Origin of the sequence: Planobispora rosea, from assembly GCF_014648175.1 — a bacterium.
Classification (GTDB): Bacteria; Actinomycetota; Actinomycetes; order Streptosporangiales; family Streptosporangiaceae; genus Planobispora; species Planobispora rosea.
The window spans coordinates 229,032-283,379 of sequence record NZ_BMQP01000004.1; the positions used below are offsets into that span (position 1 = coordinate 229,032).

At 73.0% G+C, this 54,348-nt stretch carries 56 protein-coding genes and 1 riboswitch (2 of these 57 running past the window's edge); of the genes, 19 read left to right on the forward strand and 37 right to left on the reverse strand.

Features of this window, described 5'->3' with window-relative positions:
- Positions 1-452, forward strand: the 3' portion of a protein-coding gene (locus IEZ08_RS05765; protein ID WP_068922633.1) for a polyprenyl synthetase family protein. 616 nt of this gene lie to the left of the window's left edge; only the last 452 of its 1,068 coding nucleotides appear in the window; its start codon lies off the left edge, out of view; the stop codon is at positions 450-452.
- A 120-nt stretch (positions 453-572) separates the two neighbouring features.
- Here IEZ08_RS05765 and thiE read toward each other — a convergent pair whose 3' ends face one another.
- The 4 genes from thiE to IEZ08_RS05785 form a co-directional block, all read right to left on the reverse strand.
- Complete coding sequence (gene thiE / locus IEZ08_RS05770) at positions 573-1,223, reverse strand: thiamine phosphate synthase (protein WP_084779903.1); 651 nt, start codon at positions 1,221-1,223, stop codon at positions 573-575.
- Complete coding sequence (locus IEZ08_RS05775; RefSeq protein WP_068922632.1) at positions 1,201-1,575, reverse strand: Rv2175c family DNA-binding protein; 375 nt, start codon at positions 1,573-1,575, stop codon at positions 1,201-1,203. Before IEZ08_RS05775 ends, thiE begins: the two co-directional genes overlap by 23 nt.
- Before the next feature lie 49 nt (positions 1,576-1,624).
- Positions 1,625-2,797, reverse strand: a complete 1,173-nt coding sequence (locus IEZ08_RS05780) for an NAD(P)/FAD-dependent oxidoreductase (protein WP_068922631.1) — start codon at positions 2,795-2,797, stop codon at positions 1,625-1,627.
- An 88-nt stretch (positions 2,798-2,885) separates the two neighbouring features.
- Positions 2,886-3,716, reverse strand: a complete 831-nt coding sequence (locus IEZ08_RS05785; protein WP_068922630.1) for an SDR family NAD(P)-dependent oxidoreductase — start codon at positions 3,714-3,716, stop codon at positions 2,886-2,888.
- Between the two features lie 191 nt (positions 3,717-3,907).
- A riboswitch (TPP riboswitch) is annotated at positions 3,908-4,020 on the forward strand.
- A 39-nt stretch (positions 4,021-4,059) separates the two neighbouring features.
- Here IEZ08_RS05785 and IEZ08_RS05790 point away from each other — a divergent pair.
- The 5 genes from IEZ08_RS05790 to pgeF all read left to right on the forward strand — a co-directional run bounded on the left by IEZ08_RS05790 (position 4,060) and on the right by pgeF (position 9,209).
- A complete protein-coding gene (locus IEZ08_RS05790) occupies positions 4,060-5,313 on the forward strand; it encodes an FAD-dependent oxidoreductase (RefSeq protein WP_229802952.1) in 1,254 nt (417 codons plus the stop codon).
- Positions 5,310-5,510 (forward strand): sulfur carrier protein ThiS, encoded by a 201-nt coding sequence (thiS, locus tag IEZ08_RS05795; protein ID WP_068922629.1) that lies wholly within the window; start codon positions 5,310-5,312, stop codon positions 5,508-5,510. Before IEZ08_RS05790 ends, thiS begins: the two co-directional genes overlap by 4 nt.
- A gap of 56 nt (positions 5,511-5,566) precedes the next feature.
- A complete protein-coding gene (locus IEZ08_RS05800; RefSeq protein WP_068928609.1) occupies positions 5,567-6,274 on the forward strand; it encodes a thiazole synthase in 708 nt (235 codons plus the stop codon).
- A gap of 166 nt (positions 6,275-6,440) precedes the next feature.
- Positions 6,441-8,402 carry a Stk1 family PASTA domain-containing Ser/Thr kinase gene (gene pknB, locus IEZ08_RS05805; protein ID WP_068922628.1) on the forward strand — a complete coding sequence of 654 codons (1,962 nt, stop codon included), beginning with the start codon at positions 6,441-6,443 and terminating at the stop codon, positions 8,400-8,402.
- 81 nt (positions 8,403-8,483) lie between these two features.
- On the forward strand, positions 8,484-9,209 hold the full coding sequence (gene pgeF, locus IEZ08_RS05810; RefSeq protein WP_373294329.1) for a peptidoglycan editing factor PgeF: 726 nt from the start codon (positions 8,484-8,486) through the stop codon (positions 9,207-9,209).
- Between the two features lie 30 nt (positions 9,210-9,239).
- Here pgeF and IEZ08_RS05815 read toward each other — a convergent pair whose 3' ends face one another.
- Complete coding sequence (locus tag IEZ08_RS05815) at positions 9,240-9,677, reverse strand: nitroreductase family deazaflavin-dependent oxidoreductase (protein ID WP_189241794.1); 438 nt, start codon at positions 9,675-9,677, stop codon at positions 9,240-9,242.
- Entirely contained in the window at positions 9,677-10,390 is a 714-nt protein-coding gene (locus IEZ08_RS05820; RefSeq protein WP_068922626.1) for an NAD(P)-dependent oxidoreductase, read from the reverse strand. Before IEZ08_RS05820 ends, IEZ08_RS05815 begins: the two co-directional genes overlap by 1 nt.
- Positions 10,391-10,490: 100 nt before the next feature.
- On the opposite strand from IEZ08_RS05820, the gene IEZ08_RS05825 reads away from it, so the two are divergent.
- Positions 10,491-10,967: a winged helix-turn-helix transcriptional regulator gene (locus tag IEZ08_RS05825; RefSeq protein ID WP_084779901.1), complete on the forward strand. Its 477-nt coding sequence runs from the start codon at positions 10,491-10,493 to the stop codon at positions 10,965-10,967.
- A gap of 80 nt (positions 10,968-11,047) precedes the next feature.
- Positions 11,048-11,476, forward strand: a complete 429-nt coding sequence (locus IEZ08_RS05830; RefSeq protein ID WP_068922625.1) for a YkvA family protein — start codon at positions 11,048-11,050, stop codon at positions 11,474-11,476.
- 30 nt (positions 11,477-11,506) lie between these two features.
- Here IEZ08_RS05830 and IEZ08_RS05835 read toward each other — a convergent pair whose 3' ends face one another.
- Complete coding sequence (locus IEZ08_RS05835; protein ID WP_189241795.1) at positions 11,507-12,076, reverse strand: CGNR zinc finger domain-containing protein; 570 nt, start codon at positions 12,074-12,076, stop codon at positions 11,507-11,509.
- 72 nt (positions 12,077-12,148) lie between these two features.
- On the opposite strand from IEZ08_RS05835, the gene IEZ08_RS05840 reads away from it, so the two are divergent.
- Positions 12,149-12,904 carry a class I SAM-dependent methyltransferase gene (locus tag IEZ08_RS05840; protein ID WP_068922623.1) on the forward strand — a complete coding sequence of 252 codons (756 nt, stop codon included), beginning with the start codon at positions 12,149-12,151 and terminating at the stop codon, positions 12,902-12,904.
- A gap of 54 nt (positions 12,905-12,958) precedes the next feature.
- On the opposite strand, the gene alc is transcribed toward IEZ08_RS05840, so the two are convergent.
- The 9 genes from alc to IEZ08_RS05885 all read right to left on the reverse strand — a co-directional run bounded on the left by alc (position 12,959) and on the right by IEZ08_RS05885 (position 22,866).
- A complete protein-coding gene (gene alc, locus IEZ08_RS05845) occupies positions 12,959-13,906 on the reverse strand; it encodes an allantoicase (protein WP_068922622.1) in 948 nt (315 codons plus the stop codon).
- A 125-nt stretch (positions 13,907-14,031) separates the two neighbouring features.
- On the reverse strand, positions 14,032-15,327 hold the full coding sequence (gene allB, locus IEZ08_RS05850) for an allantoinase AllB (RefSeq protein WP_189241796.1): 1,296 nt from the start codon (positions 15,325-15,327) through the stop codon (positions 14,032-14,034).
- A 21-nt stretch (positions 15,328-15,348) separates the two neighbouring features.
- The gene (locus tag IEZ08_RS05855; protein ID WP_068922620.1) at positions 15,349-16,653 is read right to left on the reverse strand and encodes a glycerate kinase; all 1,305 of its coding nucleotides are present in this window, start codon (positions 16,651-16,653) and stop codon (positions 15,349-15,351) included.
- Between the two features lie 96 nt (positions 16,654-16,749).
- The gene (gcl, locus tag IEZ08_RS05860; protein WP_068922619.1) at positions 16,750-18,468 is read right to left on the reverse strand and encodes a glyoxylate carboligase; all 1,719 of its coding nucleotides are present in this window, start codon (positions 18,466-18,468) and stop codon (positions 16,750-16,752) included.
- Positions 18,468-19,340, reverse strand: coding sequence for a 2-hydroxy-3-oxopropionate reductase (locus IEZ08_RS05865; RefSeq protein WP_189241797.1), 873 nt, complete (start codon positions 19,338-19,340; stop codon positions 18,468-18,470). The genes gcl and IEZ08_RS05865 overlap by 1 nt, the downstream gene beginning before the upstream one ends.
- A gap of 82 nt (positions 19,341-19,422) precedes the next feature.
- Positions 19,423-20,214 carry a hydroxypyruvate isomerase family protein gene (locus tag IEZ08_RS05870; protein WP_068922617.1) on the reverse strand — a complete coding sequence of 264 codons (792 nt, stop codon included), beginning with the start codon at positions 20,212-20,214 and terminating at the stop codon, positions 19,423-19,425.
- Positions 20,211-20,687 carry an allophanate hydrolase-related protein gene (locus IEZ08_RS05875; protein WP_141703816.1) on the reverse strand — a complete coding sequence of 159 codons (477 nt, stop codon included), beginning with the start codon at positions 20,685-20,687 and terminating at the stop codon, positions 20,211-20,213. Before IEZ08_RS05875 ends, IEZ08_RS05870 begins: the two co-directional genes overlap by 4 nt.
- Positions 20,688-20,972: 285 nt before the next feature.
- On the reverse strand, positions 20,973-21,647 hold the full coding sequence (locus tag IEZ08_RS05880; protein WP_189241798.1) for an O-methyltransferase: 675 nt from the start codon (positions 21,645-21,647) through the stop codon (positions 20,973-20,975).
- Between the two features lie 64 nt (positions 21,648-21,711).
- On the reverse strand, positions 21,712-22,866 hold the full coding sequence (locus tag IEZ08_RS05885) for an MFS transporter (RefSeq protein WP_189241799.1): 1,155 nt from the start codon (positions 22,864-22,866) through the stop codon (positions 21,712-21,714).
- Between the two features lie 54 nt (positions 22,867-22,920).
- Between IEZ08_RS05885 and IEZ08_RS05890 the strand changes: the two genes are divergently transcribed.
- Positions 22,921-23,739 carry an AraC family transcriptional regulator gene (locus IEZ08_RS05890; protein ID WP_084779899.1) on the forward strand — a complete coding sequence of 273 codons (819 nt, stop codon included), beginning with the start codon at positions 22,921-22,923 and terminating at the stop codon, positions 23,737-23,739.
- Here the strand turns inward: IEZ08_RS05890 and IEZ08_RS05895 are convergent.
- From IEZ08_RS05895 to uraD, 9 genes are all read right to left on the reverse strand, one after another.
- Positions 23,700-24,890: an XdhC family protein gene (locus IEZ08_RS05895; protein WP_189241800.1), complete on the reverse strand. Its 1,191-nt coding sequence runs from the start codon at positions 24,888-24,890 to the stop codon at positions 23,700-23,702. The genes IEZ08_RS05890 and IEZ08_RS05895 overlap by 40 nt on opposite strands.
- A 121-nt stretch (positions 24,891-25,011) precedes the next feature.
- Entirely contained in the window at positions 25,012-26,460 is a 1,449-nt protein-coding gene (locus IEZ08_RS05900; protein WP_068922613.1) for an NCS2 family permease, read from the reverse strand.
- Between the two features lie 232 nt (positions 26,461-26,692).
- The gene (gene pucD / locus IEZ08_RS05905) at positions 26,693-29,020 is read right to left on the reverse strand and encodes a xanthine dehydrogenase subunit D (RefSeq protein ID WP_176728443.1); all 2,328 of its coding nucleotides are present in this window, start codon (positions 29,018-29,020) and stop codon (positions 26,693-26,695) included.
- A gap of 32 nt (positions 29,021-29,052) precedes the next feature.
- Positions 29,053-30,462 (reverse strand): 8-oxoguanine deaminase, encoded by a 1,410-nt coding sequence (locus tag IEZ08_RS05910; RefSeq protein WP_176728442.1) that lies wholly within the window; start codon positions 30,460-30,462, stop codon positions 29,053-29,055.
- Complete coding sequence (locus tag IEZ08_RS05915) at positions 30,459-30,932, reverse strand: (2Fe-2S)-binding protein (protein ID WP_068922612.1); 474 nt, start codon at positions 30,930-30,932, stop codon at positions 30,459-30,461. Before IEZ08_RS05915 ends, IEZ08_RS05910 begins: the two co-directional genes overlap by 4 nt.
- Entirely contained in the window at positions 30,932-31,807 is an 876-nt protein-coding gene (locus IEZ08_RS05920; protein ID WP_189241801.1) for an FAD binding domain-containing protein, read from the reverse strand. The genes IEZ08_RS05915 and IEZ08_RS05920 overlap by 1 nt, the downstream gene beginning before the upstream one ends.
- A 5-nt stretch (positions 31,808-31,812) precedes the next feature.
- A complete protein-coding gene (pucL, locus tag IEZ08_RS05925; RefSeq protein WP_068922610.1) occupies positions 31,813-32,712 on the reverse strand; it encodes a factor-independent urate hydroxylase in 900 nt (299 codons plus the stop codon).
- Between the two features lie 3 nt (positions 32,713-32,715).
- Positions 32,716-33,042 (reverse strand): hydroxyisourate hydrolase, encoded by a 327-nt coding sequence (gene uraH, locus IEZ08_RS05930; RefSeq protein ID WP_189241802.1) that lies wholly within the window; start codon positions 33,040-33,042, stop codon positions 32,716-32,718.
- On the reverse strand, positions 33,039-33,572 hold the full coding sequence (gene uraD, locus IEZ08_RS05935; RefSeq protein WP_068922608.1) for a 2-oxo-4-hydroxy-4-carboxy-5-ureidoimidazoline decarboxylase: 534 nt from the start codon (positions 33,570-33,572) through the stop codon (positions 33,039-33,041). The genes uraH and uraD overlap by 4 nt, the downstream gene beginning before the upstream one ends.
- A 163-nt stretch (positions 33,573-33,735) precedes the next feature.
- Here uraD and IEZ08_RS05940 point away from each other — a divergent pair, with 163 nt between their 5' ends.
- Both IEZ08_RS05940 and IEZ08_RS05945 read left to right on the forward strand, forming a co-directional pair.
- Entirely contained in the window at positions 33,736-35,319 is a 1,584-nt protein-coding gene (locus IEZ08_RS05940) for a PucR family transcriptional regulator (RefSeq protein WP_189241803.1), read from the forward strand.
- 254 nt (positions 35,320-35,573) lie between these two features.
- Positions 35,574-36,419: a deoxyribonuclease IV gene (locus IEZ08_RS05945; protein ID WP_068922606.1), complete on the forward strand. Its 846-nt coding sequence runs from the start codon at positions 35,574-35,576 to the stop codon at positions 36,417-36,419.
- A gap of 494 nt (positions 36,420-36,913) precedes the next feature.
- On the opposite strand, the gene IEZ08_RS05950 is transcribed toward IEZ08_RS05945, so the two are convergent.
- The 3 genes from IEZ08_RS05950 to IEZ08_RS05960 all read right to left on the reverse strand — a co-directional run bounded on the left by IEZ08_RS05950 (position 36,914) and on the right by IEZ08_RS05960 (position 39,608).
- Positions 36,914-37,678, reverse strand: coding sequence for a LytR/AlgR family response regulator transcription factor (locus tag IEZ08_RS05950; RefSeq protein WP_068922605.1), 765 nt, complete (start codon positions 37,676-37,678; stop codon positions 36,914-36,916).
- An 82-nt stretch (positions 37,679-37,760) separates the two neighbouring features.
- A complete protein-coding gene (locus tag IEZ08_RS05955; RefSeq protein ID WP_068922604.1) occupies positions 37,761-38,939 on the reverse strand; it encodes a histidine kinase in 1,179 nt (392 codons plus the stop codon).
- Positions 38,940-38,987: 48 nt separating this feature from the next.
- A complete protein-coding gene (locus tag IEZ08_RS05960; RefSeq protein WP_068922603.1) occupies positions 38,988-39,608 on the reverse strand; it encodes a molybdopterin-dependent oxidoreductase in 621 nt (206 codons plus the stop codon).
- Positions 39,609-39,899: 291 nt separating this feature from the next.
- On the opposite strand from IEZ08_RS05960, the gene aroF reads away from it, so the two are divergent.
- From aroF to IEZ08_RS05975, 3 genes are all read left to right on the forward strand, one after another.
- Positions 39,900-40,937 carry a 3-deoxy-7-phosphoheptulonate synthase gene (gene aroF, locus IEZ08_RS05965; RefSeq protein WP_068922602.1) on the forward strand — a complete coding sequence of 346 codons (1,038 nt, stop codon included), beginning with the start codon at positions 39,900-39,902 and terminating at the stop codon, positions 40,935-40,937.
- Positions 40,938-41,134: 197 nt separating this feature from the next.
- Positions 41,135-41,419: a YiaA/YiaB family inner membrane protein gene (locus IEZ08_RS05970; RefSeq protein WP_068922601.1), complete on the forward strand. Its 285-nt coding sequence runs from the start codon at positions 41,135-41,137 to the stop codon at positions 41,417-41,419.
- A 161-nt stretch (positions 41,420-41,580) separates the two neighbouring features.
- Positions 41,581-41,961, forward strand: a complete 381-nt coding sequence (locus tag IEZ08_RS05975; RefSeq protein WP_068922600.1) for a response regulator transcription factor — start codon at positions 41,581-41,583, stop codon at positions 41,959-41,961.
- A gap of 9 nt (positions 41,962-41,970) precedes the next feature.
- Here IEZ08_RS05975 and thiI read toward each other — a convergent pair whose 3' ends face one another.
- The 4 genes from thiI to IEZ08_RS05995 all read right to left on the reverse strand — a co-directional run bounded on the left by thiI (position 41,971) and on the right by IEZ08_RS05995 (position 46,290).
- Positions 41,971-43,173 carry a tRNA uracil 4-sulfurtransferase ThiI gene (gene thiI / locus IEZ08_RS05980; protein ID WP_068922599.1) on the reverse strand — a complete coding sequence of 401 codons (1,203 nt, stop codon included), beginning with the start codon at positions 43,171-43,173 and terminating at the stop codon, positions 41,971-41,973.
- 176 nt (positions 43,174-43,349) lie between these two features.
- A complete protein-coding gene (locus tag IEZ08_RS05985; protein WP_203863241.1) occupies positions 43,350-43,979 on the reverse strand; it encodes a response regulator in 630 nt (209 codons plus the stop codon).
- 35 nt (positions 43,980-44,014) lie between these two features.
- Positions 44,015-45,118 (reverse strand): MacS family sensor histidine kinase, encoded by a 1,104-nt coding sequence (macS, locus tag IEZ08_RS05990; RefSeq protein WP_189241818.1) that lies wholly within the window; start codon positions 45,116-45,118, stop codon positions 44,015-44,017.
- Between the two features lie 146 nt (positions 45,119-45,264).
- Entirely contained in the window at positions 45,265-46,290 is a 1,026-nt protein-coding gene (locus tag IEZ08_RS05995; RefSeq protein WP_189241805.1) for a 6-phosphofructokinase, read from the reverse strand.
- 140 nt (positions 46,291-46,430) lie between these two features.
- Between IEZ08_RS05995 and glpK the strand changes: the two genes are divergently transcribed.
- A complete protein-coding gene (glpK, locus tag IEZ08_RS06000) occupies positions 46,431-47,900 on the forward strand; it encodes a glycerol kinase GlpK (RefSeq protein WP_068922595.1) in 1,470 nt (489 codons plus the stop codon).
- Between the two features lie 7 nt (positions 47,901-47,907).
- Here glpK and IEZ08_RS06005 read toward each other — a convergent pair whose 3' ends face one another.
- Positions 47,908-48,879, reverse strand: a complete 972-nt coding sequence (locus IEZ08_RS06005; RefSeq protein ID WP_189241806.1) for a lactonase family protein — start codon at positions 48,877-48,879, stop codon at positions 47,908-47,910.
- Between the two features lie 138 nt (positions 48,880-49,017).
- On the opposite strand from IEZ08_RS06005, the gene IEZ08_RS06010 reads away from it, so the two are divergent.
- Positions 49,018-49,929: a bifunctional helix-turn-helix transcriptional regulator/GNAT family N-acetyltransferase gene (locus tag IEZ08_RS06010; protein WP_203863230.1), complete on the forward strand. Its 912-nt coding sequence runs from the start codon at positions 49,018-49,020 to the stop codon at positions 49,927-49,929.
- A 9-nt stretch (positions 49,930-49,938) separates the two neighbouring features.
- Here IEZ08_RS06010 and IEZ08_RS06015 read toward each other — a convergent pair whose 3' ends face one another.
- Together IEZ08_RS06015 and IEZ08_RS06020 are read right to left on the reverse strand one after the other, a co-directional pair.
- Entirely contained in the window at positions 49,939-50,406 is a 468-nt protein-coding gene (locus IEZ08_RS06015; protein ID WP_068928604.1) for a Dps family protein, read from the reverse strand.
- Between the two features lie 121 nt (positions 50,407-50,527).
- Positions 50,528-51,691, reverse strand: a complete 1,164-nt coding sequence (locus IEZ08_RS06020; protein ID WP_189241807.1) for an alkaline phosphatase PhoX — start codon at positions 51,689-51,691, stop codon at positions 50,528-50,530.
- A 289-nt stretch (positions 51,692-51,980) separates the two neighbouring features.
- On the opposite strand from IEZ08_RS06020, the gene IEZ08_RS06025 reads away from it, so the two are divergent.
- Positions 51,981-52,325, forward strand: a complete 345-nt coding sequence (locus tag IEZ08_RS06025) for a hypothetical protein (protein ID WP_189241808.1) — start codon at positions 51,981-51,983, stop codon at positions 52,323-52,325.
- Between the two features lie 39 nt (positions 52,326-52,364).
- Here IEZ08_RS06025 and IEZ08_RS06030 read toward each other — a convergent pair whose 3' ends face one another.
- Together IEZ08_RS06030 and IEZ08_RS06035 are read right to left on the reverse strand one after the other, a co-directional pair.
- The gene (locus IEZ08_RS06030) at positions 52,365-53,084 is read right to left on the reverse strand and encodes an SRPBCC family protein (RefSeq protein ID WP_189241809.1); all 720 of its coding nucleotides are present in this window, start codon (positions 53,082-53,084) and stop codon (positions 52,365-52,367) included.
- Positions 53,074-53,727, reverse strand: a complete 654-nt coding sequence (locus IEZ08_RS06035) for a transcriptional regulator (protein ID WP_203863231.1) — start codon at positions 53,725-53,727, stop codon at positions 53,074-53,076. The genes IEZ08_RS06030 and IEZ08_RS06035 overlap by 11 nt, the downstream gene beginning before the upstream one ends.
- Before the next feature lie 142 nt (positions 53,728-53,869).
- On the opposite strand from IEZ08_RS06035, the gene IEZ08_RS06040 reads away from it, so the two are divergent.
- On the forward strand, positions 53,870-54,348 hold the 5' portion of the coding sequence (locus tag IEZ08_RS06040) for a MerR family transcriptional regulator (protein WP_068922591.1). It continues 304 nt past the right edge of the window; the window shows 479 of its 783 coding nt (coding positions 1-479); its start codon is at positions 53,870-53,872; its stop codon lies beyond the right edge, outside the window.

Below are 54,348 nucleotides of genomic sequence, written 5' to 3' on the forward strand. Positions count from 1 at the left end.
CGCTCCGGCTCGGCCTGGTGCTGGCGGTGCAGGGCCAGGCGCCGTGGATCGACCGCCTCTGCGAGGGGTACGGCCGCAACGTCGGCATCGCCTTCCAGCTGCGCGACGACATCCTCGGGGTGTTCGGCGACCCGGCCGAGACCGGCAAGCCCGCGGGTGACGACCTGCGCGAGGGCAAGCGGACGATGCTCATCGCCCGCGCGCTCGCCGCGGCCTCCCGCGCCCAGGCGGAGGAGGTGGGCCGCACCCTCGGTGACCCGGAACTGGACGCGGCCGGGGTCGACCGGCTGCGCCGGATCATCCAGGAGACCGGGGCCCTCGACGTCTGCGAGAAGATGATCTCCGACTATCTGGAGGGCGCCCTGAGCTCGCTGGAGGACGCCCCGATCACGCCGGAGTCCCGGGCGGCCCTGGCCGAGCTGGCCGTGGCCGCCACGTCCCGCCGGACCTGAGCCCGCGCATCCACCGGCCTGAGCCCGCCGCGTCCCGCCGGATCCGAGCCCGCCGCATCGCGCCGGCCCCGGGCCGGTTCCGGGCGGCTCTGCCGTGCCGGCCGCCCGGAACCCGCGCCGTCAGGCCGTGCCGTCCGCCTGGATCAGCCGCCGCCGGAACTCGGCCGCGGCGGCCTTCGGGTCATCGGCCTCGGTGATGGCCCGTACGACCACGACGCGGCGCACGCCGTACGACATCACCTCGTCCAGGTTGCCGAGGTCGATGCCGCCGATGCCGAACCACGGGCGGTCCGCGGGCAGCGAGGCGGCGTGTTCCAGCAGGGACGGCCCGGGCGCGTGGCGTCCGGGCTTGGTGGGCGTGGGCCAGATCGGGCCGCAGCAGAAGTAGTCGACTCCGGGCTCGACGGCCGCGGCGGAGGCCTCCTCGATGGCGTGAGTGGAACGCCCGATGAGGATGTCGTCGCCGAGGATGTCGCGCGCGACGCGCACCGGCAGGTCGTCCTGACCGAGGTGGAGGACGTCCGGACGGGCCGCGTAGGCGATGTCCGCCCTGTCGTTGACGGCCAGGAGCGCGCCGTGCCGGTCACAGGCGTCGCGGAAGACCTCCAGGAGCGCGAGCTCCTCACGCGCCTCCAGCCCCTTCTCGCGCAGCTGCACGATGTCGACGCCGCCCGAGAGGGCGGCGTCGAGGAAGTCGGCCAGGTCTCCCCGGTCGCGGCGGCCGTCAGTGCACAGGTAGAGGCGGGCGTCAGAAACCGAGGGTCTGGGCACGCCGCTTGACCTCGGTATGACGGCCCGCGACGATCGCGTCCATCGGTGACCCCGGCAGGGTGTCGTCGGGGGTGAACAGCCAGCGGAGCGCCTCGACGTCGTCGTAGCCGGCGTCGAGCAGCACGGTGAGCGTGCCCGGCAGGCCCTTGACGACGTCGTCTCCGGCGAGGAACACGGCGGGCACCTGGGGCTCACCGCCTCCCCTGCGGACTCCGATGAGCTTGTGGTCCCTGAGAAGTTGCTTTGCGCGACCTGGGCTGAGGTTGAGCTTCTTGGCCACCTCGGTCAAGGTGAGCCACTCGCCCACCAGTTCGTCGGTCTCCCGGTCGATCTGCGCAACAGAAAGCGTCACGAAACCACCATTACCACATCGCGTCCTCAGCCAAACACCGGCGGTTCGGTTATGCCGCCGTACAGTCGCGCAACGCTATCGCGGGATCGGTCATCCGATCGACGTCGATGCGCTGGCCGCCCTCGATGAGGCGGCGGCCCTGGAGCAGATCGCGTGGCCGGTCCACCGACAGGACCGCGGCGAGCGTGTCGTCCCCGGTGATCCAGCAGGCCGTCCACCGGCCTCCGTCGTCCGGGTCGCCCCGCATGAGGAGACGGGCGCCGGAGTGGTCGCCGGCGTACTGCACCATGTGGCCGAACTGCTCGGACCAGAAGTAGGGGACGGGGTCGTAGACCGCCTCGTCGCCCAGGAGCGTGGCCACGGCCACGTCGGGGGCGCCCAGCGCGGTGTCCCAGTGCTCGACGCGCAGGCGGCGGCCGTACCGGCGCGACCACCAGGCGGCGCAGTCGCCCACCGCGACCACGCCCGGCATCGAGGTACGCAGGTGCTCGTCGGTGACGATCCCGTTGTCCAGCTCGATCCCCGAACCGGCCAGCCAGTCCACCGACGGCCGCACGCCCACGCCGGTGACGACCACGTCGGCCTCGACGGAGGAGCCGTCGGCGAGAGTGAGCCCGCCGTGGTCGACGGAGGCGACGGCCGCGTCCGTGCGCAGGTCCACGCCCACCTGGCCGTACCAGGGGGCGGTGTGCGCGCCGACCGGACCGAGCGCGACGGCCAGCGGATGGGCGGCGGCCTCGACGACGGTGACGGCGCATCCGGCCTTGCGCGCGGCGGTGGCCACCTCGGCGCCGATCCAGCCCGCGCCGATGACGGCGACCCTGGTTCCCGCTGTGAGGCGGGCGCGCAGTTCGAGGGCGTCGTCGATGGTGCGCAGCACCTGCTGCGGGCCGTCCCCGGGCAGCTTGATCGGGCTCGCGCCGGTGGCGGCGACCAGGCCGTCGTAGGGCAGCTCGCCTCCGGTGGTCTCCACCACGCCCTCGCGCAGCTTCGTGGCGGCCACGCCGGGGCGGAAGTCCACCTCCAGCGCGTCCAGGTCGGAGTCGACGACCGTGGAGTCGGTCGTGCCGAGCAGGACCGCCTTGGACAGCGGAGGGCGGTCGTAGGGGCGGTGCGGTTCCGCCCCGATCATCGTGATCTCACCGCCGAACCCTCGGGCTCTCAGCGCTTCGACACTCCGCACACCGGCGAGACCGGCGCCGACCACCACGACACGATTCACAGAATGAACCCTAAGCGGCCGGGCCCGCCCCCTGAAACGGCTCCCGGATAACGAAACGCGCCACGGCCGCCGGCGGGCGGACCGGCCGTCACGGCCAGGACAGCACCTTCCCGAACCGTACGAGCTCGCCGTAGAGGGCCGGGTCGACGTCCGGGCCGAGCGTCAGGTCCAGGAGCGCCACGGCCGCCTCCCGCGGCGTCTGCGCCCCGGTCATGTCGAACCACGGCCGTGACGACGCGGTGTCGATCATCCCGGGGCAGGTCGCGACGAGCAGGCGGTCATGCGCCAGGTCCTCGGCGCGCCGCTGCCGGGCGAGGGTGCGCACGGCGGCGACCTGACCCACCTTGGAGGGGATGTTGATGAACTCCGGCCAGCCCTCCTCGGCCGCCCGGCCGGACAGCACGGCGTCGCGCCACGCCATGACGACCGCGTCGATCTCGTCGAGCGTCCCGGCCTCGTCGAAGCGCGGGCGCAGCCGCGGCGGCAGCTCCCGCAGCAGGCCCAGGCTGCTGGAGACGACGACGTAGCGCCCGCCCGGGCGCAGGACGGGCAGGAGGGCGCGCAGCATCCGTGTCGTGCCGAGGTTGTTGGCGTCCACGTAGGGGCCGATCACATCGGCGGGGACGTCCTCGGGGACCGTGCGGAGGTAGTGGTTGGAGAAGACGACGTCCACGCCGCCGTGGTCGGCGTGGACGTCGCGGGCGAGGGCGGTGACCGCGTCACCGTCGCGGACGTCGAGCAGGCGGGTGCGGACCTCGGCCCGCGCGCCGGTCACGCGCTCGCGCGCCGCGGCGACGCGTCCGGCGTCGCGGCCGGTCAGGTAGACCACGTCGCCGGGGCCGAGTCGTCGCGCGAGCCCTTCGACCAGGGCGAGGCCCAGACCCTGGTTGGCCCCCGTGACCAGTGCGATCTTGCTCATGCCGCAGAGCGTAGGCCCGCCTCCGGCGGGCAACAAGCGAGCGTCGCGCACAGCGGCCATGCGCGCGGCGCATGGATGGCCGCGGAGGACGCCGCGGGCGTGCGCCGAGGGGGAGTCACGGGCGTACGCCGAGGGGGAGTCATGGGCGGACACCGGGCAGGCCGGGTGCGCGTCAGGCTCTAAGGTGGAGGTGTAAGACGCGCGGGAGCCCGGCATCACCGGGCTGAGAGGAGGGCTGCGGGCCCTCGACCGCCACGGACCTGATCCGGGTCATGCCGGCGAAGGGAGCGGAGTGATCATGTCTTATCCGGCCGTGCCGGTTCTTTCCGCCGATGTCCCGGCCGTGTCGGCCCCCTCCTCTGATGTACCGGCCGTACCGGCCGCCCCCTGTGACGTCCTGGTGATCGGCGGTGGCCTCGTCGGCCTGGCGGCGGCCTGGCGGGCGGCCCGGCGCGGGCTGCGCACGGCGGTGGTGGACCCCGCCCCCGCCTCCACCGCCGCGGCTTCGCACGCCGCCGCCGGCATGCTGGCGCCGGTCAGCGAGGTCACCTACACCGAGGAGCCGCTGCTCCGGCTGGGCCTGGCGTCGCTGGAGCGCTGGCCCGCCTTCGCGGCCGAGCTCTCCGCGGACAGCGGTCACGACCTCGACTACCGGACCGACGGCACACTGGAGGTCGCCTTCGGTTCCGACGACCTGGCGGCCCTGGACGAGCTCGCGGGTTTCATGGGCAGGCTCGGGCTGCCGGTGGAACGGCTGACGGGCCGCGAGTGCCGGCGGCTGGAGCCGATGCTCGCCCCCGCCGTCCGCGGCGGCCTGCTCGCCCCCGGGGACGCCTGGGTGGATCCCCGGCGGGTCACGCGGGCGCTGCTGGCCGCGCTGGAGCGACGGGGAGTCACCATGGTCCCGGCGCGGGCGGCGGGCCTGGAGCGTTCCGGTGAGACCGTCGTCGGGGTACGGCTCGCACCGGCCGGAGGCTCGCCGGACGGCCGTCCCCCGTCCCCCGGCGAGCCCCCCGGTGAGCCCTCCGGTGAGCTCTCCGGTGAGCCTCCGCACGGCGGAGTGATCCTCGCCGAGCGGGTGATCCTGGCGGCCGGCGCCTGGTCGGGGGCGGCTCGGTGGCTCCCGCCGGAGGTGGTCCCGCCGGTCCGCCCGGTCAAGGGACAGATCATGCGGTTGCGCTCCCCCGAGCCGATCCTGCGGCACTGCGTGCGCGGGTCCGTGCACGGCTCGTACGTCTACCTGGTGCCGCGCGGAGACGGGGAGCTGGTCCTCGGCGCGACCCAGGAGGAGCTGGGCTTCGACACCCGGGTGACCGCCGGGGGCCTGTGGGAGTTGCTGCGCGACGCGCGGGAGCTGGTCCCGGGCGTCACCGAGCTGGAGCTGGCCGACGTGGTGGCCGGGCTGCGTCCCGGCACCCCGGACAACCTGCCGCTGATCGGCCCGACGGTCCTTCCGGGCCTGTCGCTGGCCACCGGCCACCACCGGGGCGGCGTCCTGCTGACCCCGCTCACCACTGCCCTCCTCATGGACGAGGCGGGCGACCACGAGGAACTGGCGGCGCTCTGCTCGCCCCTCCGTTTCCAGGAGCAGCGTTGAACGTGATCATCAACGGTGCCGCGCACGAGCTGCCCTCCGGGGCCACCGTGGCGCAGGCCGTACAGAAGCTGACCGAGGCCGTGAGCGGCGTCGCGGTCGCGCTGAACGACGAGGTCGTCTCGCGGGGCGCGTGGAGCTCCACGACGCTCTCCGAGGCCGACCGGGTCGAGGTGCTCACCGCGGTGCAGGGAGGGTGAAGGACGTGGACGACGATCTGATCATCGGTGGGGAGAAGTTCTCCTCACGGCTCATCATGGGCACCGGCGGGGCTCCCTCGCTGGAGGTGCTGGACCAGGCGCTCGTCGCCTCCGGCACCGAACTGACCACGGTCGCGATGCGGCGGCTGGACCCGTCGTCGCGGGGTTCGGTGCTGGACGTGCTGCGCGCCCGCGGCATCAAGGTCCTGCCGAACACCGCGGGCTGTTTCACCGCCGGGGAGGCGGTCCTGACCGCCAGGCTGGCGAGGGAGGCGCTGGAGACCGACTGGGTCAAGCTGGAGGTCATCTCCGACGAGCGCACCCTGCTGCCCGACCCGATCGAGACCTTCGACGCCGCCGAGCGGCTGGTGGCCGACGGGTTCGTCGTCCTGCCGTACATCGGGGACGACCCCGCCCTGGCCCGGCGGCTGGAGCAGGCGGGCTGCGCGGCCGTGATGCCGCTGGGCGCGCCGATCGGCTCGGGCCTGGGCATCCGCAACCCGCACAACATCGAGCTCATCGTGGAGGCCGCGGGCGTGCCCGTGATCCTCGACGCCGGGATCGGCACGGCCAGCGACGCCGCGCTGGCGATGGAGCTGGGCTGCGACGCGGTGCTGCTGGCCACGGCCGTGACCAGGGCCCAGCGGCCGGACCTGATGGCCGAGGCCATGCGTCTGGCGGTGCGGGCGGGCCGGGCCGCCCGGCAGGCCGGGCGCATCCCCCGGCGCAGGTACGCCGAGGCCTCCTCGCCGATGCATCCGTAACCGTCCGGCGGCGGGGACCAGGCGGAAGGGCAGGGCGGGGGCGGGGCGGAGACCGGGCAGGGGCGGGGCGGAGACCGGGGCGGGGACGCGGCCGAACGCCACGTATCCGCATCGGTTTAACCCGTGGACACCCTGGGAAGGGCAAAACGCCCGTAAACTCGGGCAGGTGGACACGACGCTAACCGACCCCCTCGTCGGGAGACTCCTCGACGGGCGTTACCGCGTTGAGTCCCGGATCGCCCGGGGTGGCATGGCCACCGTCTACCTGGCCCTGGACGTCCGGCTCGACCGTACGGTCGCCGTCAAGGTGATGCACCGCTCCCTCGCCGAGGATCCCGCCTTCGTGCGGCGTTTCATCGGCGAGGCCAAGTCGGTGGCGAGCCTCTCGCACCCCAATGTGGTGCAGGTCTTCGACCAGGGCACCGACGGGGACAACGTCTATCTCTCGATGGAGTACGTTCCGGGCCGGACCCTGCGCGACGTGCTGCGCGAGCGCGGCAGACTGCCCGCCCGCGAGGCCCTGGAGGTCATGATCCCGGTGCTCGCCGCGCTGGGCGCCGCCCACCAGGCCGGGCTGATCCACCGGGACGTCAAGCCGGAGAACGTGCTGCTCACCGATGACGGCCGGGTCAAGGTCGTGGACTTCGGCCTGGCCCGCGCGGTCGAGGCGAGCAACCAGACGCGCACCGGCGTGATGATCGGCACCATCGGCTACATGTCCCCCGAGCAGGTGACCTCCGGCGCGGCCGACGCTCGCAGCGACGTCTACGCGGCCGGGATCATGCTGTTCGAGCTCGTCACCGGCCGCCAGCCGTACGAGGGCGAGACCCCGATGTCGGTGGCCTACCGGCACGTCCACGACACCGTGCCCATGCCCTCGGCGCTGCTGCCGGACTGCCCTCCGCTGCTGGACACGCTGGTGGCCCAGGCGACCGCCCGCGATCCCGCGAACCGCCCGGCGGACGCCACGGCGATGCTGGTGGCTGCAGTGGAGGCGCACCGGACGTTGCCCAGGGAGAGCGGCCCGATCCCGTCCGGGCCGGTGTCCCCGATCCCGACCGGCCCGGTACCGGGCCTGGTGCCCGCTCCGGCCGTGGCCGCGGGCATGGCCGGGGGCGTCGTCCCCAACCCGACCCTGATCCAGCCCCGCGCCGACCTGCTCACCGGCCCGCCCGCCGGCCAGGCGCCGTCCCCGGCGGCCGGGAGACGCGGGTTCCGGCCGAACTGGTTCCTGGTCGCCCTGGCCGTGGTGATGGTCGTCGCGGTCGGCGTGACCGGCTGGCTGTTCTCGCAGACCGACACCGTCGAGGTGCCCGCGCTGCTCAACAAGAACATCACCCTCGCCGCGAACGAGGCCAGGCAGCAGGGCTTCGTCGTGGAGATCGGCGAGGCGCAGCACGACGAGGAGGTCCCCAAGGACATCGTGCTCCGGGTCGACCCCGCGCCGAAGACCGAGGTGAAGCCCGGCTCCAAGCTGGTCCTCGTCGCCTCGGCGGGCCCCAAGCGGGTGAACGTGCCCAACGTGGTCGGCATGGACGAGTCCGCGGCCAAGGAGAAGCTCGCCTCGGTCGGGCTGGTCCCCGACGACGTCAAGGGGCAGGCCAGCGAGACCGTCCCGCGCGGCCAGGTGATCCGCACCAGCCCGGGGGTGGGCACCCCGCTCAAGGAGAACAGCAAGGTCGACCTGATCGTCAGCAAGGGCCTGGTGATGCCCGACGTCCGGGGCATGCACCGCGACCAGGCCGACCAGATGCTGCGGGGAGCGGGCTTCAACCCTCAGTTCGTCGAGCAGAACGACTCCGCTCAGCCGTGCACCGTCATCGCCCAGGATCCCCGGCCCAATGCCGAGGTCGACAAGGGCGCGGTGGTCAACCTGACGCTGTCGGCGTGCAGCGTCGAGTGGCACTGGCCGTGGGAGGGCAACGACCAGAACGTCACCGAGGGCTCCGGCGGCGTCCCGATCCCCAACGTGATGTTCAAGGACATCCGGGCCGCGCGCGACGAGCTGCGCGCGGCGGGGTTCAAGGTCGAGATCAGGAGAGGGCTGAACCGGGGGCGGGTGCTGGCCCAGACCCCGCCCGGCGGCCAGCCGGCCCCGGCGGGCACCAGGGTCACCCTCTGGCACTGACGCCTGCCCGGCTCCCGTCCGGTCGGCGGCGGTCCGCTTTCCGGTGCTGCCCCCGTGCCCGCCGCTTGGTAGCCTCCCCCGGTGAACCGCATTCAGCTCGCCGACGGGATCCACGCCGCCTTCACCGACCGGCACGGCGGGGTGAGCGCCGCGCCGTACGACAGCCGCAACCTCGGCGGTGGCGTGGGCGACGCCCCGGAGGCGGTCTCCCGCAACCGGGTCAGGACGGCCGCCGACCTCGGGGTGGACCCGGAGCGCGTGGTCATGATGCGCCAGGTGCACGGGGCCGGGGTGCGCCACGTCGCCGGGCCGTTCGGCGACGACCCGCCCGCGCTCGACGCGGTCTGCACCGACGTCCCCGGCCTGGCGCTGAGCGTGCTCGTGGCCGACTGCGCCCCGGTGCTGCTGGCCGACCCCGCCGCCCGGGTCGTCGGGGCCGCCCACTCGGGACGGCCCGGCACGGTGGCCGGAGTGGTTCCCGCGCTGGTCGCGGCCATGACCGAGCGCGGCGCCGAACCCTCCCGGCTGGTCGCGCTGATCGGCCCGGCCGCGTGCGGGCTCTGCTACGAGGTCCCGGAGGAGATGCGGTCGGAGGTGGCCGAGGCGGTCCCGGAGGCGTGGGCGACCACCCGCGAGGGCACGCCCGCGGTGGACCTGCGGGCGGGCATCACCGCTCAGCTCGCCCGGGCCGGGGTCGGCGACGTCCGGCACGACGCGCGCTGCACCATCGAGTCGCCCGAGCTGTTCTCCCACCGCCGCGAGCGCCCCACCGGCCGCTTCGCGGGCTACATCTGGATGGAGAGCTGAGGCTCCTCCCGGAGACTCGTCCGGCCCGCGTCACTCCGCGCGTTCGAGGATCACCACCGGGATCTCCCGCTCCGTCATCCCCTGGTAGTCGCGGTAGGACGGCATGGCCTCGACCATGAGCCCCCACAGGCGCTCTCTCTCCCCGGCGGAGGCGGTCCTCGCGGTCGCGGCGAACTCCTCCGTGCCGACCCGGACCACGGCGGAGGGGTCGGCGACCAGATTGAGGTACCACGCGGGGTCCCCCGCCGCCCCCCGGTTGGAGGCGGTGACGACGTAGCGGTCGCCGTCCCTCACATAGACCAGCGCCGTACGGCGCAGCCTGCCCGACCGGCGGCCCCGGGTCGTCAGCAGCAGGTCGTCGATCCCCGGCCGGGGCCGCCCGTCCGTTTCCAGGAAGCGGCGGATGTGCCCGGCCACCCACGCGTCCGGGCTGTCGATGACTTCCGCCGTCTCTTCCGTCTCTTCCATCAGCCCTCCTCCACGCCCAGGTGCGTCCGGTGGTGCCCGGGGGTGTCGATCTCGTCGAGCAGCGCGATCGCGAAGTCGGGGTAGGAGATGCGGCCGGCCGCGTCGGCCGGCGCCGTACGGTAGCGGCCGGTGCGCGCGCCGCCGTGGTCGAAGTCCCCGGCCGGGCTGAGGACCAGCCAGTCGACGCCGGTGTCGGCGGAGCGCAGCGCGTCGTTCCCGGCGGCGTGCCCGAGGTAGAAGCCGCGGTACTCCTGGGGGTAGCCGGGGGTGTCCATCAGGAGCGTTCCGGACGCGGTCTCCAGCACCGAGGCCAGTCCGACCACCAGCAGCCGGCCCACCCCCGCCCGGCTCAGCCCGTCGAGGAGGGCGCGCGCGGCGGCGGGGAAGAAGACCTCGGGAGGCGCGCCCAGGTCGGCGGCGGCGCCGATCGCGGCGTCGTGCCCCGCCGCGAGCCGGGCGACGGCGTCGGCGTCGGTGACGTCGCCCGCGACGACCGTCACACCGTCCGCGTCCGAGCCGCCGCCCGTGAGGACCGGCCCACCACCCGCGTGCACGCCGTCGCCTCCGGCGGCCGGTTCGCCCTCCGCAGCCAGGTCACCGTACCGGGCCGGGTCGCGCACGACCGCGGTGACCCGGTGACCCCGGCGGAGGGCCTCCGCGACGGCGGCCCGCCCCGCCCTGCCGCCCGCGCCGAAGATGATGATCCTGCCCATGCCGGCACCTCTCGTCCCGTGGCCGGACCTGATCGCCGGCCGCTGCCCGGACGGTATCCGGCCCGGTGGTTACCTCCGGGTTACCGGCTACGGTGGAGCTGTGGGAAAGCCTCTCGACCCGGACATGTTCGACCCGGTGTGCCCGTCCGGCCTCAACCCGGTCCGCGTCGGCGACAAGTGGGCCGGAATGATCATCCGCTGCCTACAGGACGGGCCGCGCCGCTTCTCCGAGCTGCGTGTGCCCCTGCGGGCCGTCTCGGCGAAGGTGCTCACGCAGTCGCTGCGCTCCCTGGAGCGGGACGGGCTGGTCTCCCGTACGGTCTCCGCCGGTCCGGCGCAGCGGGTCGAGTACGCGCTGACCCCGCTGGGCCGCAGCCTGCTCGGGCCGATGGACGCCCTGTGCGCCTGGGCCGAGGAGCACTGGGACGAGCTCCTCGACGCCCGGGAGGCCGCCTCCCCTGCGGCGGTTCACGGCTCGGCCGCGGACAGGGCCAGGCATGATCACCAGGACGACGTACGGAATCCGGATGGTGGTCGCGGTCGTCCTGGCATGCGCGGCCGTCGCGGTCTCATATGAGATCCTGCCGGCACTTCGGACGGCAACGGGCAAGGTCCCAGCGAGGTGATCGAGGCCGGCGGGCGGGAAGGCGATCGGCGATGACCGGAGCATGGGGATGGGACCTGCTGATCGGGTTCGTCGTCGCGCTGCTGGTCGCCTGGCTGGCGCTGATCGCCGCGCTGGTGATCGTCCGGCCGCGCGGCGGCCTGCTGCGCGAGGCGCTGCGCCTGATGCCCGACGTGCTGCGCCTGGTCCGCCGCCTGGCCGCCGATCCCGCCCTGCCCCGCGGCATCCGTGTCCGGCTCGCGTTGCTGCTGGCCTATCTCGCCTTCCCCATCGATCTGGTGCCCGATTTCATCCCGGTCCTGGGCTATGCCGACGACGCCGTCGTCGTGGTCGTCGTGCTGCGCTCGGTGGTGCGCCACGCCGGGATCCGGGCCGTGCGGCGGCACTGGCCCGGCACCGAGGACGGCTTCGCCGTCCTGTCCCGGCTGACCGGGCTCGGCGAGCCGCCTGTCGCTCCCTGATCCGGGCGTGCCCGGATCAGGGAGCGGCTGTCACGCGTCCCTGCCCCGGGCGCGGAAGGCCGCGGTCTTGACGCGGTTCTGGCATGCGGTGCCGCAGAACCGGCGGGTGCCGTTGCGGGAGACGTCCACGTACACCCGGTCGCAGTGCGGCGCCGTGCACACGCCGAGGCGGTCGCGGAACTCGCCGCCCAGCACGATCGCCAGCCCGGTGGCGCAGCTCGCCGCCCAGTCTCCGGCCACGGTGCCGCCGGGGCCGTGGAAGTGCAGGTGCCACGGCTCCCCGTCGTGCCGCTGGAGCAGCGGCCGCGCGCGTGTCTCCTCAAGGAGGGCGTTGACCCGCAGGGCCGCCGCGTCGATGTCCCCGGCCGCGACGGCCTCGAAGACCGCCCGGAGCCGTACCGCGATCTCGGCGAACTCGGCGGCCTCCGCCTCGGTGACCTCGCGGTGCCCCGGATAGCCGGTCCGCAGGCCCTCGGCGGCGGCTGCGGCGAGATCGGGTGGGGAGGGGAAGGGACGGCCCCGCCGCTCCCCCGGGGTCAGCTCGTTGACCAGGCCCACCGCCACCCGGACGATCATATCGGTGTGACTGTTGAACTCCACTTGACCAGTTACATCCTCACACTCTAGGTTGTGACTAGTAAAAGCTTAGACGACAGTTACAAGGAGGTCGTTGTGCTGACCCACGACGCCGCGCTCGAGTGGATCGCCCGCTGGGACCGCCAGCAGGAGGGCTACCTGCCCGACCGCGAGGAGCGCTTCACCGCGCTGATCGACGCCGTCGAGGCGATGGGCCGTCCCGACCCCCTGGTCATCGACCTCGGCTGCGGGCCGGGCTCGTTGTCCGCCCGCCTGCTGGAGCGGCTGCCCGGGGCGACCGTGATCTCGGTCGACGCGGACCCGCTGCTGCTCGGTCTCGGCCGGGCCGCCTACCCCCACCTCAGGTTCGTCTCCCTCGACCTGCGCACACCCGGGTGGACCGGTGCCCTGGGCCTGGACCGCCCGGCCGACGCCGCGGTGAGCACCACCGCGCTGCACTGGATCTCCGGGCCGGAGCTGTCGAAGATGTACGCCGAACTGGCCACCGTGCTCCGTCCGGGCGGGCTCCTGCTCAACGGGGACCATCTGGAGACCGACGACACCACTCCGGCCATCGCCCGCCTCGAACGCGCCGTGCACGACCGGGAGACCGCGCGCAGGTTCGGCGACCGGCGCCCCGAGGACTGGCGCCGGTGGTGGGAGTCCGTCGCCGCCGACCCGGCCTTCGCCGAACTCCACGCCGCCCGCACCACCGCGGGCGCCGACCACCACGGTTCCGAATCGCCCCTGCTCTCCGAGCATGTCGGCGCCCTGCTCGATGCGGGCTTCACCGAGGTCGGCACCCTGTGGCAGCGGGGCCACAACCGGCTCCTGTGCGCCGTCCGCGCCTGATCCGGGTGGCGCACGGGAGCCGGTCTCCTGGTGAGCGCCTCGCTGCGATCACGATCAGACGAGGAGGCCGTGCAGGCGGACGCGGGCCAGGCCGCCGTCGGGGTGGATGTCGACCCGGACGTGGGTGGCGGGGCGGGCGTCCTCGATGCGGAAGCGGTGCGGGGTGTCGGGCTGCAGGCGGGTCTTCGGCAGCAGCTCGAACTCCTCGCCGGAGGCGTCGACGCCGGTGAGGGAGACCCAGCCGGGGGCGTTGAACAGCAGGTTCCTGGTGTCGATCTCGGCGAGCTTGACGACGCCCGTGCCCGCCAGGCGGATGGTCAGCCAGTCGTTGCCGCCGTCGCGGCGGCGCGCGGTCTCCCAGCCCTCGGCCTGGTGGCGGGCCAGGCCCGGGGCGATGACGTTGTTGGGTGAGGAGTAGAACTCGTCGGAGCAGCCGGTGACCAGCGCGCCGTTCTCCAGGGCGGCCAGATCGAGGCCGAGGCCCTCGTAGAGGGACAGGTCGGGGCGGACCTCGCCGTGCACGCGCAGGCGGGCGATGCCTCCGTCGGGGAACATGTTCAGCCGGACGTGGGTGTAGCGGCGCTCGTCGGCCACCTCGAAGAAGTGCTCGGCGTCGCCCTTGAGGTCGCTCCTGGGGACGATCTCCGTCCACTCGGCGGCCAGCAGCTCGGCGGGCGCCGGGTAGCCCTCGACCGCCGCCGCCTCCACGGAGGCGTGCGGCGGGTAGTTGCCCTTGAACCAGGCGGTGTCGATCACGACGCCGCGGATCACTCCGGGCAGGCCGAGGCGGACCAGCGCCCAGTCGTGACCCGGCTCGCGGCGGCGGCGGGTCTCCCAGCCGTCGTAGACCTGGCCCTTGGCGCCGAAGGTCTCCGCCCGGAAGCCGGGGTGGCCGGGGCGGATCAGGCTCTCCTTCTCGGCGAAGGACTCGTCGCTGGCCGCGACGACGGACCCGCCGAGGGTGCGCAGGGCCAGGTCGGGCAGGCGGGTGAACTCGCTCACGGGAGAGCCTTTCTGGTAGGCGGGGTGACGTGCTCGGCGGGTACGGTCCCCGCTCGCGGAAGGGGTCTGGTTCGCGGAGCCGGCCTCGCAGACGGGAGTCCGGTGGCCGCCGGCGCCCGGGCCGGTCAGAGCAGGGCGCCGCGCGGGGCGCCGTCCCGTACGGCCCGGCCGCGCAGCCAGGTCGTGCGCACCACGCCGGTGAGCGTCCGTCCGTGGTACGGCGTGACCGGGTTGCGGTGGTGCAGGGCGGCGGCGTCCACGGTCTGGGCCGCGCCGGGGTCGAAGGCGACCAGGTCGGCGTCGTTGCCCACGGCGATGCTCCCCTTGCCGTCCAGACCGGCAAGGGCCGCCGGAGCCTCCGCCATCCAGCGCACCACGTCGCCCAGGCCGTACCCGCGCCGGGACGCCTCGGTCCACACCGCGGACAGGCCGAGCTGGAGGGAGGAGATCCCGCCCCAGGCGGCGGCGAAGTCGGGCACCTTCAGGTCGGGGGTGGACGGGGAGTGGTCGGAGACGACGCAGTCGAGCACCCCGGCGGCCAGGCCCCTCCAGAGTTCGTCGCGGTTGGCCTCGCCGCGGATCGGCGGGCAGCACTTGAACTGGGTGGCGCCCTCGGGCACCTCCTCGGCGGCCAGCGTCAGGTAGTGCGGGCAGGTCTCGGCGGTGATCCGCACGCCCTCGCGACGGGCCTCGGCCAGCGGCTCCAGGCAGAGCGCGGACGACACGTGCAGGATGTGGGCCCGTACCCCGGTCTCCCGCGCCAGCGCGATGACCCGCTCCACGGCGCGCCGCTCGGACTCGCCGGGCCGGGAGCCGAGGAACTCGGCGTAGCCGGGCCCGGCGGGGTCGGCGAGCAGCTCGGGGTCCTCGGCGTGGACGATCAGCAGGCCGTCGAAGGAGGCGATCTCGGTCATGACCGCCCGCAGCTCCGCCGCGTCGAGAGGCGGGAACTCGTCCACCCCCGACGGGGACAGGAAGCACTTGAACCCGCGGACGCCCGCCTCGTGCAGAGCCCGCAGCTCCTCGCGGTTGCCCGGGACCGCGCCGCCCCAGAAGGCCACGTCGACCGCGCACCGGCCGGCCGCCGCCGCCCGCTTGACCTCCAGCGCGGACACCTCCACGGTCGGCGGAAGCGAGTTGAGCGGCATGTCCACGATCGTGGTCACCCCGCCCGCGGCGGCGGCCCGGGTGGCGCAGGCGAAGCCCTCCCAGTGGGTGCGGCCGGGCTCGTTGACGTGGACGTGGCTGTCCACGAGCCCGGGCAGCAGCGCGACGTCGCCGAGGTCGACGCGCTCGGCGGCCTCCGGCGCGGCGTCGGCGTCGAAGACCCCGGTGATCCTCCCGTCCCGTACGGCGACCGCCGCGGGCCCCTCCCCCTCGGGCAGTACGGCCCTGCGGGAGGTGATGACCAGATCGTGCATGTGCGACTCCTTGCGGGTTCCCTATGGCGCGAGACGGTCGGCCGCGAGCCCGGCGGCGACGCGTTCGAGCAGCGGGCCGGCCTCGGCGATGCAGCGCTCGGGGTCGGGCTCGATGTCGGTGAGGGCGTAGGCGGCCTCGATGCCCGCCGCGCGCAGCTCGTCGTCGCCGAGGGCACGGCGGCCGCAGACGGCCACGACCGGGACGCCGGCCTTGACCGCTGCGGCGGCGACCCCGGCGGGGGCCTTGCCGCGCAGGGTCTGCTCGTCCAGGGAGCCCTCGCCGGTGATCACCAGCCGGGCTCCGGTGAGCAGGTCCTGGAAGCCGAGCAGGTCGAGCAGGTACTCGATGCCGGGGCGGATCTCAGCCCGCAGGAAGGCGAGGGCGGCGAAGCCCACTCCCCCGGCGGCCCCGGCCCCGGGCTGCCCGGCCACGCCCATCGGACGGACCACGTCATCGTGCTCGATCGCCCCGACCAGGCCGTGGGTGTGCGCGGCCACGGCGGCCAGGCGGGCGAGCGCGCCGTCGAGCAGTTGCACCTCCTCGGGCGAGGCGCCCTTCTGGGGGCCGTAGACGGCGGCGGCGCCGTACGGGCCGAGCAGCGGGTTGTCCACGTCGCTGGCCACGACGAACTCGACGTCGCCGATCCCCTCCAGGAGCCCGGAGGTGTCGATCTCGTCGAGCGCGCGCAGGGCGGCGCCGCCGGGCGGGAGCTCGGCCCCTCCGGCGTCGAGGAAGCGTACGCCGAGGGCGCTCATCATCCCGGCGCCGCCGTCGGTGGAGGCGCTGCCGCCCAGGCCGAGGACGACGCGGCGGGCGCCGCGCCGTACGGCGTGGGCGATCAGCTCGCCGGTGCCGCGGCTGGTCGCGGTGAGCGGGGCCAGCTCGACCCCGCCGTGCGCGGCGGGTCCCGGCTCGGAGCTCGCGGAGCTCGCGGGGCTCGCGGAGCTCGCGGACGCCTGGGCGGAGGCGGCCGCGGCGGCCGGGAGCCGCCGCAGGCCCGAGGCCTCGGCGAGCTCGATGACGGCGGTCGGCACGTCCACCGCTCCGGCGCCGGACGGGGAGGTCCCCGGCCCGGCGTCACGCCAGGCGTAGACGGCGCGGACCGGGTCACCGACGGGGCCGGTGACCTCGACCTCGACGGGCTCGAACCCGCAGGCGACGACGGCCGCCACGGTCCCGTCGCCGCCGTCGGCGACCGGCAGCGCCACGGTGGCGACACCGGGGCCGAGACCGGCCGCGACGCGGGCGGCGACCTCGGCCGCGGTCAGCGAACCCTTGAACTTGTCCGGCGCGATGACGACGTGCCCGGACGACGACTCAGACAACCCTGCTCCCTGGTGGAGAATGGGCGGACACGCGCCCCTGCCCGGTGCGAGCGGGCAGGGGTGCGTGCCGGAACCCGGTGTGATGGCGATCCATCATCACACTTGTCCGGGAACGGGTTCGAACTCCCTGACGGCGTCGATGGCCGGGCCGTGCGGGGTGTTCGCCTCGCGCTCGATCATGATCTCGACGAGCACCGGGCGGCTGGTCGCCCGGGCCTCCTTGCGCGCCCATTCCAGGGCGTCGCGGATGTCGGCGGGGTCGACGACCCGGCGGCCGGAGCAGCCGTACGCCTCCATGATCTTGACGTTGTCGGTGCCGTACTCGTCGTAGTGGATGTCCACCTGGTAGTTCATGTCGTACGGGATCGAGGCCTGCCGGATGAGGCCCAGATACTCGTTGTTGATCATGATGAGCACGAACGGCACGTTGTACTGGGCGCCGACCGCGAGCTCCTCCACCATGTACTGGAAGCCGTAGTCGCCGACGACGCCCACGACCTCGGCGTCCGGGTCGGTGTGCTTGAGCGCCTTCTTGACGCCGATCGCCGCCGGGATCTCCCAGCCCAGCGGGCCCGCCTGGCCGCAGATCTGGTAGTGCCGCGGCTTGTACGCCTTCTGGTGCTGGCCGCCCCAGATCTGGTAGAGGCCGATCGCGGTGACGAAGTAGGTGTCCTCGTCGAAGACCTCGTTGATCTCCTTGTAGACCCGGGGGGCCTTGATCGGGACCGTGTCGAAGTCCTCGCGGCGGCCCAGGGTCGCCTTGAGGTGCTGGACCCGGCCGACCCAGGCACCGGGCCCGCGGCCCGCCCCGCGGTCCTTGGCTGCCCTGAGCAGGGCCTGCAGGAACAGCTTGGCGTCGGAGACGACGCCGAGGTCCGGTTCGAAGACCTTGCCGATCTGGGTCGGTTCGATGTCGACGTGGACGAACGTCCGGCTGCCCCGGTAGACGTCGAGCTGCCCGGTGTGCCGGTCGCCGAAGCGTGCGCCCACGGCCAGCACCAGGTCGGACTCCAGGAAGGAGGCGTTGCCGTACCGCTGCGAGGTCTGCACGCCGGTGATACCGCAGAACAGCCCGTGGTCCTCGTCGATGGCGCCCTTGCCCATCAGGGTGACCTGGACCGGGATGTTCAGGTACTCGGCCAGCTCGCGCAGCTCGTCGGCGGCCTCGGCGATGATCACGCCGCCGCCGGCGAGGATCAGCGGCCGCTCGGCGGCCAGCAGCAGGTCCAGGGCCTTCTCGACGCGCGGCGGGTGCGGCTCGACGACCGCGACCGGGAGCGGGGAGTCCAGCGCGGGGTCATACTCGATGATCTCCTTGGCCACGTCCACCGGGATGTCGATGAGGACCGGGCCGGGACGGCCGGACCGGGCGATCCGGAACGCCTCGCGGAAGATCCAGGGGGCGGTGGCCGCCTCCTTGATCTGCACCGCCCACTTGGTGACGGGCTTGGCGATCTCCACGATGTCGACCGCCTGGAAGCCCTCCTTGTCGAGCAGGGCGGTGGCCGCCTGGCCGGTGATGCAGACGATCGGAATCGAGTCCGCGAGCGCGGTGTACAGACCCGTGATCATGTTGGTGCCGGCCGGACCGGAGGTGCCGATCGCGACGCCGACCCTCCCGTTGGTACGGGCCCAGCCGTCGGCCATGTGGGTGGCGCCCTCTTCGTGCCGGACGGTCAGGTGCTCGATGCCGCCGACCTCCTCCATCGCCTTGTACAGGGGGAGGATGGCCGCGCCGGGGCAGCCGAACGCCGTGTCGACGCCCTCGGACTTGAGGACTTCGACGACCGCGTTCATCGCGGGGATCCTGGCCATCAGCTGTCCCTTCCCGAGAGGCTCTCGGTGACCTTGAGGAGCGCGGAGTGGTCGAGGCCGCCGTGGCCCTGGGCGCGCGCGGCGGCGATGAGCTGGGCGACGAGCGCGCCCACGGGGATGGCCACCTCGGCGCCGCGGGCGGCGTCGAGGACGATGCCCATGTCCTTGTGGTGCAGGTCGATGCGGAAGCCCGGCTGGAAGTTCCGCGCGAGCATCGACTCCCGCTTGATGTCGAGGATGCGGCTGGCGGCCAGGCCTCCGGCGAGCACGTCGAGCCCGGCGGCGGCGTCGACGCCCGCGGCCTCCATCAGCACGACGGCCTCGGCGACGAGCGCGTAGGTGCCGCCGACGACGAGCTGGTTGGCGGCCTTGACGTACTGCCCGGCGCCCGCGGGGCCGACCAGCCTGAAGGTCCTGCCGACGGCCTCGAAGAGCGGCGTCGCGGCCTCGAAGTCCTCCTGGGAGCCGCCGACCATGATGGACAGGACGGCGTCGACCGCGCCCTTCTCGCCGCCGGAGACCGGGGCGTCCAGCACGCGCAGTCCTCGGGCCGCGCCCTCGCGGGCGACCTTCTGCGAGGTCTGCGGGGTGATGGTGGAGAAGTCGATGTAGAGCGCGCCGGGCTCGGCGTTGTCGAGGATCTCCGGGAGTACGGCCTCGACCTGCGGGTCGGCCGGGAGCATGGTGATGACGACCTCGGTGCCCTTGACGGCCTCGGCGACGCTCGCCGCGCTCGCGCCTCCGGCGGCCCGGAGGCGGGCGAGGGCGTCTTCGCTGAGGTCGAAGCCGGTGACGTCGTGTCCTGCCCTGACCAGGTGCCCGGCCATGGGCGAACCCATGATGCCGAGTCCGATGAATGCGATCCTGCTCATGTGCTCTCCTCGCCCGGCCTCGCGCCGGGTGGGTTCGGGGTCCCGGGTGGGTTCGGGGTCCCGGGTGGGTTCGGGGGTGTCGTCATGCGAGCCGGTCCAGCTCCCGCAGCCAGCCGAAGTCAGGCTCGGCGTCCTTGTACTCCAGGCCGATCCAGCCGTCGTAGCCGTGCTCGGCGAGCACCTTCAGCAGGCGGGGGAAGTCCAGCCCGCCGGTGCCGGGGCGGCCCCGGCCGGGGGCGTCGGCGATCTGCACGTGGCCGATCCGGCCCGCGTACCCGGCGATCACCGCCTCCAGGTCCTCGCCCATCCGGGCCAGGTGGTACAGGTCGCACAGGAACGCCACGTTCGGCTCCCCCACCCGGTCGATCACCTCGACCGCGGCCTTGGCGGAGACCAGCGGGTAGGACGGCGACTCGTAGGCGTTGAGCGCCTCCACCAGCACCGTCGCGCCGATCCCGGCGGCGGCCCTGGCGGCGAGCGCGAGGTTCTCGGCGGCCAGCTCGTCCTGCTCGGCCGCCTCCAGGCCGTCCACGCGGTTGCCGTACAGCGCGTTGAGCGCGGTGCAGCCGAGCCGGCCGGCGATGCCGACGGCGACGTCGACGTTGTCGCGGAAGCGCGCGCTGTCGGCGGGACGGGAGACCAGGCCGCGTCCGCCGGCGGCGATGTCGTCGGCGAAGTTGAGGCCGACGAGCCGTACGCCCGCGTCCTGGACGGCGCCGACGAAGGCGTCGACGTCCTTGTCGGACGGTACGGCCTCGGCGAACGGCCACCAGAACTCGACCCCGTCGAACCCGGCGGCCTTCACCGCCTCCGGCCGGCGCAGCAGCGGCAGGCCGGTGAAGAGGATCGAGGCGTTGACGTCGAACCGCGTCATGACGTCTTCTCCCTGTCTGTGCGGGCGGCTGGTCGGGCGTCTGTGCGGGCGTCTGTGCGGGCGTCTGTGCGGGCTTCTACGCCGGCGTCCGGGTGGACGTCCATGTCCATGTAGGCCTTCCAGCTACCGGACTCGGTGATGTCGTACAGCTCGGCGTGGGAGGTGCAGGGGCGGCGCAGGAGCATCGCGAACGAGGACGTGCCGTCCGCCAGCTCGATCACGCCGAGTTCCAGCTCGGGCGGTTCGGCGGGCATCAGACGGTCGCGCAGGACGTCCATCGGGATGTCGTAGAGCTCCCCCTCGATGGCGGCCCCGCCGTGCGCCACCGGCGCCAGGCCGGGACAGCGGTCGCCCACCGAGTAGAAGCGGTACTTGGGCGCCGTGGCGGTCTCGGCCACCAGCGGGGCGCCGTCGAGCAGGTGGTGCAGCGGACCGCCACGCATGGCGCCGCCGTTGAGGAACATCAAGGCCATCGCAGGCTCCTCCCGGGGTCGGATCGATCCGGTGGGGTGGGGCCCGTAGGTCTGCCGGAGGCGGCAGCGCGGTACCTCCTCGCTCCGGCTCAGGCGGAGCGTTCGGGTGTGTGACTCAGTACACAAGCCGCCCGGCTGCCCGGTCTAGCGGCAAGAAGTCCGAAGCTGCCCGGGGGCGGGCGCGGCGGGTTTGTGGGTTGGCACAATCGCGCCGCGGCCACCGGGTCCGCGGCCCAGCGGGACCGCCGGATGACGGAGCCCAGCGAGACCGCCGGATGACGGAGCTCAGCGGGACCGCCGGATGACGACGAAGCCGTCCCAGCCCTTGGAGCCCACCGTCTGGAGCGCGGTGGCCTCCAGCCGGGCGTCGTGCGCGATGTCCGCGAGGACCCGGCGCACGCCCTGAACGCGTTCGTCGGGGCTGGCCGGGTCGGTGACGGCGCCGTTGCGGACGACGTTGTCGATGACGATCACGCTTCCCGGCTGGGTCAGTTCGAGGGACGCCGCCAGGTAGGCGGGGTTTCCGGGCTTGTCGGCGTCGATGAAGACGAAGTCGTACGGCTCGCCTCCCTCCTCGATGAGCCGCCGCGCCGAGTCCGCGGCCGGTCCGACGATGACGTCCACCCGGTCCGCCACCCCCGCGCGCCTCAGGTTCTCCCGGGCGATCCCGGCGTTGCGCTCCTCCAGTTCCAGGGAGGTGACGTGGCCCCCGTCCCCGACGGCACGGGCCAGCCAGACGGTGCTGTAACCCGCCAGGGTGCCGAACTCCAGGACGCGGGCGGCACCGGCGATCCGGCACAGCATCGCCAGGAGTTTCCCCTGGTTCGGGGCGACCTCCGCCTGCGGCATGGTGGTCAGCCCGCCGCTCTCGCGGGCCTCCCTGAGCGCCCGGTCCTCGGGCACGAGGGTGTCGGCGAAGTAGGCGTCGACCTCTCGCCACGCCTCATCGGACTGGTACATCGTCTCCTCCTCGGATCGGCGGACGCATCTCCTGGCGGACGACCGGGCCGGTTCCGCCAGGAGATCATCCCTCCCCCGCCGCGGCGGGTTCGCGCAGGGTCCGCGCCAGCAGCCAGCCCAGGGCGGGCATCGCGATCAGCGGCGTGAGGGCCGTCCGCAGGGAGGTGGCGTCGGCGACGGCGCCGATGAGCGGACCGGCCAGGCCGCCGACGCTGACGGTCAGGCCGAGGGTGACGCCGCCGGCGGTGCCGACGCGGGCCGGGAGGTAGTCCTGGGCGAGGGTGACCTGCAGGGAGAACGGGACGGAGAGGCCGATGGAGGTCAGTCCCGCGAACAGATAGATCGCCGGGCCCGGGACGAGCACGACTCCCGCGACGGCGGCGACGCTGACCAGGTACGACACGCGTACCACCCTGACCCTGTCCCACCGGCCGGCCAGGCTGCCGCCCAGCACGGTGCCCACCGCGCCGCCCAGGTACAGCACGAACAGCGCCGCGGCGCCCGCCGTCGTGCCTGCGCCCGTGCGCGCGGACGCGTACGACGCGATGAACGTGCTCAGGCCGACGAACACGATGGAGCGGCACACCACGACCAGCGAGAGCCGTACGAACGAGGCCACGTCGTCGCGTCCGGCCGCCCGTGGCACGCCGCCGGCGGCCGGACGTGCCGATGCGCCCAGCGCGCGCGTGACGGGCAGGTACAGCACGGCGCCGACCAGTGCCGGTACCGCCAGCAACGGCGTGAGCCGCAACCCGCCGGTGGCGACGACGGCGGCGACCAGGAGCGGCGCGGCGGCGAAACCGAGGTTGCCGCCGAGGGAGAACCAGCCCATCGCCGTGTGGCCGCCGCCGCCGGCGGCGATCCGCGCCACGCGGGCGGACTCGGGGTGGTAGGCGGCGATCCCGATCCCGGACACGGCCGCCAGCGCCAGCGTCAGCGCGTAGGAGTCGCCGAGGCCGCTCAGCGCGATCCCCAGCCCGGCGAGGAGCGTGCTGACGGGCAGCAGCCAGGGCAGCGCCCACCGGTCCGTCAGCGCACCGAACAACGGTTGCGCCACCGACGACAGCGACGACGCGGCGAGCACGACCCCCGAGGCCGCGGCGTAGGTGTAGGCGCGCTCGGCCACCAGGAAGGGGACGAGCGCCGCCACGGCACCCTGGTAGACGTCCACGCAGGCGTGTCCGGCCGACAGCATCATGATCGTCTTGTTCTTCGGCACAGCGGCATACTCACCGCTCGGCACCGTGTCGTGCTTCCAATAAACTGCCGATCGATGACGGAGATCCGCCACCGGCCGCTCGCGCCGACCCGCGCCCAGCAGCTGGCGTCCGGAGCCGTCATCGGCGCCCACCGCCACGACGACCACCAGATCGTCTACGCCGCCCGGGGCGTGCTGGCCGTCACGACGGGCGCGGGGACGTGGGTCGCGCCGGCCACCCGGGCCGTCTGGGTCCCGGCCGGGACCGTCCACGCCCACCAGGCCCACGGCGAGCTCGAACTGCACCTGGTCGGCCTGCCCTCGGCCGACAACCCGCTCGGCCTGCGCGAGCCGGCCGTACTGAGCGTCGCGCCGCTGCTGCGGGAGCTGATCCTGGCCTACACGCGCGCCCCGCACGACGACGGCCCGGAGCGCGGGCGGCTCCGGGCGGTCCTGCTCGATCAGTTGCGCGCCTCGCCCCAGCAGCCCCTGCACCTGCCCGCCCCCACCGACCCCCGGCTGCGGGCGCTGTGCGCGATCGTGCGCGCCGATCCCGCCGACGACCGCACTCTGGCCGCCCTCGGCGCACAGGTCGGCGCGAGCGAGCGGACGCTGTCGCGGCTCTTCAAGGCCGATCTCGGCATGACCTTCCCGCAGTGGCGGACCCAGCTCCGGCTCCACCGGGCCCTGGTCCTGCTGGCCGACGACGTCCCGGTGACCGCCGTGGCGCACCTGTGCGGATGGTCGTCCGCCAGCGCGTTCATCGACGTCTTCCGCCGCGCCTTCGGACAGACCCCGGGAACCTTCGGACAGACCCCGGGAACCTCCGGGCACGCCCCGGGAACGCGGCGGCGTCAGACGCGGACCTCCGGACGGCCCTCGCGGGCGTCGTAGGCGGCGTCTCCGGGGACGCCCTGGCGGGGAAGCCGTCCGGGCACGGCCCGGCCCGCGGGGTGGATGGGACCGGCGGTCCGTGTGAGGGGCAGGCCGCTCCCGCCGCGGCGCAGGGCGACGAACTCCGCGGCGATGGACAGGGCGGTCTCCTCCGGGGTGCGCGCGCCCAGGTCGAGGCCGATGGGCGAGCGCAGCCGCGACAGCTCCGCCTCGCCCAGCCCGGCCGCGCGCAGGCGGGCCATGCGGTCGGCGTGGGTACGGCGGGAGCCCATCGCCCCCACGTAGGCGACCGGGAGCCGGAGGGCGGCCTCCAGCAGCGGCACGTCGAACTTGGCGTCGTGGGTGAGCACGCAGACCACGGTCCGGGAGTCCACCCGGGTGCGGGCGAGGTAGCGGTGCGGCCAGTCGACGACGACCTCGTGGGCCTCGGGGAAACGGCGCGGGGTGGCGAAGACGGGCCGGGCGTCGCAGACGGTGACGTGGTAGCCGAGGAAGCGGCCGGCGCGGGTGAGCGCGGCGGCGAAGTCGATGGCGCCGAAGACGAGCAGGCGGGGCGGGGGCGCGTAGGTCTCGGCGAAGACGGCGATCTCCTGCTCGCCGCAGCCGAGGGTGCGCGTGCCGGTGAGCCCGGCGTCGAGCATGGCCCGCGCCTCGGGCGCGACGACAGCGGTCACGGATCCGCGGGACAGACCGGGGAGGTCGCCGAGGACCCGGTCCTCGAAGACCGCGAGAACACCGGTGGCCGGGCCGGTGCCGTCGAGGGCTCGGACGATCGCGACGGGTTCGCCCCGCCGTACCGCCTCCAGGGCTGCGGCGAGCACAGGGGCGGCGGGCGAGCCGGACGGAACCGGCCAGACGAGCACCTCGATGGTCCCGCCGCAGGTCAGGCCCACGGCGAAGGCGTCGTCGTCGGAGTAGCCGAAGGTGCGCCGGACCGGTTCCCCGGTCCGGATCGCCTCCCGGCACAGCTCGTAGACGGCCCCTTCGACGCACCCGCCGGAGACGCTGCCGGCGGCCTCTCCCTCGTCGTTCACCGCGAGCGCGGCCCCGGGCTGCCGGGGGGCGCTCCCCCCGGTCCCGATCACGGAGGCGACCGCGAACGCGCGCCCCTCATCGAGCCAGCCGAGCAGGTCGCCGGCGAGTTCACGCATGGAAGGAACCTCCGTCTGTCGCGGGAGCGGGCACTCACCTCACGGGGACGGGCGCACCCCGTACGGCGGCGGCCGTCGGCGCCGCCGTACGGGGATCGGCCCCGGGAGGCCGGCGACTCGGTCAGCCGAGGAGCTGCTCGATCGCGCCGATGCCGAAGTAGCCGACGAAGATCGCGCTGATCACCCAGAGGAGCCAGTGGATCTGGTCGAACCGGCCGCGGGCGGCCTTGATCACGGTGTAGGCGATGACGCCGGCGCCGACCCCGTTGGTGATGGAGTAGGTGAAGGGCATCAGCGCGATGGTCAGAAAGGCCGGGATGGCCAGGTCGATCTCGTCCCATTCGATCTTGCGGGCGGCGGTCATCATCAGGGCGCCGACCAGGACCAGGGCGGGGGCCGCGGCCTGGGCGGGCACGACGGCCGCCAGCGGGGTCAGGAACATCGCCCCGGCGAAGAGCGCGCCGGTCACCAGGCTGGCGAGGCCGGTGCGAGCGCCCTCCCCGACTCCGGCGGCCGACTCGACCACGATGGTGTTGGCGGAACCGCCGGTGGCGCCGCCGATGATGGCGCCGAAGCCGTCGATCGTCAGGATCTTGCCGACGCCCCGGATCCGGCCCTGCCCGTCGGTCAGCCCGGCCTCCTCGCCGACGCCGAGGATGGTCCCCATCGCGTCGAAGAAGCCGGACAGCACCAGGGTGAACAGCACCACCGTGGCGGTGAGCACGCCCGCCGCGCCGAAGCCGCCGAACAGGTCCACGTCGAACAGCAGGCTGAAGTCCGGGGTGGAGACGATCTTCTCGGGGATCTCCGGCGTGACCACGCCGGGCCACTTCACCCCGTCCACCAGCGCGTTGATCACGATGGCCAGCACGGTGGCGGCCACGATCCCGATCAGGATCGCGCCGGGGATCCGCCGTACGAACAGGGCGAACATCAGCAGCAGGCCGGCGCAGAAGACCACGATGGGCCAGCCGGACAGCCGCCCGCCGGTGCCGAGGGTCACCACGGTGCCCTCGCCCCGGCCGACGAACCCGGCGTCCACCAGGCCGATGAGCGCGATGAACATGCCGATGCCGACGCCGATGGCGTGCTTGAGCGGGGTGGGGATGGCGTCCATGATGAGCTGCCGGATGCCGGTGAGCGCGAAGAGCACGATCACCGCGCCCTCCAGGACGACCAGGCCCATGGCCTGGTTCCACGTCATGTGCGGGGCGGCTTGGAAGGCCACCACGGGGGCGATGCCGAGGCCGGAGGCGAGGGCGAAGGGGGCGTTGCCCACCAGGCCCATCAGGATCGTGGTGATCGCCGCGGAGAGCGCGACCGCTGTGGTGAGCTGGGGGACGGTCATCGTGGCGCCGGTCACGTCCTCGGCGCCGCTGAGGATGATGGGAATGAGCAGGATGATGTAGGCAACGGCCACGAATGTGGTGATGCCGCCACGAACCTCCCTGGCGACCGTCGTTCCCCGCCCGGTGAGGTCGAAGAAGCGGTCGATCCAGGTCCGGGAGGCCCCGGAGGCGCCGGGCGCCTCGGGACCCTCGCCGGAGGGCCGGGTCTGCAGCTGGGTCATGGTCGGGCCCTCCCAAGGGCGTAGTCGACCCACGGAGGGGCCCCGGTGGCCGGACCGGGGCCGTCCGCATGGTTCGAGGGGGGTGCGGTTGTGGGGTCTCTCCCGTTCACCCACGGGGGGTGGGGGTGTCGTGACGGCGAAAGGTCACCGGCACCCCGCAAAACGCCCGCGAATCAGCATAAATCCTGATAAAGAGTGCGTTTTCGGTACGGATGAGGGCTGCCCCTGTTGGTCAACTGCTTCCGGTGATGTGCTCCGGACGAACCGGCACTCGGGTGAGTGCGAGACCCGTGGCGTCGCGGATGGCCGCGACGATCGCGGGGGTGGAGGAGAGCGTGGGTGGCTCCCCGGCGCCGCGCAGGCCGTATGGGGCCCGCGGGTCGGCGTTCTCCAGGATTTCCAGGCGCATCGGCGGCATGTCGAGGATGGTGGGGATCAGGTAGTCGGTGAACGACGGGTTGCGTACCTTCCCGTCGGCGACCACGATCTCCTCCATCACCGCCAGGCCGAGGCCCTGGGCGGTGCCGCCGTGGATCTGCCCCTCCAGCGAGAGGCGGTTGAGGATCTTGCCGACGTCCTGGACGGCGGCCAGCTCCACGACCTTCACCAGGCCGAGCTCGACGTCGACGTCCACCACGGCCCGGTGGACGCACAGGGCGAGCTGCGTGTGCGAGTCCCCCCGGCCGGTCACGGGATCCATGCCCGTGGTCGGCTCGTGGTGGTACTCGCGGGTCTCCTCGACGACGGCGTCGCCGAGGACGTCTTCGATGGCGGCGAGCACTCCCGCGCTCTCCGAGACGACCTTGCCGCCGACCAGCGACAGATCGCCGAGGGTGTCGAGGGGCCGGCCCAGCTTGGCGGCGGCCAGGGCGAACACACCCTCCCGCACGGCCCGGCAGGCCGTCATCACCGCGCCGCCGGTCATGTAGGACTGGCGCGAGGCGGAGCTGGAGCCGGCGTCGCCGACCTGGTTGTCGGCCGGGTGGATGACGACCCGCTCGACTCCCAGCTCGGTGCGGGCGATCTGGGCCTCCAGGGTCACCAGGCCCTGGCCGACCTCGGCGGCGGCGGTGTGCACCAGCGCGACGGCCTCGCCGCCGATGACCTCCAGGCGGACCCGGGCGGTGGAGTAGTCGTCGAAGCCCTCGGAGAAGCAGATGTTCTTCAGGCCCACGCCGTACCCGACGCCGCGCCGCACGCCCTCGCCGTGAGTGGTCTGCGAGGCGCCGCCGGGCAGGTTGCGGATGTCGGACGGGTCCAGCGGCGGCGGCAGGGGAAGGTCCCGTGCCTGCTGGAGCATCTCGGCCATCGGCAGCGGGGCCCAGACCACCTGGCCGGTGGCCAGCTCGCTGCCCTGGGAGGCGGCGTTGACCTGCCGGACGGTGACCGGGTCGAGCCCGCACGCCTCGGCGAGCTTGTCCATCATCGACTCGTAGGCGAAGCACGCCTGCACCGCGCCGAAGCCGCGCATCGCGCCGCACGGCGGGTTGTTGGTGTAGACGCCGTAGGCGTCGATCCTGATGTTCGGGATGACGTACGGTCCCACGCCGAGCGAGGCGGCGTTGCCGACCACGTTCATCGTCGCGGAGGTGTAGGCGCCGCCGTCCAGGAGGATCTCCACGTCGGCGTAGAGGATCCTCCCGTCCTTCGTGGCGCCGTACTCGTAGCGCATCTCGGCCGGGTGGCGGTGCACGTGGCCGAAGAACGACTCGTACCGGTTGTAGACGATCTTGACGGGCCTGCCGGTGCGCAGCGCGAGCATGGCCGCGTGGATCTGCATCGACAGGTCCTCGCGCCCGCCGAAGGCCCCGCCGACGCCCGAGAGCGTCATGCGGATCTTCTCCTCGGGCAGGCCCAGGCAGGGGGCGATCTGCGCCAGGTCGTTGTGCATCCACTGGGTGGCCACGTACAGGTCCACGCCGCCGTCCTCGGCGGGTACGGCCAGGCCGGACTCCGGTCCGAGGAACGCCTGGTCCTGGATGCCCACCTGGTACTCGCCGGAGACGACCACCTCGGCGCGGGCCTTGGCGGCCTCGACGTCGCCGACCCGGACCGGCTGGTGGCGGGCGAGGTTGCCGCGCGGCTGGACCTGCGGGTAGGTCGGGTCGAAGGCGGCCCGGCGGGCGTCGGTGAGCGGCTCCAGGACCTCGTACCCGATCCGGATCTTCTCCATCGCCCGGCGCGCGGTCTCCGGGTGGTCGGCCGCGACCAGCGCGATCGGCTCGCCCTGGTGGCGCACCTCATCGAAGGCCAGGACCGGCTGGTCCCAGGTGTGGTCCAGGCCGAAGTGCTTGCGGCCCGGGACGTCCTCGTGGGTGAGCACCGCCGCCACGCCGGGGTGGGCCAGCGCCTCGGAGACGTCGATCGAGACGATCTTCGCGCGGGGGTGCGGGCTGCGCAGCGTCGCGCCCCAGAGCATGCCGTCGATCCACAGGTCGGAGGAGTAGGCGAACTCGCCCTTGACCTTCAGCGTCCCGTCGGGGCGCAGCGGGCTGTCGCCCACTCCCCCGGTCCCGGGGGCCGCGATGTCACGCGGCGCGCGCACCGGCGTGGCGCTCATGCGTCCTCCTTCTCGGCTCACGACCTCTCGGCTCACGAGTGGACCTCCTTGGCGGCGGTGAAGCCCTGCTCCTCGGCCAGGCGCAGCAGGCGGCGGTGGGCCCGGCCGCCGGCGCGGCCGAGCGCGTCCTGGGAGACCGTGCGCAGCTCGTCGTCCTCGACGATCGTCTCCCCGCCCACCAGCAGGCGGGCCAGCGGCGGCTGGGCGGTGGCGAAGACCAGGGTGGCGACCGGGTCGGTGATCGCCGAGGCGAAGGCGCCGTCGGTGCGCCACAGGGCGATGTCGGCGAGCTTGCCCGGCTCCAGGGTGCCCAGTTCGGCGTCCCGGCCGAGGTTCTTGGCGCCGCCGAGGGTGGCCATCTCCAGGGCCTGGCGGGCGGTCAGCGCGGTGGGGCCGTACCTGGCCCGCTGGAAGAGCATGGCCTGGCGCATCTCACCGGAGAGCGTGGTCAGTTCGGAGGAGGCGTTGCCGTCCACGCCGAGGCCGACGATCGCACCCCGCGCGAGCATCTCCGAGACCCGGGCGATGCCCGCGCCGAGGCGCCCGTTGGAGCTGGGGCAGTGCGCCGAGCCGGTGCCGGTCTGGGCGAAGACGTCGATGTCGGCGTCGCTCAGGTGGACGGCGTGGGCGAACCACACGTCGGGGCCGAGCCAGCCGAGCTTCTCCATGTAGTCGACCGGGCGCATGCCCACCTGCGCGAGCAGGTGCTCCTCCTCGTCGAGGGTCTCGGCCAGGTGGGTGTGCAGGCGCACGCCCTTGGTCCGGGCCAGTTCGGCGGCCTCGACCATCAGCTCGGCGCTGACCGAGAACGGCGAGCACGGGCCGATCGCCACGCGCAGCTTCGAGGAGAAGGAGGCGTCGTGGTAGGTGTCCACGGCCGTGGCGCTCTCGGCGAGGATCTCCTCGTGCTTCTCCACCACCACGTCCGGCGGCAGGCCGCCCCTCGACTGCCCCCGGTCCATCGAGCCGCGCACCGGGTGGAAGCGGATGCCCAGCTCCCGGGCGGCCTCGATCTCCGCGGCGAACAGGTCTCCGCGGCCCTTGGGGAAGACGTAGTGGTGGTCGGAGGAGGTGGTGCAGCCGGACAGGGCCAGGAAGCCCAGCCCCGCCCCGGCCGCGTCCCTGACGACCTCGGCGTCCATCGCGGCCCACACCTGGTAGAGCGCGACCAGCCACTCGAACAGCGTGGCGTCCTGCGCGAGCCCCTGGGAGGCCCACTGGTACAGGTGGTGGTGGGTGTTGACCAGGCCGGGGGTGGCCAGGCAGCCGGTGCCGTCGATCCGGGTGGCGCCCGGGATCGCCGGGGCAGGACCGGCCCCGAGCGCCACGATCTTGTCGTCCTCGATGTGGACGAAGCCGGAGGGGATCTCCGGGCCGGCCACCGGGGCGATGTAGGCGTTCTCGATCAGGACGGTACGGGGCCCGCCCGGGGAGCCGCTCATGACGCGGCCGCCTTGCGGGCCGCGGCGAGCCGTACCGCGTCGAGGATCTTCTCGTAGCCGGTGCACCGGCACAGGTTGCCCGCCAGGGCCTCGCGGATCTCGGCGTCCGAGGGCTGCGCGACCCGCTCGATCAGGTCGTGCGCCTGGACGACGAGGCCGGGGGTGCAGAAGCCGCACTGCACGGCTCCGCACTCCACGAACGCCTCCTGGACCGGGTCGAGCCGGTCGCCGTCGGCCAGGCCCTCGACCGTGCGGACCTCGCGGCCCTCGGCCTGCCCGGCCGCGACCAGGCAGGCGCAGACCGGGGTGCCGTCGAGATAGACGGTGCAGGAACCGCACTCGCCCTGCTCGCAGGCGTTCTTGGAGCCGGGCAGGCCCATGCGCTCGCGCAGCACGTACAGGAGGCTCTCGCCCTCCCACACGTCGTCGGCCGTCTCCCGGCGCCCGTTCACGGTGAAGGTGACGCGCATCAGCCGGCCCTCCTTTCGAAGTGTCCGGACCGGAACTCGTTCCAGGCCCAGGTCAGGGTGCGGCGCGCCATCACGCCGATGGCGTGGCGGCGGTAGTCGGCGGTGCCGCGCACGTCGTCGATCGGGGAGGCGGCCGCCGCGGCCAGCTCCCCGAAGCGGGCGAGCACCGCGGGGTCGAGCCGGGCGTCCCAGTCGAGCTCGGCGGCGAGGAACTCCTCTGCGGCCAGGGCCCGGCGGGGAGTCGGGGCGGCCGAGCCGATGCCGGTGCCGACCCGGCGCTCGACGGGGTGCAGCGCGATCGCGAAGGAGCAGACCGCGATCACCATGGCGTTGCGGGTGCCGACCTTGGAGAAGTACTGCGGGCCGGTGGCCGGGCTCATCCGGAAGGCCCGGATCAGCTCGTCCGGCTCCAGCGCGCTGCGCTTGACGCCGAGGTAGAACTCGGCGGCCGGGATCATCCGCACGCCGCGGGCGGCGGACTCGACCTCGATGACCGCGTCCCCGGCCAGCAGCGGCGGGTGGCTGTCCCCGGCGGGCGAGGCCGCGCCGAGGTTGCCGCCCACCGTGCCCCGGTTGCGGATCTGGGGCGAGCCGACCGTACGCGCGGCCTGCGCGAGACCGGGCAGCCGGTTCCCGAGCTCGGCGATCAGCCGCACGTACGGTACGCCCGCGCCGACTCTGAGCCGGCCGTCCTCTTCGCAGGTCCACTCGGCCAGCTCGGCGACCCGGTTCAGGTCCAGCAGCGCGGCCGGGCGGTGCAGGTCGAAGTTGAGCTCGACCATCACGTCGGTGCCGCCCTGGATGGGCACCGCCTCCGGCCGGTCCGCCTTGGCGGCCAGCGCCTCCGCCCACGTGGTGGGCCTCAGGAAATCCATCGTCGTCACTCCCAGGCGAAGCAGGCGTCGGGGGCGTCGTCGGCGAGCACGCTGCCCTCGATCAGCCCGTAGGGGCGGTCGGCCGCGTAGAAGACCTCGTTGGGGTTGTCCATCCCGAAGGGCTCCAGGTCGACCAGGAAGTGGTGCTTGTTCGGCATCGCCATCCGCACCTCGCAGACCTCCCGGCGGGCGTTCAGCACCCGCTCGCCCATGGCGTGGAGGGTCTGCTGCAGGGAGAGGCTGTGGGTCTCGGCGAAGGCCTCCAGCAGGCGGCGCCGTACCTCGGCGTAGGACTCGCCGAAGTCGCGGGACCCGCCGGAGGGGGAGTCGTCCGGGACGTGCCGCCACCGCGCGGAGACGGCGGTGGCGAGGATGCGGTCGGTGGTCGGCTTCAGCGTGGTGTACTCGTCCTCGATGTAGCCGTGGAACTCCGAGCCGGTCGAGTTGAGCACGACCAGGTCCCGCAGGCCGGAGACCACGGTGGTGCGGCCGTCGCGGTCGTGGTGGACGACGCAGGTGCGGACCTCCCGGCCGGAGCGGACGAAGGAGTGCCGCTCGTCGCGCCCGTCGGAGACCGGGATGCGGTCCCAGAAGTACTCCTCGATCTCCACGCGGGCGTGGTGGATGGAGGGCTGGGAGCCGACGTAGTGCCGGGCCAGCAGGAGCGCGAAGTCCTCGATCTCGCCGACGCCGTGCTTCCTGGCGAAGGCGTAGGCGGTGTTCTTCTGCGTGTCCGTCGGCAGCACCGCGGCGTTGTCGCCGGTCAGGTGCACGTCCTCCATGGCGCCCGAGAGCGCGGAGCTGACGTTGATGTCCTTGATGTGGTGGACCGCTCCGTCCCGGACGACGCGGACCACGCGGGTCTCCGCCTTGCCGTAGCGGTTGGGCCCGAGAACGACCTTCATGTGCTAGCTCCCTCGATACGTCGAATAGGCGAACGGGTTGAGCAGCAACGGCACGTGGTAATGCTCATCCGGGTCGTCGATCGTGAAGGTGATGACCACTTCCGGGTAGAAGGCGGTCACCCCCCGCTCGGCGAAGTAGGCGCCGGTGCCGAACACCAGCCGGTGGACGCCCGCCCCCGGCGACCAGCCCGAGAGCCGGCCGTCGGCGTCGGTGCGCCCTTCCGCGGCCACCGCTCCGCCGTCGGCGCCTGATCCGCTCTCCAGCCGTACGGCGACGCCCGCCGCGGGCCTGCCGAGCGCCGCGTCCAGCACGTGTGTGGACAGGCTCATGACTGGTCCCCCAGCAGCTTCGCCATGCGCAGACGGGTTATCTTGGCGAGTTCCGCGCGGACCACCCCGCGTTCGGCGTCCTCGTCGTTCTGCAGCCGCTCCCGCAGGCGGGTGAGCATCTCCTCGGCCGACAGGCCGGTGGCGCAGATCAGGTAGACGTGGCCGAAGCGCTCCTCGTAGGCGAGGTTCCCCTCGGCGAGCCCGTCGAGCACGGCCCGCGCGGCCGCGTCCACCCCGGACTGCTCCTGACGGGACCAGGCCGACTCCCGGCCGCCCCCGCCGGCGCGCTCCCCGATGCGGGGGTGCGCCGAGAGCGCCTCCAGCACGTCGGACCAGTCCAGGTCGTTCACGGCGGCGTCGGCCACCGCGGTCAGCTGGGCGAGGTCGCGGTAGGGGCGCAGCGCCGCCACGGTACGGGCGAAGGCCCGGGACGCGCAGCACGTCAGCAGTTCGGCCTCGGCGTCGGCGAGGCCGAGCGCGTTGAAGCCGGCCAGCCTCGCGGCCGGCGCTGCGGATTTCACGTTCGGCATGGCAGCAGTACACACACCGGCGCCCGGCACGGTCCAGCAGCAAGAACTCCGAAGTGGGTCAGGGCTTCACCCGTTGTTTTCGTGTCATGCTCCAAGACGCCGCCGCCCGCGTGTCGTCTCCGTACATGTCGGCTACCCTCACCGCCGAGGGACGGAGGCCCGCATGCGACTGAGCGCGCTCTTGGAGATGACCGAGCTGGGGCTGTCGCCGGTCACGGGCCGCGATGAGCTGGACCGGGCGATCCGCTGGGTCGTCACCACCGACCTGCTCGACCCGGGCCGCTACCTCAGCGGCGGCGAGCTGGTGCTGACCGGGCTGGTCTGGCGGCAGAGCCCCGAGGACAGCGAGCGGTTCGTGCGCAGCCTGGTCAACGCCGGGGTGTCCGCGGTGGGGGCCGGTGACACCCGGTGGGGCGAGATACCCGGCGACCTCGTCGAGGCCTGCCGCCGGCACCGGATGCCGCTGTTCCACGTGCCGCAGGAGATGTCGTTCGCCGAGGTCACCGAGCACATCGTGCGGCGGCTCTCGGCCGCCAGGGCTCACGACATGACGGCCGTGCTCGACCGGCACCGCCGGCTCGTGGCGGGCGCCACCGCGGGCTCGGGCCTGGACCCGGTGCTCCGCCTGCTCGGCCACGACCTGGGCATGCCGTGCTGGGTGCTCACCCCGGCCGGGCGCGTGGTGGCCGGCTCGCACCCGCTGCCCGAGGGCATGGCCCCGCTGCTGGCCCGCGGCTTCCTGACCGCCAAGCGCATGCCGTGCGCGCTGCGCGGCATCGAGCGGAGCGACGCCGGGAGATATTCGATCTTCCCGGTGGACGAGCAGACGACCCCCCGGGTCGCCGACTGGTTCCTGGCCTTCCAGGGCTCCTTCGAGGACTGGCCGGAGGAGCGGCGGGCGCTGGCCGGGGAGCTGGCGGCGGTGGTCGCGCTGGAGCGCGCCCGGCTGGACGACCGGCTCAGCCCCAAGGGACGCATCGCCCAGGAACTGGTGCAGCTCGTCGTCTCCGACGGCAAGCCCAGCGACATCCTGCCCCGGCTCCAGGTCACCGGCCTGACCTCCGACCCGGACGCCGACCCGGACGCCGGCCCGGGCGTCGGCGGCGGGCGGGGTTTCGTGGCGGTGGCCGCGGCCGCGCACGGCGCGCTGCGCCCCGGCGAGCTGCGGGTCGTGGTCAAGGAGATCCTCAACCGCTCGTGCGCGTCCCCGGTGGTCGGCGTGGCAGGGGAGGAGGTCATCGCGCTCCTGCCCGCCCCGGAGTCCGACATCACCGCCGAGGTGCGCGAGGCGGTGCGGGCGCTGGCGCCGGGCCTGGGAACCGGCGCGCTCACCGTGGGCGTCAGCGGGATCGCCCCGGTCGACGGGCTGCGCGGCGCGGTCGAGGAGGCCCGCTACGCCCGCCGGATGGCCGAGGGCCGCGCCGAGCCCGACGCGGTCGTGGGCCACGACGAGCTGGCCACCCACGTGCTGCTGCTCGCCTCGGTCCCCGACGACGTCCGGCACATGTTCCGGGTCCGGCTGCTGGACCCGCTGCGCGGTTACGACCAGGTGCACCGCGCCGACCTGGTGCGCACGCTGGAGGCGTTCCTGCAGGTGTCGGGATCGTGGACGAAGTGCGCGGAGATCCTGCACGTCCACGTCAACACGCTGCGCTACAGGATCCAGCGGATCCAGGACCTGACCGGCCGGGACCTGTCGCGACTGGAGGATCGTGTGGACTTCTTCCTGGCGCTGCGGCTGGGTTAGGAGGATCGTGCGGACTTCTGCCCGGCGTCGCGGCCGGGTTGGGAGGATCGTACGAACCTGCGCTCCCGGCCTTGACCGGGGACAGGTCCGGAAATCTATCCTCATCGGCAGCACGAAGGCAGAGAGCCGCCGCTCCCTCCGGGGAGCGGACCGTCTCCGGGGAGCGGGCGGGGGTCGTCACTCACACCCTTCTCCCGTCCCTCCCCGAGTCGTTCCCCCGAGCTGTCGGCCGCGGCGACTAAAATCGACGCACCATGACTTCTCCTCTCTCCCCCATCGGCGGACACGTCTCCGTCACCGGCGGCCTGGCCAAGGGCGGGCTGCGCTACGCGGCCGAGATCGGCGCCGAGATGATCCAGGTGTTCGTCACCAACCCCCGGGGCTGGGCCCTGGCCGCCGGCGACCCGGCCCAGGACGAGCTGCTGCGCGAGTCGGGCACGCCGACCTTCGTGCACGCCCCCTACCTCGTCAACCTCGGCACCCCCAGCGCCGACACACTGGAGAAGTCGGTGGCCACCGTCCGGCACGGCCTGCTGCGCGGCGCGGCCATCGGCGCCAGGGGCGTGGTGGTCCACACCGGGTCGGCGGTGAGCCAGTCCCGCGACGACGCCCTGCGCCAGCTCCACGAGCACCTGCTCCCCCTGCTGGAGGAGATCCCCGACGACGGCCCCGACCTGCTGCTGGAGCCGATGGCCGGGCAGGGCGGCATGCTCTGCGCGACCGTCCAGGACCTGGAGCCCTATCTTGAGGCCCTGGAGTGGCACCCGAAGGCCGGGGTCTGCCTGGACACCTGCCACGCCTTCGCCGCCGGCCACGACCTGTCGACCGCCGAGGGGATCAAGGAGACCTTCGACGCCCTGCACACGATCGCCCCGGGCCGGCTCCGGCTGATCCACGCCAACGACTCCAAGGACGTCTGCGCCTCCAAGAAGGACCGCCACGAGAACATCGGGGCGGGCCACATCGGCGCCCAGGCGTTCGCCGAGCTGATGCGCCACCCGGCGGCCGCGGGGATCCCGCTGTGCATCGAGACCCCGGGCGGCGCCGACAAGCACCGCGAGGACATCGAACTGCTGAAGAAGCTCCGCGACGCCCCCTGAGCGGACACCGGCCCGCCGTACTGTGGGCTCTGTGGGCTCTGTGGACTCTGTGGACTCCGCGGGGTGGAGCGGGGTGGACTCCGCGGGTGCGACGGGCCGCCCGTGCGCGTGATCCGGCCGCCCCCGTGTGGCCGGATCACGGTCCGGCCCGCGGGCTATCGCGGGCGTCCCGTCGCACCGGAGACCGCCGGACCTCGCTCCCCCCGGGCTGAGGTCCGGCAGCCGGAGGGCGCCTGCCGGCGTCCCCCAGTGTCCCGCGCACCAGGCCCTTACGAGCCTGCCGGCTCTCGTCCCCCCCTGGTGCCGCGGGATCGGCTCTCCGATGCCTGGAACACTATGGGGGCTCCCCGCCGGGCGACTCCCCGTTTCCGGAGGGCGCGACTAACGGCAGGTAGTTGTCGCCATGCGGAGCGTAATGACACGATGAACGGTCGCCCGCGAGCGACGAGCGGTCGTTTTCCGCCCGCAGACCGCGCCCACCGCCCCACACCGGCTCACGTCCCGGCGCCCATGGACAGCGGCCGGTCCCGGAACTGCCGGACGAGCTGTTCGCGGACCTGCCGGGTGTGGCGGCGGCTGACGGGCAGCGTCTGGGTGCCGACCTGGAGCACCGCCCGGCCCCCGTCGAAGCGCAGCTCGCTGATGTGCCGTACGGAGACCAGCGTGCTGCGGTGCACCCGGATGAACCCCGCCTCGGCCCAGCGCCGCTCCAGCGCGGCCAGTGACATGCGGATCAGGTAGCTGCCCTCGCCGGTGTGCAGCCGGACGTAGTCGCCCTTGGCCTCGGCGAACCAGACCGCCTGCTGGGACACGAATCTCGTCCGCCCGCCGAGCTCGACCGGGATGACGACGTCCTCGCGCTCCGGGTCGGCCGCCGCGACGGGCGTGGCGGGCTCCAGCCGCCGTACGGCCTCCGCCAGCCGGTCGGCCCGCACCGGCTTGAGCAGGTAGTCCACCGCCTCCACCTCGAACGCCTGGACCGCGCAGTCCTCGTGTGCGGTGACGAAGACCAGGCGGGGCGGGTTGGGGAAGCCCGAGGTGAGCCGGGCCAGATCGAGACCGTCGAGGCCGGGCATGCGGATGTCGAGGAAGACGCCGTCGAGCCGCTCGCCCGCACTGATCATGCCGACCATGTCGCGGAGCGCGGTGACACCGTCGGAGGCGGTGAGGACCTGCTCTATCCGGGGGTCCTCACGGAGCAGATAGGCCAGTTCTTCCAGAGCGGGAAGCTCGTCGTCGACAGCTAGGACGCGCAGCATGCATCCCACGCTGCACGGCGGTCACGGGAACCGCAAGCAGTATGTCAACCAACGGTAAATATTTAACTACAAAGAGCTACGCTCAGGGTGCGCGCTTGGGCACCCGCAGCCGGACGCGCGTCCCGGAGCCGGGCGCGCTGTCCACCGCCAGACCATAGTCCTCCCCGTAGATCTGGCGCAGCCGTACGTCGACGTTGGCCAGGCCGATTCCGCCCTCCCCCCGGTCCTGGCGCGGGCCGTCGTCGAGCAGGCTCCTGGCGTGCTCCGGTTCCATGCCCAGCCCGTCGTCCTCGACGCTGATGTGCGCCTCGGGTCCCGCGTCCTCGATCACCAGCCGCACCTCCCCCGAGCCGCCGTTGCGGGCCAGGCCGTGCTTGACGGCGTTCTCCACCAGCGGCTGCAGGCACAGGAACGGCACCGGTACGGCCAGCGCCTCGGGTGCGACCCGCACGGTGACGCGGAGCCGGTCGCCGAATCTGGCGCGCTCCAGTTCCAGGTAGCGGTCCACGCACCGCAGCTCGTCGGCCAGTGTGGTGAAGTCGTGGACGCGGCCCAACGCGTAGCGGGTGAAGTCGGCGAAGTCCACCAGCAGCTCGCGGGCGCGTTCGGGGTCGGTGCGGACGAAGGAGGCGATGGTGGTCAGCGCGTTGTAGACGAAGTGCGGCGAGATCTGCGCCCGCAGCGCCCGCACCTCCGCCTCGGCGGCGCGCCGCCGGGAGAGGTCGAGTTCGGCGAGCTCCAGCTGGCCGGAGACCCAGCGGGCGACCTCGGTGACGGTCCGTACCAGCGCCGCGCTGACCTCCCCGTCGTAGGCGGCCAGCGTGCCGATCACCCGGCCGTCCGCCTCCAGCGGCGCGACCACCGCGCCGCGGATCGCGCAGCCGGGCCGGTCGCAGGCGAGCGCCTCCCCGGTCACGACCTGCGGGCGTCCGGAGGCGAGCGCCGCCCTGACGTGCTCGTCCGCGCGGTCCCGGTGGCACTCCAGGACGCCGTCCCAGGCGAGCAGGCCGTCGGCGTCGGTGAGCGCGACGGCTCCGGTGGCCAGCAGGGCGCGCAGATGCCGTACGGCCCCGCGGGCGGCCTCGGCCGTCAGGCCGGCCCGCAGGGACGGGGCCGCCATCGCCGCGACGCGCAGGGTCGCGAAGGTGGCCTCGTCCTGCGAGCCTCCGGGATGGCGCGGGAAGTCCGCCCTGCGGCGGGGCAGGACGAGTCCGAGGAGGAGGCACGTGACGCAGAGCAGCGCCCAGCCGCTGGTCGACATGCGGGAAACCGTAGCCAACCGGGCCCGGTGATCACGGGAAAACGTCGATCACGCCGGGCCTTCGCCCGGTTCCTCCTGATACGAGTAGCGCTGCTCCCGCCAAGGGTCGGCGATGTTGTGGTAGCCGCGCTCCTCCCAGAAGCCGCGCCTGTCCTCCACCATGTACTCCACGGCACGCACCCACTTGACGCTCTTCCAGGCGTACAGGTGCGGGACCACCGCCCGGACCGGGAAACCCCGTTCCGGCGGGATCGGCTTGCCGTCCAGCTCCAGCGCGAAGAGGGTGTGGTCGCGGGCGAAGTCGCTCATCCTGATGTTGGCGCTGTAGCCGTACTCGGCCCAGAGCATCACGTACTCGGCCTCGGGCGCGGGCGGGGCCGCCTCCATCAGCGTCGCCGCGGAGATCCCGCGCCACTCGACCCCCATGATCGAGAACTTGGTCACGCAGTGGAAGTCGGCCACGACCGTCGTGCGCGGCAGCTGCGAGAACCGCTCCCAGGAGAACCGGTACTGCTCACCCGAGGCCGTCGCCCCCATGACGTGGAACTCCCACGTCGCCGGGCGGAAGGTCGGCACCCGCCCATAGTGGATCACCGGCTGCCCCCGTGAGACGTGCTGCCCCGGCGGCAGGCGCGGCTCCTCGGGGGGAGTTTCGGGCTGATCCACCATTACTCCTCCCGCCGTTTCCCCGATAGCACGGGGCAATCCTGCCATCGCCGCTTTCCCGCCCACTCAGCGCCCCCGGGGTCCCCGAGGGGAGGACCGGGGGCGAATCGGCGGAGAGGAGTGCGCTACTATTACGCGCAATGCGTACTGCGTTCTGGTTTTGGTATGGCGACGGACCCGTGAGTCGGACCGTTCGCCTCCAGATGCTGCGCTGACAGCCTGGCGAACGAGAGGCCCCGGGTCCGGATATCGGACCCGGGGCCTTTTCGTTTGCCCGACCCTCTAAGGAGAGACATGGTCATCGTCATGGCCCCCGAGGCCACCCAGGGAGACGTCGATGCGATCGTGGAGATCATCGCGGCGGCGGGCGGCAGCGCGTTCGTCAGCCGGGGTGTGAGCCGTACGATCATCGGCCTGGTCGGGGACATCGACCAGTTCAGCACGTTGAACCTGCGCGGCCTGCGGGGTGTGGCCGACGTGATGCGGGTGAGCGCGCCCTACAAGCTGGTGAGCCGGGACAACCACCCCGAGCGCTCCACGATCCGCGTCGGCGGCGTTCCGATCGGCCCGGACACGGTGACGCTGATCGCCGGGCCGTGCGCGGTGGAGACGCCCGAGCAGACCCTGGCGGCGGCGCGGATGGCCCAGGCCGCCGGCGCCACCCTGCTGCGCGGCGGGGCCTACAAGCCCCGCACCTCCCCCTACGCCTTCCAGGGCCTGGGCGAGGCGGGCCTGCGCATCCTCGCCGACGTGCGCGCCGAGACCGGGCTGCCCATCGTGACGGAGGTCGTGGACGCGCACGACGTCGACCTGGTGGCCTCCTACGCGGACATGCTGCAGATCGGCACCCGCAACGCGCAGAACTTCGCGCTGCTGCAGGCGGTCGGCGGCGTCGGCAAGCCGGTCATGCTCAAGCGCGGCATGAACGCCACCATCGAGGAGTGGCTGATGGCCGCCGAGTACATCGCCCAGCGCGGCAATCTGGACATCGTGCTGTGCGAGCGCGGCATCCGCACCTTCGAGACCGCCACCCGCAACACCCTGGACGTCTCGGCGGTGCCGGTCGCCCAGCGCCTGTCCCACCTGCCGGTCATCATCGACCCGTCCCACTCCGGCGGGCGCCGTGACCTGGTCCTGCCGCTCACCCGCGCCGCCGTCGCCGTCGGCGCCGACGGTGTGATCATCGACGTGCACCCCCGGCCCGAGCTGGCCCTCTGCGACGGGCCCCAGGCCCTGGTGGACGGCGACCTGGACGAGCTGGCCCGGGTGATGCGCGAGTTCCCGCCGCTGCTCGGCAAGACGGCGGCCGGCGACGCCCTGGCCACCGTCTGATCGTGCCCCGTGCCCGGTCCCGCGTTCACCGCCACGAGCATCCGTGACTTCCCGGGTACGGCCGGCGCCACAAGCCGCCGGCCGTACCCGCGAGCGATCAGCGATTCATGAGACATGCTCATGAGTAGAGACGTACTCATGAGTAACTGAGTATCCGCACCCATGCGCGCGCCCGGCCGTTCCCGGATCGTGGTGCCATGAGCAAAGCAATCCAGCCCAAGAACACCGGCGCCTTCTACGTCCAGGCGGTCCTGTCCTTCGCCGTCTCCGTCTCCGCCGTCGGCATCGGCCTGATCTACCTGCCCGCCGAGGCCTGGGTCCGCGCTTTCCTGGCCATCGGCGTCCTGTACGTCGTCACCTCGACCTTCACCCTGGCCAAGTGCGTCCGCGACCGGCAGGAGTTCGCCGAGGTCACCACCCGCGTCGACCAGGCCCGCCTGGAGAAGCTCCTGGCGGAGCACGATCCCTTCAAGGTCGACTGAGATCCCTCGGGCGGGGGCGGCCCGGATCCCGCGGACAGCGCGGCGTCGCGCGGCCATAGTGCCGGATATCAGCGCTTATCATCCATAAAAAGCCTTAGGGCGGAATGAATTCCTCACACCAGGGAACTCCTGGAACCAGGGGGACTTCTGGGGGTGGGCTGATGGCCAGCGTTCTGGTGGTGGAGGACGACTCCGACATCCAGTTCATGATCAGCTTCTTGCTGAAAAAGGCCGGACACCAGGTCAGGACGGCGGACGACGGGCACGCGGCCCTGCAGAAGTGGGCGGAGGAACGACCCGACCTCGTGATCCTGGACTGGATGATGCCGGGGCTCACCGGCCCCGAGGTGTGCGGCAGGATCCGCGCGCTGCCCGGCGGGCAGGATGTGGCGGTGCTCATGCTCACCGCCAAGTCGGAGAAGGACGACGTGACGGAGGCGTTCGCGGCGGGGGTCGACGACTACATGACCAAGCCGTTCAGCCCCAAGGAGCTTCCCGATCGCGTGGCGGCCCTGCTGGACCGCGTGTCCCAGGCCCGCTGACGGCCCGGCTCAGCCCTCCAGCTTGTACTCCTGCAGGGAGTCGGCGAGCTGGACCGCGAGTTCCTCGGCGTCGAGGCGCTTCTCGATCTGCTTCAGATCAGCGATCTTGGCGGCGGTCTCCGCGCGGCGGGGCGCCAGCAGGGTGCAGCAGTCCTCGTCGGGGAGCTCGGAGATCGCCAGAGTGCCGATCCTGCGGGCGGTGGCCATGATCTCGGTCTTGTCGAGACCGATGAGCGGGCGCAGGATCGGCAGGTCGACCGCGTCGTCCTGGGCGGTGATGTTCTGCAGGGTCTGGGAGGAGACCTGTCCCAGGGAGTCACCGGTGACCAGCGCCCCGGCCTTCAGGCGGTGGGCCACCTCCTCGGCGGTCTTCAGCATCAGGCGGCGCTGGGCGATGACCGCCAGGCGGTCCTGGCCGGAGGCCTTGATCGACTGCTGGGCCTTGCCGAAGGGGACCACCCACAGGCGGGACCCGCCCTGGAACTTGTCCAGCGCCCGCACCAGCGCGTACGCCTTGTAGATGGACTCCGTGGTGGTGAACGGGATGCCGGAGAAGTGCAGGAAGTCCACCCGCAGGCCGCGGCGCATCATCCGGTAGGCGGCCACCGGCGAGTCGATGCCGCCGGACATCAGGACCAGGCCCCGGCCGCTGGTGCCGACCGGCAGGCCGCCCTGGCCGGGCAGTCCCCCGGTGTAGACGAAGACCTCGTCGCGGTCCACCTCGATGGAGACGACCAGCTCGGGGTTCCTCAGGTCCACCGGCAGGCCGTAGATGTCGTTGATCTCGCCGCCGACCGCGCGGTCGAGCTGCATCGACGTCAGCGGGAAGCGCTTGTCGCGGCGGCGCGACCGCACGGCGAAGGAGACACCGCGCTTGACGTCCTCACGGTCGGCGAGCAGCTCGATCGCGGCCTTGGTGACCGCCTCCGGGGTCTTGGCCACCCGCCAGGCCCGGTGGATCCAGACCAGGCCGGGGACGTAGGTGATCCGCTCGGCGACCGCCTCGGCGGTCTCGACGCTCGTCCCCTCCGGCAGGAAGACCGCGATGACGCCGTGGCGGTGCCGCAGGTCCGCCTTGAGGCCGGTCTCCTTCAGCGCGGCCCGGATGTTGGCCTGCAGCCGCCGCTCGAACAGCTCGCGGTTCCTGCCCTTGAGGACGACCTCGCCCAGCTTGAGCAGAACGCAGGGCTCGCCCAGCGCGGACACGGTCATGACGGAACCTCCGGTGAAGCAGCGGGGGACGGGGATGTGCGACTGTCGCCAGTCTCGCGCGGAACCGCCTCCAGGCAACGCCGCGTCCCGGCCACTTTAGTCCCGCTCCGCAGCCCTCCCGACAACCTTCCTCCCGCGGCCCCCGCCGGACGTCCCCGCCGCCCCGCCGGACCTCGCTACGCCTCGTCGAGGCCCTGCTCGATGGCGTAGCGCACGAGCTCGACGCGGTTGTGGAGCTGGAGCTTGTTCAGGGTGTTCTGGACGTGGTTCTGGACGGTCCGGTGGGAGAGCACCAGCCGCTCGGCGATCTGCCGGTAGGACAGGCCCTTGGCGACCAGGCGGAGCACCTCCGTCTCCCGCTCGGTCAGGCGCGGCCCCGCGGCCGGGGCGGGCTGGGCGGCCAGCCGGCGGTACTCCCCCAGGACCAGGCCGGCCAGCCCGGGGGTGAACACCGCGTCACCCGCGGCGGTACGGCGGACGGCCTCCAGGAAGTCCTCCTTGCTCGACGATTTCAGCAGATATCCAGACGCACCGGCCTTGACCGCCTCCAGCACGTCGTCCTGTTCCCCGCTCGCCGACAACACCAGCACCCGGGGCGGCGGGTCCGCCGCCGCCAGCCTCCTGGCCACCTCCACCCCGGACAGGTCGGGCAGTTGCAGATCCAGCACCACCAGCTCGGGCCGGACCGCCGCGGCCACCCGGACCGCCTGACGCCCCTCCCCCACCGAGGCCACCACCTCGTACCCGGCCTCGGCCAGGTCCCTGGCCACCCCGTCCCGCCACATCGGGTGGTCGTCCACCACCATCACGCGCATCCCCCCAGATTAAGGAGGGGCCGGGGCTACGGGGAGGCCGGGACGGACATCTCGATCTCGGTGCCGCTCCCCGGGGCGGAGATCACGGTGACCGTCCCGCCGAGATCCTCGACCCGGCCCCGGATCGACTGGGCGACGCCGAGCCGCCCGTCGGCCGCCGCCCGATCCAGACGCCCCTCGGGGATGCCCGGTCCCTCGTCCCGGACGGTCACGGTGACCACGCCGTCGTCGCTCTCGGCGAACACCCACGCGGGGGTCTGGGGCCCGCAGTGCCGTACCACGTTGTCCAGGGCGGCGCCGACCGCGGCGGCCAGCTCCCTGGCGGTCGCGGCGGGCAGCGTCAGCGGGGTCGCCGGGACCGAGACGGTCACCGAGCCGGAACCGTACCCCTGCAGCAGGGTGCGCAGGTCCGCGGCGCCCGCCGGGGACGGCTCGGGGCGGAGCCTGACCAGTTCGCGCAGGGCGGCCTCCTGCTCGCCCGCGAGCCTGCCCAGCTCCGCTGCCTCCCCGCCGATCTCCTGGCCGCGCCGCTGCACCAGGGCCAGCACCTGCAGCACCGAGTCGTGGATGCCCCGGGCGAGCCGTTCCCGTTCCCGGCCCGCGGCCTCCAGCTCGACCGCCTTCTGCATGTGCGCCTCGGCCTTCCTGGCCAGCTGGGCGACGTGCCCGACCAGCACTCCCGCGAGGAACAGCAGGACGGTCCCGTTGATCGGCAGTTTCTCGAACTCCATGCCGCCCGCGCCGCGCGTCCACAGGTCGCCCAGGGACACGATCGCGGCGGCCGCGGCCCCCGCCCGGCGCCCGCCGTGCACTCCCCAGGCCAGCACCGCGCCGCCCATCCAGGTGCCGGTGATCGGCAGGCTGTCCTCCTGGTAGACGCCCTGCACGGCGGGGGTGGCGAGCAGACAGCCGAGCGTCACGAGCATGTCGGCGATGAGCAGCGGCCACCCCCGGAACTCGTCGACGGAGTAGGCGAAGATCGTCGCGGCGGTCCACAGCGCCATGACACCGATCACCAGCCAGCCCACGGCCGGGCTGGCGTATCCCCCGGCACGGACGAGCAGGGCCGCGGCGTACACCAGAGACGCGACGCGGAACACCGCGACGGTCCGCCAGAACGGGGTCTCCATTCCGGTCACACCTCGACCCTACCGGCAACCGCACAACCCGGGGCCTTCACCGCCGTCACGGTGACCGAGCCGGCCCCGCCGGTCGCGCAACCCGGCGGGCGGGCGGAACGACCGGCCGGACCGGACCGGGGCGATCGGGGCGGCGATCAGCCGAAGAAGACCTCGGCCTCCGCGTAGCGGCTGACCGGCACGGTCTTCAGCTCCTTGGTCGCCTCGTCCAGGCCGACGGTGACGATCTCGGTGCCCTGCAGGGCGACCATCGTGCCGAACTCGCCCTCGTGCGCCGCGTCGATGGCCCGCAGGCCGAAGCGGGTGGCCAGCACCCGGTCGAAGGCCGTGGGCGTGCCGCCGCGCTGGATGTGGCCGAGCACGGTGGTGCGGGCCTCCTTGCCGGTCCGCTTCTCGATCTCCTTGGCGAGCATCTCACCGATGCCGCCCAGCTTGACGTGGCCGAACGCGTCGAGCTCACCGTCCTGCAGGGCCATCTGGCCCTCGACCGGGTGGGCGCCCTCGGCGACCACGATGATCGGCGCGTAGCGCGTCTTGAAGCGGGACTCGACGTAGGCGCAGACCCGGTCGATGTCGAACGGCTTCTCCGGGATGAGGATGACGTTGGCGCCCGCCGCCATGCCCGCGTGCAGCGCGATCCAGCCCGCGTGGCGGCCCATGACCTCGCAGATCAGCGCGCGGTGGTGCGACTCCGCGGTGGTGTGCAGCCGGTCGATCGCCTCCATGGCGATGTTGACGGCGGTGTCGAAGCCGAAGGTGTAGTCGGTGGCGTTGAGGTCGTTGTCGATCGTCTTGGGGACGCCGACCACGCTCACCCCGCGGTCGAAGAGCTGCTTGGCGACGCCGAGGGTGTCCTCGCCGCCGATCGCGATCAGGGCGTCGACGCCCGCCGTCGCGAGGTTGTCCTTGATCTTCTCGACGCCGCCCTCGATCTTCATCGGGTTGGTCCGCGACGAGCCGAGGATGGTCCCGCCGCGCGGCAGGATGCCCCGCACCGCCTGGATGTCCAGCGGCATGGTCTCGCCCTCGAGCGGTCCGCGCCAGCCGTCGCGGAACCCGACGAACTCGTGCCCGTAGACGCCGACACCCTTGCGCACGACGGCGCGGATAACGGCGTTCAGGCCGGGGCAGTCGCCGCCCCCGGTTAGCACTCCAATACGCATGGCATCCTCCGGTGGTGGTTCCGAGGCGAGACAGCCAGACTATGTGGGGTAGCGCGGCCGGCGGCGGATTTCGCCGCCGACGCAAGGCATTCTGCCTCCCCAGCGGGCAAATGGTCTAGACCAAATGAACAGGAGTGCGCATGTCGGTTCTCGCGATCGACGCCGGGACGACCGGGGTCACCGCGCTCGTCGTGACCGAGGACGGCCGGATCGACTCCCGTGGATACCAGGAGTTCACCCAGTACTTCCCCGAACCCGGCTGGGTGGAACACGATCCCGAGGAGATCTGGCGGGCCACGCTGGCCGCCTGCCGCACCGCGCTGGAGGGGGCCGGCGTGGCCCCGTCCTGCCTGGGCATCACCAACCAGCGCGAGACCGCCGTGGTGTGGGACCCCGCCACGCTCGACGCGCCCCGTCCGGCCATCGTCTGGCAGGACCGCCGTACCGCCGGGATCTGCGCCTCGCTGCGCGAGGCGGGCCACGAGTCCCGCGTCGCCGAGCTGACCGGGCTCCGGCTCGACCCCTACTTCACCGGGAGCAAGTTCGCCTGGATGGCCCGGCACGACCCCGGCGTCTGGGAGGGGGTGACCGGGGGGCGGGCCGTCGTCGGCACCGTCGACTCCTACCTGGTGGCCCGGCTGACCGGGGGCGCCCGGCACGTCACCGACCCCTCCAACGCCTCCCGCACCCTCCTGTACGACCTGGCCGGGGGCGGCTGGTCGGCGGAGCTGTGCGAGCTGTTCGGCGTCCCGATGGGCGCGCTGCCGGAGATCGTGCCGAACTACGGGGACGTCGGCCGGACGGACCCCGCCGCCTTCCTCGGCCTGTCCCTGCCGATCAGCGGCCTGGCCGGGGACCAGCAGGCCGCGCTGTTCGGCCAGACCTGCTTCGCCCCGGGCGACGTGAAGTGCACCTATGGGACGGGGTCGTTCATCCTGATCAACACCGGGAGCGAGATCGTCAGGTCGGACGCCGGGTTGCTGACCACGGTGGCCTGGCAGACGCCGTCGGGTGAGATCACCTACGCCCTGGAGGGGGCGATCTTCGTCACCGGGGCCGCCGTGCAGTGGCTCCGCGACGGTCTCGGGCTGATCGAGACCGCGCCCGAGTCCGAGACGCTGGCGCGCACGGTCCCCGACAGCGGGGGCGTGGTGTTCGTGCCCGCGCTGACCGGCCTGGGCGCGCCGCACTGGGATCCCGACGCCCGGGGCGCCATCCTCGGCATCACCCGGGGCACCACCCGGGGGCACCTGGCCCGCGCGACCCTGGAGGCGATCGCGTTCGAGGTGCGGGACGTGGTGGAGGTCATGACGGGCGCGGCGGGCCTGAAGGTGCCCACGCTGAAGGCCGACGGCGGCGCGAGCGGCAACGACCTGCTCATGCAGGTCCAGGCCGACCAGCTGGGCGTCCCGGTCGAGCGCCCGGCGATCCAGGAGACCACCGCCCTGGGCGCGGCCTTCCTCGCCGGGCTCGGCACCGGCCTGTGGTCCTCGCCCGAGGAACTGCGCACGACCTGGAACCTGGACCGGCGCTTCGAGCCCGGCGGCCGGGACGGCGCCGCCTACGCCCGCTGGCTCAAGGCCGTCGAACGGGCCCGCTCCTGGGCCTGAGCGCCGCTCAGGCCAGCGGGAGCACGCAGGAGGGGGTGCCGGTCGCCAGGACCCGCCCGGCCTCCTGCGGGATCCCGTCCTTCAGCGGGAGTACGGCCACGTCGCCGGAGTTCTGGTTCGCGACGTACATGTGGCCGGCGGCGACGGCGAAGTGGCGCGGCCAGTCGCCGCCGCAGGGCACCTCGGCCACCCTCGCGAGATCCGGTCCCGCGAACACCCCGATCGTGTTCGGGCCCCGGTTGGCGACGTAGACGCGGTCGCCGCGCACCTCCAGGTGGGAGGGGTGGTTCTTCCCTCCCGCGGCGCTGGCCGCGACGGCGGCGACCTCCCGCCAGCCGGAGTCGTAGGCGCGGACCGTCCCGTCCAGTTCCCCGGCCACGTACCACTGCCCGCCCCGGTGGTCCCCGGCCCAGGCCAGGTGCCGGGGCCCCATGCCGGGCGCGAGCCGTACCGGCCCGCCCGGATGCTCGGCCACGTGTTCCGGCGACCCCTCCCGCACCAGGAAGCGGCGGACCTCGTCGGTGCCCAGGTCGGTCACGTACAACACGCCGTCGGGGCCGAAGGTCGCCTGGTGGGCGTGGGCGCCCTCGCGGTGCGGGAAGGCCCGCACGCCGGTGAGCAGGCCCGCCCCGTCGATCCCGTGCACGCTCACCGTGCCGTCGCCGTAGTTGGCCACGGCCAGCAACGTCCCGGCCGGGTTCACCGCCAGGTGGCAGGGGGACGACCCCTCACTGGAACGCCGGGCCAGGGACGTCAGGGCTCCGCTCTCGCCCCGGGAGAAGACCTCCACCGTGCCCTGCTCGCTCTCCCCGACCGCGTAGAGCACCGGGAGCCGGGGGTGCAGGGCGAGGAAGGACGGCCCGGAGGCGGGAGCGCCCCCCCGCCGTTCCAGGGTCTCCAGATCCACCAGGACGATGCCGCTGCCGGATCCACCGGTGTCGGGGGTGTATCCACCGATATAAGCAAGGCTCATCATCATGCTCCCGTCCTCATGGACTATCAGACAGTTTGCGAAGGTAGCGCAGTCCCTCCGGAGGAACACCCCTACCAACGGGTAATGATGACCCTTCTCCCTATTTAGTTGACTCAGTCAATGGAATAGTTGATGATGTCAACTATGCAGGAGACCGTCAACGACCACATCGCGGAGATCCGCGCGTTCAACCGCTTCTACACCGGCGTCATCGGCGTGCTCGGCCAGGGCGTCCTCGACACGCCGTACTCCCTGACGGAGGTCAGGGTGCTGTTCGAGCTGGACCGGCACGACCGGATGGAGGCCGGCGAACTGCGGCGGCTGCTCGGGCTCGACGCCGGATACCTCAGCCGGATCCTCAGCCGGTTCGAGTCCGACGGACTGGTCGCCCGTGAGCGGTCGGCCGCCGACGCCCGGCGGCAGGTGATCGTGCTCACCGAGGCGGGCCGGACCACGTTCAAGACCCTCGACGAGCGCTCGGCGCAGGAGGTGCACGGCCTGCTCGACGGGATCGGCGAGGAGGACCGGCGGCGGCTGGTGGCGAGCATGGCGACGATCCGGGAGATTCTCGGCCGGACCCCGAGGCGGGAACCGTACGTCATCCGGCCGCCCCGTGCCGGTGACCTCGGCTGGGCGGTGCACCGGCACGGCGCGCTCTACAGCGCCGAGTACGGCTGGGGCATGGACTTCGAGGCCCTGGTGGCCAGGATCGTGGCCGACTACGTGGACCACCGCGACCCCCGGCGCGAGGCCGGGTGGATCGCGGAGGTGGACGGCGAGCGGGCCGGATGCGTCTTCTGCGTGCGCAGGGACGACGAGACGGCCCAGCTCCGGATGCTCCTGGTCGAGCCGTCGGCCCGGGGCATGGGAATCGGCGCGCGGCTCGTGGACGAGTGCCTGCGATTCGCCCGCGGGGCGGGCTACCGACGGATCATGCTGTGGACCCGGGACGCGCTGGTCAGCGCCCGGCGGATCTACCAGGCGGCGGGTTTCGAACTGGTCGAGGAGGAGCCGGGCGAGGGCTTCACCGAGCAGATCTGGGCCCGCGATCTGTAGCGGCGCCGGTCAGCGCTGGGCCTGCATCATCCAGTGGTGCTTCTCGACGTCCTGGGTGACGGCGATGAGGATGTCCTGCGTGGGCGGGTCGGCCTCGGCGGTGGCCTCGACGCGCTCGCGCATCCGGCGGCCGATCGACTCCAGGATGTCCGTCATCGCGGAGACGACCTTGCCCGCGTCCAGGTAACCGCCCTCGACCTGGGGAACCTGGCTGGAACCCGCGACGGTGGAGGCGCGGCCGTCGGGGGTGACGCCGAGCGCGACCGCCCGCTCCGCGACGGTGTCGGCATGCGTCCGGGCGAAGGTGACGATCTCATCCAGGTGCAGGTGGATCTGGCGGAAGTTGGGGCCGATCACATTCCAGTGGGCCTGCTTGGCCAGGAGCGAGAGGTCGAGGAGGTCGACGAGCGCCCCCTGCAGCGCCTCGCCCACGATCTTCTGGTCGCCCGGCTGGAGCGGACTGGTGATGGTCGACATGGACATACCTCCCATTAGTCGATAGGTGGCCTCTATTGGACAGAGACCCCTATACCCACCCATGCCCATCCCATGTTGGCCGGGCCGGCCGGACGGCTCTCCGGCCGGCCCGCCCCCGCGCTCAGCGTCGGAACGGACCGGTGACCTCGTAGGTGACGCCGTCGGTCCCGGCGGCGTCGCCGCGGGCGCCGCGCTGGGAGGAGAAGTACAGCCGGGTGCCGTCCGGGGAGAAGGCCGGACCGGTGATCTCGGACTTGGCGTGGCCCTCGATCCGGAGGAACGGGGTGACCTCGCGGTCCGGAGTGATCAGGTTGATCTCCATGTTCCCGCCGTCCTCGGCCACGTAGAGGTCCCCGGCCGGGGTGCCGGTGATGTTGTCCACCCCGGTCAGCGGGGAGTCGGCGTCGTAGACGATCTCCAGCCGCTCGTTCTCCGCGTCGTAGGCCCACACCCGGTTGTCGCCCTTGGTGGTGAAGAAGCACACGCCGCCGTCGTAGTGGCAGCCCTCCCCTCCGGAGAAGTGCTTGGCGGCGCCCACCTGGTGCCGGGTCGGGATCAGCGGCGCCGCCGGGTTGGGCACCCGCTGCCAGGTGACCGGCCCGGTGTCGGAGGTCGCGCAGAGCACCTCCAGCCGCCCGGCCGTCAGGTCGCCCCACTCCGCGGGCCGGAACCGGTAGAAGCAGCCGTCCGACTCGTCCTCGGTCAGATAGACGACCTCCCGATCGGGGTCGCAGGCGGCGGCCTCGTGCTTGAAGCGGCCCATGGCCAGGCGCGGCATCGCGGCGCGCTCGCCGTACGGGTCGCATTCGAAGACCCGTCCGCGCAGGATCTCCTCGCACGACAACCAGGTGTTCCACGGGGTCCGCCCGCCCGCGCAGTTGAGGTTGGTGCCCGACAGGATGCGGTACGCCTCGCGGATCTCCCCGCCGGGACCGAACCTGATCGCCGAAGCCCCGCCGAGCAGCGGGATCTCCGAGTTGGACACGTAGATCCAGCCGTCACCGTCGGCGAAGCACGCGCCGCCGTCCGGCGCGGCGTGCCAGAGCATCCCGCCGACCCTGCGGCCGGTGCGGGCGACGATCCTGCTGGTGAACCCCGGCGGCAGCGCGACGCCGTTGGCGTCGGGCGCGCCCGGCGGGCCGTACGGGCTCGCCCCCCTGCGAGCGGTGACGTGGACGGAGCCGGGGGCGACGGCGGCGGCGCACGCGGCCCCCTGCCAGAGCGATCCGGCGAACGCCGCACCGGCGGTCAATCCTCCGGTGCGCAACAACGTACGGCGATGCATGACGCCTCCTCGTTGCCTTCACGATGGGCGGCAAGTCGATCAAATCCACATGAACGAGACTGCTTCCCCGACTCAAACTTTTCGGAAACCTCGAAGCAAGTGCTTTGCGAAAATCCGCACCGCCGCGCGCGCCGCCGCCGGGCGCCGTCCCGGGCGTCGTTCCGGGCGTCGTTCCGCGCCCCGCCCCTTCGCCGCCCCCCCGCGGCGGGCGAAAGGCAGAACATATTTCCACCGCAACAGCACCCGCAACAACCGAATGCGACCGGCTGATTACCCTACGATTCTCGCCATGGAGAGCACGAGCTCCGCACGGGACACGACGGCCTCTCCCGACCGGGGCTGCCGGACCCGGATCGCGGGGGGATCCGATCCTGCCGTCCGTGACAGCGCCGGGCGGACCGGGCCGGGAGCACCGGCCGTCCTCGCGGCGTGCGCGTCGGCGCGCCCGCCGCGCGACACCGGCCGGTGCACCGTCTGCTCGGGTGTCCTGCCGGCCATCGACGCCGGGGGTTACACGGCGTCGCGAGCGCTTCTGATCGTCCGGCACGGTTACTGCCGCTGCCCGAACTTCGATCACGACTACGAGAGATACGCCCGGCAGGCGCCCCACGGGGAGGGCTACCTGCCGGTGTAGGCCGGTCCCGTGGGGGCGCGGCCCGCGGGACCGGCCGCGTCACGCGGCGGAACCGGCCGGGAAGTGCCGCGCCCACCAGGCCCGCCAGCGCGATTCCAGCGCGGCGAACGCCTCGTCGTCCAGGCCGTAGGCGGTGAGCACCATCATGGCGCCGCCCTCCGGGTTGGCGGGCGAGGCGGGGGTCCGGCCCGCGACCAGCAGGCCGTCGCCCCAGCCGGCCACGGTGAGACCGAGCTGGTGGGCCGAGCGGAACCAGACCTCGCCGCGCAACCTCTCCCCGGTGGGGCCGTCCAGCTCGTACGGGCTCCCGGGGGCCAGCCCGGCCACGGCCGCGAACCCGGCCGCCCGGAGCACCGGCTCGCCCCCCGGGCCGGACAGGTACACGGTCCGCCGGTCGGCCCCCCGATGCCGTTCCAGGGCGAACCTGAGCTGGTGGACGAAGGTGATCCAGCCCTCGGTGATGTCGTCGTAGTAGGCGTCCCACTCCGGGTTGCCGCCGCGCGGGGCGCGGGTCAGCCGGAGCCGGGTCCGGTCGCCGAGGCCGGTCAGCTCGAAGCGGTCGCCACCCTGGACGTCCAGCCGGTATTCGGCGGCGGACTCGACGACGTTCTGGTGGTAGATGACCTCGATCTCCTTGTCGAGCTCGTCGCAGTGCCATCCGTGCCAGCGGCGGATCTGCTCGGTGTCGCGCAGGGCCTCCCACACCTCCTCGACGGGGGCGGAGATCACGACCTCGACGAAGAACGGTTCATCTGTCATCTTCGGCTCCTTGGCGGGGGGTGGGATGTCCCCCGGCGACGAGGCGGTAGGACCGCCCGCCGGGGGTGTCGAAGCGGGCCGCGACCCGCGCGACCGCCTCGGCGAGCTCGTCGGTGAAGCGGTGCACGTCGCCCGGGGCGTCGAAGCGCACCTCGGCCTCCAACGTGAACGTCAGCAGCCGGACGCCCCGCCGGTCGGCGGCGGCGGCCATGCGGGTGACCTCGCGCACGGTGCCGGCGGCCACCTCGACCAGGTGCTCGGCGGCGTACCGGTCGGCGATGCGGCGGAACCCGTCGTCGACCCGGGCGGTCTCCCCGTCCCGCGGGGAAGCCCCGGCGGGCCCGGATTCCTCGCCGGCCGGGGTGAGCACGCCGGGATCGACGAGGAAGGCGTTGGCGGTGGCGCGCATCACCCGCTCGGTGAAGCCACGCCGCGGGCGTTCCTCCACCATCTCGATCAGTCCGGCCTGCTCCAGCGCCTTGACGTGGTAGTTCACCCGCTGGCGGGGCAGGTCCAGCTCGGCGGCGAGCTGGACGGCGGAGGCGGGCTCGCGCAGCCGGGCCAGCAACCGCCTGCGGATCGGGGTGAGCGCCACCCGGAGGCGGTCGGGCTCGTCCATGAGGCTCATCTCGGTTGCGGCCATATCGCCATGAGACAATAGAAAAATTAATCTGTCAATTGATGGACCGGCCGGCGGCGGGCCCGCACCCCGCCGATCAGAGGTGGCGGCACAGGGGCGGCGACGCTTCTTGACACTGTCATAGTTACAGTGTCATTGTGGGTCCATGGAATGGACGATCGGTGAGCTGGTGGAGCGGGCCTCCCAGGCGCTGGGCCCGGCGGAGCGGCCCAACGGCCGGGTCCGCGACGTGCCCAACGAGCGTCTCGTCCGGTGGTACGCCACGATCGGCCTGCTGGACCCGCCCCTGGCCCGCCGCGGGCGCGTCGCCCTGTACGGCAGGCGGCACCTGCTCCAGCTCATCGCCGTCAAGCGCCGCCAGGCGGACGGCCGGAGCATCGCCGAGATCCAGGCCGAGCTGACCGGCGCCACCGACCGCGCCCTGGAGACGATCGCCCGCATCCCCGCCGGGCTCCCCCCGGCCCCCGGCGACACCGTCACCCCCACCGCACCCGCCGATCCCGGCCACGGCTCGCCCGGCGCGACCGGCCACGGCCCGCCGGGAACGACCGGCGCGGGGAACACGGCCGCCCCCAAGGCCGCACGCCCGCGTTTCTGGGCCGAAGCACCCGCCCCTCCACCGGC

Excerpts from the sequence above, each read along its gene's own strand:
- aroF (WP_068922602.1), top strand. The coding sequence starts at position 39,900 with ATGGTCATCGTCATGGCCCCCGAGGCCACCCAGGGAGACGTCGATGCG.
- IEZ08_RS06035 (WP_203863231.1), bottom strand. The coding sequence starts at position 53,727 with ATGGCCGCAACCGAGATGAGCCTCATGGACGAGCCCGACCGCCTCCGG.
- IEZ08_RS06010 (WP_203863230.1), top strand. The coding sequence starts at position 49,018 with ATGCAGGAGACCGTCAACGACCACATCGCGGAGATCCGCGCGTTCAAC.
- IEZ08_RS05800 (WP_068928609.1), top strand. The coding sequence starts at position 5,567 with ATGGGCACCGGCGGGGCTCCCTCGCTGGAGGTGCTGGACCAGGCGCTC.
- IEZ08_RS05895 (WP_189241800.1), bottom strand. The coding sequence starts at position 24,890 with ATGCGTGAACTCGCCGGCGACCTGCTCGGCTGGCTCGATGAGGGGCGC.
- pucD (WP_176728443.1), bottom strand. The coding sequence starts at position 29,020 with ATGAGCGCCACGCCGGTGCGCGCGCCGCGTGACATCGCGGCCCCCGGG.
- glpK (WP_068922595.1), top strand. The coding sequence starts at position 46,431 with ATGTCGGTTCTCGCGATCGACGCCGGGACGACCGGGGTCACCGCGCTC.
- IEZ08_RS05950 (WP_068922605.1), bottom strand. The coding sequence starts at position 37,678 with ATGCTGCGCGTCCTAGCTGTCGACGACGAGCTTCCCGCTCTGGAAGAA.
- allB (WP_189241796.1), bottom strand. The coding sequence starts at position 15,327 with ATGCACGATCTGGTCATCACCTCCCGCAGGGCCGTACTGCCCGAGGGG.
- IEZ08_RS06020 (WP_189241807.1), bottom strand. The coding sequence starts at position 51,691 with ATGCATCGCCGTACGTTGTTGCGCACCGGAGGATTGACCGCCGGTGCG.
- IEZ08_RS05975 (WP_068922600.1), top strand. The coding sequence starts at position 41,581 with ATGGCCAGCGTTCTGGTGGTGGAGGACGACTCCGACATCCAGTTCATG.
- gcl (WP_068922619.1), bottom strand. The coding sequence starts at position 18,468 with ATGGCCAGGATCCCCGCGATGAACGCGGTCGTCGAAGTCCTCAAGTCC.
- IEZ08_RS05995 (WP_189241805.1), bottom strand. The coding sequence starts at position 46,290 with ATGCGTATTGGAGTGCTAACCGGGGGCGGCGACTGCCCCGGCCTGAAC.
- IEZ08_RS05985 (WP_203863241.1), bottom strand. The coding sequence starts at position 43,979 with ATGGTGGTGGACGACCACCCGATGTGGCGGGACGGGGTGGCCAGGGAC.
- IEZ08_RS05900 (WP_068922613.1), bottom strand. The coding sequence starts at position 26,460 with ATGACCCAGCTGCAGACCCGGCCCTCCGGCGAGGGTCCCGAGGCGCCC.
- IEZ08_RS05890 (WP_084779899.1), top strand. The coding sequence starts at position 22,921 with ATGACGGAGATCCGCCACCGGCCGCTCGCGCCGACCCGCGCCCAGCAG.
- IEZ08_RS05960 (WP_068922603.1), bottom strand. The coding sequence starts at position 39,608 with ATGGTGGATCAGCCCGAAACTCCCCCCGAGGAGCCGCGCCTGCCGCCG.
- IEZ08_RS05820 (WP_068922626.1), bottom strand. The coding sequence starts at position 10,390 with ATGGGCAGGATCATCATCTTCGGCGCGGGCGGCAGGGCGGGGCGGGCC.
- IEZ08_RS05955 (WP_068922604.1), bottom strand. The coding sequence starts at position 38,939 with ATGTCGACCAGCGGCTGGGCGCTGCTCTGCGTCACGTGCCTCCTCCTC.
- IEZ08_RS05880 (WP_189241798.1), bottom strand. The coding sequence starts at position 21,647 with ATGTACCAGTCCGATGAGGCGTGGCGAGAGGTCGACGCCTACTTCGCC.
- IEZ08_RS05915 (WP_068922612.1), bottom strand. The coding sequence starts at position 30,932 with ATGCGCGTCACCTTCACCGTGAACGGGCGCCGGGAGACGGCCGACGAC.
- IEZ08_RS05940 (WP_189241803.1), top strand. The coding sequence starts at position 33,736 with ATGCGACTGAGCGCGCTCTTGGAGATGACCGAGCTGGGGCTGTCGCCG.
- IEZ08_RS05945 (WP_068922606.1), top strand. The coding sequence starts at position 35,574 with ATGACTTCTCCTCTCTCCCCCATCGGCGGACACGTCTCCGTCACCGGC.
- IEZ08_RS05970 (WP_068922601.1), top strand. The coding sequence starts at position 41,135 with ATGAGCAAAGCAATCCAGCCCAAGAACACCGGCGCCTTCTACGTCCAG.
- uraH (WP_189241802.1), bottom strand. The coding sequence starts at position 33,042 with ATGAGCCTGTCCACACACGTGCTGGACGCGGCGCTCGGCAGGCCCGCG.
- IEZ08_RS05830 (WP_068922625.1), top strand. The coding sequence starts at position 11,048 with ATGACCGGAGCATGGGGATGGGACCTGCTGATCGGGTTCGTCGTCGCG.
- IEZ08_RS05910 (WP_176728442.1), bottom strand. The coding sequence starts at position 30,462 with ATGAGCGGCTCCCCGGGCGGGCCCCGTACCGTCCTGATCGAGAACGCC.
- thiI (WP_068922599.1), bottom strand. The coding sequence starts at position 43,173 with ATGACCGTGTCCGCGCTGGGCGAGCCCTGCGTTCTGCTCAAGCTGGGC.
- IEZ08_RS05870 (WP_068922617.1), bottom strand. The coding sequence starts at position 20,214 with ATGACGCGGTTCGACGTCAACGCCTCGATCCTCTTCACCGGCCTGCCG.
- IEZ08_RS05785 (WP_068922630.1), bottom strand. The coding sequence starts at position 3,716 with ATGAGCAAGATCGCACTGGTCACGGGGGCCAACCAGGGTCTGGGCCTC.
- IEZ08_RS06030 (WP_189241809.1), bottom strand. The coding sequence starts at position 53,084 with ATGACAGATGAACCGTTCTTCGTCGAGGTCGTGATCTCCGCCCCCGTC.
- IEZ08_RS06015 (WP_068928604.1), bottom strand. The coding sequence starts at position 50,406 with ATGTCGACCATCACCAGTCCGCTCCAGCCGGGCGACCAGAAGATCGTG.
- uraD (WP_068922608.1), bottom strand. The coding sequence starts at position 33,572 with ATGCCGAACGTGAAATCCGCAGCGCCGGCCGCGAGGCTGGCCGGCTTC.
- IEZ08_RS05865 (WP_189241797.1), bottom strand. The coding sequence starts at position 19,340 with ATGAGCAGGATCGCATTCATCGGACTCGGCATCATGGGTTCGCCCATG.
- macS (WP_189241818.1), bottom strand. The coding sequence starts at position 45,118 with ATGGAGACCCCGTTCTGGCGGACCGTCGCGGTGTTCCGCGTCGCGTCT.
- IEZ08_RS05875 (WP_141703816.1), bottom strand. The coding sequence starts at position 20,687 with ATGGCCTTGATGTTCCTCAACGGCGGCGCCATGCGTGGCGGTCCGCTG.
- pucL (WP_068922610.1), bottom strand. The coding sequence starts at position 32,712 with ATGAAGGTCGTTCTCGGGCCCAACCGCTACGGCAAGGCGGAGACCCGC.
- IEZ08_RS06025 (WP_189241808.1), top strand. The coding sequence starts at position 51,981 with ATGGAGAGCACGAGCTCCGCACGGGACACGACGGCCTCTCCCGACCGG.
- IEZ08_RS05815 (WP_189241794.1), bottom strand. The coding sequence starts at position 9,677 with ATGGAAGAGACGGAAGAGACGGCGGAAGTCATCGACAGCCCGGACGCG.
- IEZ08_RS06005 (WP_189241806.1), bottom strand. The coding sequence starts at position 48,879 with ATGATGATGAGCCTTGCTTATATCGGTGGATACACCCCCGACACCGGT.
- IEZ08_RS05920 (WP_189241801.1), bottom strand. The coding sequence starts at position 31,807 with ATGGATTTCCTGAGGCCCACCACGTGGGCGGAGGCGCTGGCCGCCAAG.